This is a genomic window from Streptomyces sp. UF-297 (genome assembly GCF_058245575.1).
This window is the reverse complement of sequence record NZ_JBSIBZ010000005.1, coordinates 57,006-112,363: the sequence shown is the minus strand read 5'-3', so window position 1 is coordinate 112,363 and position 55,358 is coordinate 57,006. Positions and strand designations below refer to the sequence as shown.

Below are 55,358 nucleotides of genomic sequence, written 5' to 3'. Positions count from 1 at the left end.
GCTCTCGGTACGGCACTGACCACCGTGGTCTTCTTCGCGTACGCCCCAGCAGGCAGCCGGGGAACCACTGTCATCACAGCGTTCACCGGAGCCGTCGGGTACGTCATAGGTGCCCTGCTGGCGATGTGGGCCCTGATGCTCCTGCTGCCCAAGCACGCCCGCACAGGCTGAACACCGGCCTGGACTCGGCGGCGCCCACCGCCAGCCGGGTTCAGGACCTGCCGCATGACACCCCGCTCTGCCGCTGGCACGCGGCCCCGGCTACCCGCCAGGACACCGCGCCCACCTGCCGACAGATCTTTCAAGACTTTCAAGGAAGAACAACCACCCATGATGCGAGTGCTGGTCGCCGACGGTCTGCGACTGCCACGCGAAGCGCTGTCCGCGGTTCTCTCCTCCGAGCCCGGCATGCGAGTGGTCTCGCAGGTATCGCGGGGCGACGAAGTGGTGCCGAGCGCGCTGCGTACCCGCCCGAACGTGGCACTGCTGGACGTCAACCTGCCCGGGCTGGACGGGATTTCGGCCGCAGCGCAGCTCAAAGCCGCCCTGCCCACGTGCCGCGTCGTCCTCGTGAGCGCTCTGGAACGCCCCGGCGCCCTCGGGGCTGCCCTGGCGGCAGGGGCGGAGGGGTTCGTGGGCAAAGCCATCTCCGTGAAAGAGCTTGCCGCCGCCGTCCGCAAGGTGGCCCGCGGCGAGCCGGTCCTGGATCCGCAGATCGTCGCCGACTCCCTGCGCGCCCCCGACAACCCGCTCGGCCAACGCGACATCACCATCCTCCGCCTGGCCGCGCAGGGGCACACCCCCGCCGAGATCGCCGCGTCCCTGCACCTCTCACCGGGAACGGTCCGCAACAACCTGGCCGCCATCAACCGCAAGGTCGGAACCCGCAACCGCATCGAGACGATACGCACGGCTTCCGCCCGCGGCTGGATCTGACGCCGCGCGACGGGGCCGGAGGCGTGGTGGCCCCGCCGACTTGCGCCGGTGCTGGGGGCGACTGGGGTGGGCCTAGCAGCGTGTGATCAGTGGTGGCTGTTCGTGTTGCGGGAGGTGTCATGGCACGGGAGGGTGATGACTGGAGGCAGTGAGATGCCGATCTTTGATTTCGATATCGGTCCCCTGGGAGGGGGCGGGGCCACGGGCAACTCTTGGTTCTCCGGCGTGGGCAGCGGGCCTCGCCGGCGCCTGGCACGGCTGAGGAAGGGCAAGACCGTACGGATCCGGAGCGCCTATCGGCTCCTGGCCGAGGACGCTCGCTTCACGGGCGGACGGCTCACCGTTACGGCGGACCGGATGCGATGGGTGCCCTACAAGCGAGACAGCCGAGAGCGGATGGCCAGGGACCTCAGTCCGGACACGGTCGCTCTGAACGGCGTGGACAGCATGCCCGAGTGCGAGCCATGGGAGCCGTGGGAGGTGTGGGAATCCTACGACGTCGCCGAATTCCGTTCCTCACAGGGGGACTTCGCCCTCGCCATGGATCCGCTGCTCTTGGATGAAGTGCTCCACAAGCTCCGGCTCTCCCGCCCGACCTCACGGCGCACCGCCGAAGGGGATTCCTGACCCGCCCCTGACGGGCTATGACGACAACCTCGACAGCGGAGGGGGCGGGCATCCCGACAACGAGTGCTGATCCTGGCTCTTGGCCGCGCTGCGCGAGAGGTGGCCGAGGTGCGCTCCCTCAGCGTTTCCGCTGAGGGAGCGCGGTTATGGCGTTCCGAAGATCCTGTCCAGCACGTCGGCTCCGTATCGGCGTGGTGGTCATCCGGGAGCAGATCCAGAGCGCCGGCCGTGCGTTCAGATGGTGGCAGTGCCGAACCACTTGGGCAGGTGGTTGAGGAGGTCCTGCTGGTCCTCGCCGGCCCATGCGATGTGGCCGTCCGGCCGCAGCAGTACCGCGGGTACGTCCAGTTCCTCGCTGACGTCGACGACGTGGTCGACCCGGTCGGCCCAGCCCTCCACCGAGAGCCGGCCGGTCTGGTCCAGGAGCAGGCCGCGGCCGTCGTGCATCAGCTCGTAGAGGCGGCCCTGCTTCAGCTTCACGTCCCGCAGTCGCTGGCCGAGCAGTTCGTGGCCCTCGCCGAAGTCGTAGCGGACCTCGACCGCGGTGATCATCCCGGTGACGTACCGGTTCACCTCCTCGAAGTCCATCAGCTTGGAGAACAGCTCGCGCAGCGCGGTCGCGCCCGCATCGGTTCCCAGCAGCGTGATCTGCGCGCGGGTGTTCTCCAGCACGCGGGCGCCCACCGGGTGCCGTTCGGTGTGGTAGGTGTCCAGGAGGCCCTCCGGGGCCCAGCCGTTGACCGCGGCGGCCAGCTTCCAGCCGAGGTTGAAGGCGTCCTGCACGCCGAGGTTGAGTCCCTGCCCGCCGGTCGGCGGGTGGATGTGCGCCGCGTCGCCGGCCAGCAGCACCCGGCCCACCCGGTAGCGCTCGGCCTGCCGGGTGGCATCGCCGAACCGGGACAGCCAGCGCGGCGAGTGCACGCCGAAGTCGGTGCCCGCGAAGGCCCGCAGCTGCTGCTTGAACTCTTCGAGGGTCGGCTCGGCCCTGCGGTCCTCGGCCACGCCGTCGGCGGGTACGACGATGCGGCACACCCCGTCCTCGGCGGGGGTGACGCCGAACCGCAGTTGGGTCTTGTGGACTTCGGCGACTGCGGCGGCGATCGTCGCCTGATCCTCGGTCACCTCCATCTCGCCCAGCAGCGTCTCGACCGTGGCGGGCTCGCCGGGGAAGTCGACGCCGAGGAGCTTGCGCACCGTGCTGCGGCCACCGTCGCAGCCGACGAGGTAGCGCGAGCGCAGCTGCGTGCCGTCCGCCAGCTCGACGCTCACCCCGTCCTCGTCCTGGCTCAGCCCGACCACTTCGCAGCCGCGCCGGATCTCGGTGCCGAGTTCGAGCGCACGCTCGTTGATCAGCCGCTCGGTGACCGGCTGCGGGGTGGCGACGCCGTACGGGTGCGCCGTGTCCAACCCGGCCGGCCACGGCTTCATGATGCCGCCGAAGAGGCCGCCGACCTGGAACTTGTCGTTGACCGCGAGGAACCGGTCCAGCAGACCGCGCTGGTCCATCATCTCGACGCTGCGCACGTGCAGGCCCTGGCCGCGGGACTGCTGGGTCGGCTCGGTCAGCTTCTCCAGCACGACCACGTGCACTCCAGCCAGCCGCAGCTCGCAGGCGAGCATCAAACCGGTCGGTCCGCCGCCGGCAACGATGACGTCGATCACTACAAATCTCATTTCCGCAGGTTCTGGCTTAGGCCGGTAATTCTGCGGTATGACCGGGGCCTTGCCGCAAGCCCCCTTCTAGGCTATAAATTGACAGTGGCAAGGAGCGAGCAACCTCCTTGCCTTTCTCTATTGTTGTCCGCTGCGGACGGACAGCCTCCTCGCGAAGCGACAACACGCCTTCTACGTAGGCACGTTGGCACTACGACGGTACGTCGGCCCAGGAGGCTCTCCCCCGAGTGCAGCCTCGCCCACCGACACGTGGGCGAACATGCCGGCCGGACGCGTACCGGCCGCCGACCTGCGCCCGACCTCCGATCCGAGGCCGGGACGGGGCCGGGGCCGGGGTCAGACCGGCACAGGGCGGATCACCATGGCTCTCCCACCGAAATGCAATCTGCACTCACATCGATGCACTTTGCCTTCGATGCAGGGCCAGTGCTGCGCCTTTCGAGCGTCCGGCATCCCTGTATTCGCTGGTCAGCGCGTTACCGACAGGGATCACGGCACGCAAACCCGTTACGTGGCTCGGCGCATATCTGGGAACCTTCAAAGGCGGTACAGATCATGGACCGCGCTGCGCGTGACCAGTGGAATTGCCTGGCGAAGCGCATGGCCAGTAGAGGAACAAGTGGCGACGAGATGTGTCGCAGTCAGGGAGATGGAATGTCCCGTCGATGTGATGTTTGCGGTAAGCAGCCGAGTTTCGGGAAGCGTGTCGCACGCGCCGGACTCCGTGCTCAGGTTCGGCATGTCAAGGGGCGGGCGAATCGCCGGTTCAATCCGAACATCCAGCCAGTGCGGGCAGTCAAAGACGGCACGCCCGTCCGAATGAAGGTGTGCACTTCGTGCATCAAAAAGGGCAAGGTGGAGCGCCGCGCCCCGGCGTGAACCTCGGGTATGGCTATGTGGCGCCGCCGCCCCGAGCGGGATGAGTTCCCCTGCCACGACTGCGGCCCACTGACTCGACTGCTGCATACGGATTTCACCGCTGCCGCCATTAATGCCGGGGATTACGGTCAGCGCAGCGAATATTGTTGAGCCGTTTACCGAACCGATCCGAGGGGTGACGTAACACTCCTCCCCCTCAAGAAGCCGGCCGTAGGACCGCTACGGCCGGCTTCACCCAAAGACTCCGGGCCGGAGCAGGCAAGGATCAGGGCGTCGGAAAATGAGTTTGCTCCGACTGGGGTCGGCTCTACTGTGATGGGATGCGAAGCGCGCCCGTGCTTTGTCCGTGTCGTGTTCCGAGGTGATGACGTATCTCCCAGGCCCTGTAGCCGCTCGTTGTGAGGCGCTCTTTCCGGCTGTCCGCTGAGGCGGTCTTCCGATGTATGCCTCGACGGTGGTGTCCCGATGGCCTGGGCTCTGTCATACCTTTTTCCGCTCCTGCGCGCAGTAGGCGTACGGGCATGCCCAGGCTTGCTCCCACTCCCCCTCCATACGAACAGGAACCGTTGTCTCCGTGTCTACCGACACCCATACCTCCGGCCTCCCGCGCTCCGGCGCAGGGCCCGGCCGGGCCCGCACCATCACCCTGGTCGTGGTGCTGATCGCGGAGCTGATGAACGCGCTGGACGGCTCGATCGTCTACACCGCGCTGCCGTCGATCCAGGCCGACACCGGGGCCTCCAGCTCCGCGGTGCAGTGGATCCCGGCCGCGTACACCCTCACCTTCGCCCTCGCGCTGATCACCGGCGGTCGCCTGGGCGACCTCTGCGGCCGTAAGCGGATCTTCCTCGTCGGCACGGGGGTGTTCACGCTCGCGTCGCTGCTGTGCGGCATTGCCACCGGCCCGGAACCGCTGATCGCCGCACGGGCTGTTCAAGGCGCCGCCGCGGCGGCGATGGTGCCGCAGGTCCTGGCCACGATCCACGTCACCTTCGACGGGGAATCGCGCGCCAAGGCGTTCGGCCTGTACGGAATGATCATGTCGCTCGGCGGTGTCCTCGGCCCCGTCCTGGGCGCGGCCCTGACCAGTGCCGACCTCTTCGGTCTCGACTGGCGGCCGATCTTCCTGATCAACCTGCCGGTCGGCCTGGCCACCGTGCTGCTCGGTCTGCGGTGCATTCCGGAGTCCCGTGACCGGCATGCCCGGCGCCTGGACCCGCTGGGCATGGTCCTCTCCAGCGCGGGACTGCTGCTCATCGCCTATCCGCTCACCGTCGGCGGCGAACGGCACTGGCCGGCCTGGAGCTTCGCCATGCTGGCCGCAGGGGCCGCCGTGCTGGCCCTCTTCGTGGCCCAGCAGAAGGCGAAGACCGCCAAGGACGGCTCGGCGCTGGTGGCGCTTTCCCTGTTCAGGGGCCAGGCGTTCACCGGCGGGCTGGCCGCTCAGCTGGTCTTCGGCCTGGTATCCGGCGTGTTCCTTCTGACCTGGACGCTGTTCATGCAGGAGGGGCTGGGCTTTTCTCCCGCCCAGTTCGCTCCGGGGTCGATCGCCGTCTCGATCGGCGGTATGGCCGGTGCCATGCTGGCCTCGAAGGTGACGGTGCGTCAGGCCCGGCGCGTACCGCAGGGCGGTGCCGTACTGGTGGCGGTCACCCTGGTCGGCTATCACCTGCTGATCACGGCGCAGGGCACAGGTGTGCCGTACGCGGCCGCCATTGCCCCGATGATCCTCCTCGGGGCCGGGTTCGGCATGATCGGCTCCGGGCTCGCCGGGCTGACGCTCAGCCAGGTCGGGCACGAGGACGCGGGGTCCGCGTCCGGGCTGTTCAACACCGCGATGCAGCTCGGCACCGCCCTGGGCATTGCGCTGGCCTCCGTGGTGTTCTTCGCCCACGCCCCCGCGGGCGCCCACGGCACCGACGTGACCAGCGCCTTCGCCGGCACCATCTGGTACGTCACCGCAGCCCTGGCGCTGATGTGGGGCCTGATGTTCCTGCTCCCGCGCAGGCCACGCGGCTGACCGGCCGGCGTTCCCGCTGGCATCCTCAGGGACCCGCAGGGGGACGCCGGGCATCAGCAGCACAATGCCCGCCCATGCGCCGGGTACGAGGGTGACGCGGGCGGCGGAGGATCCCGTCGGGCAGGGGATCTGTGCCATCCGTCCGATCCGCAACGCGATCGCGGGGGCGAATCCGCGGCCTGCTCGGGCCCTTTCGCCGCCATTCCTGCCCGAGCGCTGCCGCCCCTCCGCCGACGCGAGGAGCAGGCGCCGTTCTCCCGCCTCGCGGGCAGGCGGCGTCGGCGAGGTCGAGCGATGCGCGGTGGAGGCAGAGGGAGCTCCGGCCACACGAGCTCCGCGCCGCGTAACGCCCCCGCCGACTGAGGCGGCATCTCGCGGCGGTCAGACCCCATGGAATTCCTCATCCGTACCGGCAAACGGCCGCCGTGCCGCCCGTATCGTCACCGACGCCGCACGACTCCCGGACCGCGTGAAGAATCCCGGCCCGCGCGGGCACCGCCCAGCCCCGCCACGCCCCTCCGGCCGACTACGTCAACACATGGTGCGCCGGAGCCCGTCGCACTGGCCGGATACCTACCCTGCCGCGCGTGACCCCGCCCATCCTGCACCTCACGTCCCTCAACCGCTGTGTGAACGAGGTAGACCTGGGGCGGCAGACCGGTGGTGCGGTGCGGCCACCGCCGTGCACGAGCAGGAGGGAGCGCCATGGCCGAAGGTGACGGTGGCGATTTCGGTATCGATGGCGTTGCGGGGCGTGGGGCACGGCTGTGGTTCTCGGTTCTGGGGTCGGTGCGGGCCTGGCGGGGCGTGGAACCCGTGGACATCGGTCAGCCGCAGCAGCGCGCCCTGCTGGCCGTCCTGCTGCTGCGCGGCGGCCGGACCACGACCGCGCCGGAGCTGGTCGACGCCCTGTGGGGCGAGAGCCCGCCGAGGAGCGCGCTGGCCACCCTGCGGACGTACGCCTCCCGGCTGCGCAAGGCCTTCGGGCCGGACGCGGACCTGCTGGTGAGCGAGTCCGGCGGCTATGCGCTGCGCCTCGGCGCGGACGAGCTCGACCTCGACCGTGCCGAGTGGCTGGCCGCCGAGGCCGAGCGGGCCCGCGAGAGCGGAGATCTGGCCCGCTCCCGCGCACTGCTGTGCCGGGCGGTACGGCTGTGGCGCGGCGAGCCATTGCACTCGGCGCCGGGGCCGTACTGCCAGGCCCAGCGCGTACGGCTGGAGGAGCGGCGCCTGGCCCTGCTGGAGGCCCGTATCCAGCTCGATCTCGAACTCGGCCGTGCCCCTGAGGTGGTCACGGAGCTGACCGCGCTGACCGCGGCGCACCCCTTGCTGGAACGGCTGCGGGAACTGCTGATGCTGGCGCTGTTCCGGTGCGGGCGGCGGACCGAGGCGCTGGCCGTCTACGCCGATGCGCGCCGGCTGCTGGCCGACGAGCTGGGCCTCACCCCCCGCCCCGAACTCTGCGAGCTGCACCGGCGCATCCTGCGCGCCGATACCGCGCCGGCCGTGCCCGACGACGGGTGGACCGGACACCCGGACAGCGATCCGGCGTTCATCAAACCGGCCCAACTGCCTGCCTCGGTAGCCGACTTCACCGGCCGTGCAGCGCTGGCCGAGCAGCTGGGCGAGGGGCTCGCGCCGGCGCCGGGGCGAGCCGCCACGGTCGCGGCGGTCGTGGGAGTCGGCGGGGTGGGCAAGACCACCCTGGCCGTGCATGTCGCGCATGCCGTACGGCAGCACTTCCCCGACGGGCAGCTGTTCGTGGACCTGCAGGGCGCCGGGCCCTCCCCCGCCGACCCCGAGGCCGTCCTCGGCACTTTTCTGCGTGCGCTGGGCATACCGGATCCAGACGTTCCGGAGGGGATGGCGGAGCGGAGTGCGCTCTACCGTTCCACTCTCGGCGGCCGCCGGGTGCTCGTCCTGTTGGACAACGCCCGTGACACCGCACAGGTCGGTCCCCTGATACCGGCGTCGGACGGCTCTACGGCCGTGATCACCAGCCGCGCCCGCCTGAGCGATCTGGCGGGCGCCCAGGTGGTGAATCTGGACGCGCTCAGCCCTCAGGAGGCGCTGGACTTCTTCACCCGCGTCGTGGGCGAGGAGCGGGTCGATGCCGCACGCGATGCCGCGCTGGAGGTGGTGACGGCATGCGGTTTTCTGCCGCTGGCGCTGCGTATCGCCGCCTCCCGGCTGGCCGCCCGCCGCGCCTGGAGCGTCATCGATCTGGCCCGCAGGCTCGCTGACGAACGGCGCAGGCTGGACGAGCTGACGGTGGGCGACCTGGCGGTCTCGGCCACGTTCGAGCTGGGCTACGGTCAGCTCGACGCCCAACAGGCCCGCGCATTCCGTCTGTTGGGCCTGGCCGACGGACCGGACATCTCGCTGCCGGCCGCCGCGGCCGTACTCGGCCTGGACCGCGCGACGGCCGGGAAGCTCCTGGGGACCGTGGTGGACACCTCGCTGCTGGAGTCACCCGTACCGGGCCGCTACCGCTACCACGACCTGCTGCACCTCTACGCGCGCGCCCGCGCCGAACGCGACGAGGAACCGGCCGAGCGGGACGCGGCGATGTCGCGCCTGCTGGACTTCTATCTGGCGACGGCGGCCCGGGCGTACGCGAGCGAGCAGCCCGGCGACACCGTGACCGAGCACCTCGCCGCCACCCGGGAACCCGGACTGGCCTTCACCGACCAGAGTGCCGCGCTGGACTGGCTGTTCACCGAGGCCGCCAACCTGCTGGCCTGCGCCCGCGCGGCGGCCGACGCACCGGCGGACGGCACCGCCCTGCGCCGCGCGGCCGACCTGCTGCTGGTCTCCAGGGAACTGGCCGAATCGGGCGCGGACGCGCGGCAGTTCGAGCAGGTCACCGCCCATCTGCCGGCCGCCTCCCAGGAGTCGGGAGAGACCCGTGCCGAGGGGCGACTGCGCCTGATCGTGGCCCGTGCTCACCTCATGGCGGGACGGTTCGCCGAAGCGGCCCCGCTCATCCGGGCCGCCCTCACTCTGGCCCGGCGACTGCGCCACGCGGACCCGGTCCTGTACGCCCAGGCGCTCGACGCCAGCGGCCTGCTCGCCGGTATGCAACGCCGGTACGAGGAGGCCGAGACGTACATGCACCAGGCGCGGGAGGCCTACCGGCACTACGGCAACCGCAGCGGGGAAGCCGATGCCATGGGCAGCCTGTCGCGCGCCTTCATGGAGACCGGACGCGTCGCGGAGGCCAGGGACATGGCCGAGCGCGCGCTGGCCATCTACCAGGAAGCCGGCGGAGGGCTGCGGACGGCCAACGGGATGTACCAACTCGGCCTGGCCCTCGCCCGCTCCGGCCGCCCCTACGACGCGCTGACGCAGCTGGGCCGGGCGGCAGGCATCTTCCACGAGCGCCGGCAACGCCTGTGGGAGGCAGGGGCGTACTGCCGGATGGCGGACATCCACCTCGCCGAACGCCGGCCGGACCGGGCCGCGACACTCGGCGAACAGGCCCTCGCCGCGCTGCGCGGGACCACCGGCGGCGAGTGGCGCCGCGGCAACGCGCTCACCGTACTCGGCCACGCGCTCCATCACATGGGGCACTCGGGCCGCGCCCGCGCCTGCCTTCAGGACGCGCTCACGATCTTCGAGCGGTTGGACTCGCCCGAAACCGGTGACGTACGGCGGCTGCTGGATGACGTGGCGATCCGGCCGGACGAAACGTGAGAGCGCATCCGGGGGCGCGGGCGCAGGCCGTGTGAGGTCTACCAGGGCACGGTGCCGTCGCGGTCGAAGAAGGTGCCGGTCGGACCGTCGGGCTCGATGAGGGCGGCGCGGACGATCGGCTCGGCGCCTTCGGCGACGGTCTGGGTGCCGGCGAACCCGTTCAGGTCGGTGGCGGTGAAGCCCGGTTCGACCACGTTGATCCGCAGGTCGGGGTAGACCTTGGCGTACTGCACCGTCAGCATCGACACCGCTGCCTTGGCCGCGGTGTAGGCCGGGGACGGCACGTGAAACTCCATCCGCTCCGGATCGGTGACCCGGGCGAAGGACCCCAGGCCGCTGCCCACGTTCACCACAACACCCCGCCCGCGCTTGAGCAGCGGCACGAAGGCGTGCATCGTCCGCACGATGCCGGTCACGTTCGTGTCCAGTACCTGCGCCATGTCCGGGCCGGTCAGCTCGTCGTCCGAGGGGCCGGCGATCCCGGCGTTGTTCACCAGCACGTCCAGCCGGCCGCTCACCGCCTCCACCTCCTTCGCGGCAGCGGCCACGGAGGCGTCGTCGGTGATGTCGATGACCAGCGGCCTCGCCCCCAGTTCCGCGGCGGCCCGCTCGGCCTTCTCCCGGCTCCGGGCCCCCACCCACACCGTATGTCCGGCGGCCACCAGTTGCCGGGCCGTCTCGTACCCGAGCCCCTTGTTCGCCCCCGTGACCAACGTCGTCGTGCTCATGCGCGTATCCGTCCTCGAACCGTGGGCCACCCCAGCGGCGGCCCCGACCAGCGCGGCCCCGCCGCCCGCGAACGGGAATGACCATCCGCGAACGGAAGGGGCGTGCTCACCGGCCACGTTAGCCACGATTGCGGACAGATAGCGTCCTGGACCGCGGCGCCTCGCGCGATCACCAGGGCGCGGAATTCCGGGTGAGCGTGGGCTCTGTCGTGTGCCGCGCCCGTCGGCACGTCGCCGGCGCCCGCGGGTGGGTGCCGCGCGAGCCCGGCGAGCGCATCTGGCCGCAGCACCGTGACCAGCGGGCCCACCGCCGTTGCCGTGGCGGCACCGGCGGCAGGCCCGCGTCGCGCGGTCAGGCCCCGTGGACCACCCGGCCGTCGAAAACGGTCATCGCCACCGGCAGTGCGGTGATCTCGTCCGCGGGCGTGGTGCGCAGGTTGCCGCCGAGTACGCACAGGTCGGCCGCTTTTCCGACGTTCACCGAGCCCTTCCAGGTCTCGGCGAAGTCCTGCCAGGCGCCGGCGGTGGTGTAGGCGGCCAGTGCCTGCTCCAGGGTCAGGCGCTGGTCCGTGCCGTGCACCTCGCCGCAGGCGCCGCGCCGGGTCATCAGGGCCTGTACGCCCGCGCGCCAGTTCGGCTCGTTGACCGGGGCGTCCGAGCTGCCGAGGAAGGGCACGCCGGCGTCCAGCGCCGTGCGCCAGGGCACGAACGCGTCGCCCTCCGGTCCCTGTGCCGCACGGTGGACCGCGTTCGCCCAGCTCTGCGCCTGGGGCGCGAAGCCGATCCGGTGCTGGGCCATCGTGGGCAGGTAGTTCGTGGGGACGAACGGGGCGTGCATCGCGATGTGCCGGGCATCTGCCCGCGGGTGGCGGCGCGACGCGGCGACGAACGCGTCCACGACGGTGGACACCCACCGGTAGCAGTGCACTCCCACCTGGTAGCCGGCGGCGTGTGCGATGCGGATCATCTCGGCGAGTTCGGCGGCCCGCTCCTCGTTCGTGTTGCCGGCGACCAGCAGATCACCGCCGCTGTCGGAGAACAGCTTGACCCCGCGCACCGCGAAGCGCCGGGGGTCGACTCCGGCCGGCGGCGTGAATGCGCGCAACGCCGCATCGACCGCGGCGGCGGATCCGCCGGACTGGGAGCAGGGCAGGAACAGCGTGCTCACCCGCGCGTGCAGGGCTCCGGTCCGCGCCAGCTCCGCATAGGCCTCAAGGGTCTGTGTCCCTTGCGTTCCACCGCCGAGTCCCTCGCCGCCGGGGCCCAGGCCCGGGTCGGTGAAGCTGGTGATGCCCTGTGCGTGCAGACGGGAGACCGCGTCCTGGATCGCCTCCTCGCGCTGCTTCCGGGGCCAGGACGGGAGCAGCAGCTGAACGAGCGCCTGCGCTCCGTACCGCAGCACGCCGGTGGGGCGCCCGTTCTGGTCGTACTCGACCCCGGGCTGCTTGGGGTCGTTCGGCCCGACGTCGGTGATTTTGGCGAGCTGGAGGGCGCGGGAGTTGACCGCGCTGACGTGGTAGCCGCTGTCCTGGAGGAACACCGGGTGGTCCGGCGACACCCGGTCCAGGTCGTCCCGGGTGGGCCCCCGTTGCTCGGCCAGCCGGCTCGGGTTCCACCCGGCGCCCCGGATCCACTCCCCCGCCGGGGTGCGTCCGGCCTCGGCGGCCACCGCGGCTGCGATGTCGGCGATGGACTTCACCGCGGCCGGACCGAGATCCAGCGCGTACGGCGGGAGGTTCAGCCGGTACACCGCGGCGTGGAGGTGCGTGTCGTTGATGCCGGGGATCAGGCTCCGGCCACGCAGGTCCACCACCTCGGTGCCGGATCCGGTGAACGCCCGGGCGCCGGCGTCCTCACCCACGTACACGATCCTGCCCGCCCGGACCGCCACGGCCGACGCTCTCGGCCGCTTCGGATCCATCGTGATCACATCGCCGTTGCGGAACACCAGGTCGGCCTTGCCCGATTCGGCGGCGACAGCCGGCCGCGCACCGGCGAACAGCGAAGCGGCCGCAGCGGCTCCTAACAGCCGTCCGGCATCCCGCCGGGAGATCGCCGACGCAGGGCGCTTGTCAGATGCAGACATATGGAAAGTCTCCCGTTCACGATGTATCGCCGAGTGATCAAAAAATGGCTGCCAAATGAACGGAGGATCCGCTGACAACGGCAGTTACGTCAAGTGCCGTGGCGGGCGGCCGAGTCGGGTGTGGCGGCCACGGCGGCGCGGACGAGGCCGTCGGCCGCGCGGACCGGGAAGTGCGCGCCCGCGGCGCAGAGCGTGCGGCCGTCCTGAGCGAAGGCCAGCGCGAGCGTCTTGCCGCCTGGGGTGGGCAGTGGCGCGCCCAGGAGGCGGTTGGAGGGCACGTCCCACAGTTGGAACGTGCCCTGCTCGCCTGGCTACGGCCAGAGTCTGGCTGTCGGGCGAGAAGGTGAGCGCTGTCGCGGGCGGCCGTCAGGAGGTCGGGACGGAGTCCCCGGCCGTCTCGGTCTTTCCTTCCCGCTGCGGCGGGATGTCGCCGGACGGGGCGGCCCGGCGGCGGTTGCGCAGCATGGTGAGTGCGAGGGTCGCGCTGATCACGGTGATGGCGGCGCAGGCGATGCCGATCGTGTTGAGCCCGCCGGCATAGGCGCACCGCCCAGGTGGCGAAGGCGTCGGGCTGGCTCGGCGGCTTCCGGCTGCTGCTCGGCGGCAGCGCCGACCCCGTCAGCGAATACCGCGGCGTACTGCGGCCCTACGAGGAGATCGACGACCCGCTGGGCAGGGCCCGGGCACAGTGGTTCGTGGCATCCAACCTGTACGGCATCGGTGACCCGGCGCCGAGCCGACGGCTGATCGAGTCCGCGCTCACCACGTTCCGGTCGCTCGGCGACCGGTGGGGCACGGCCGCGGCACTCGCCGGCCAGTCGTTCCACGCGCAGCTGCGCGGGGACTTCGCTGCGCTGCGGCGCCACGGCGAGCGCAGCCTGGAGCTGTTCCGGGAGCTGGGCGACCAGTGGGGGCAGCTGCGGGCGATGGTGCCGCTGCAGGTGCTGGCCGAGGTGACGGGCGACTACGAACAGGCCGGGCGGCTGCGCCGCGAGGGGCTGCGCATGGCCGAGGACCTGGAGCTGTGGCCGGAGGTGTCCTTCCAGCTCTCGGGCCTGGGCCGGGTCGCCCTGCTCCGCCGGGACTATCCGCGGGCCCGGGAGTTCCACGAGCGGGCCAGGCGGCTGGCGGCCGCGCAGTCGGACCGGTTCGGGGAGCAGTACGCCGAGACCGGGCTCGGCATGGGCGCCCGTCGGGAGGGCGACCTGACCACCGCCGAGGCCCACCTGCACAACGTGCTGGAAGTGCACCGGCAGATGGGGTACGAGCCGAAGGTGCCCTCGCTGATCCTGGCGGAACTCGGCTTCATCGCCGAGCTGCGGGGCGAGACGGCGACGGCCCTGAAGCTGCAGCTGGAGGGCCTGTCCGCGGCGCGTGGCACCGGGGCGCTGCCGCTGGCGCTGGGGCTGGAAGGACTGGCGGGCGCGCGGGCGCTGGCCGGCCAGGCCGAGCACGCCGCGCGGCTGCTGGGCGCCGCGGCGGCGGCCCGGCGCTCGGTCGGTGCACCGCTGCCACCGGGCGAGCGGGACGACGTCGCCCGGATCGAGGCGCGGGCCCGAAGCGTCCTGGACGACGCCCGGTTCGACGCCGCGTACGAGCGGGGCGCAGCGCTGAGCGTGAACGCCCTCCTGGAGGACCCGTCCGTGACCGACGGCGCCTGAGCCGCGCCGCCCGGGACGACCATTCCGGTTCGACGAACCGTCTCCCGATTTCTCCACGACGCGGACCCGGCTGCGATGTCCGCCGCGCAGGCCCCACCGGAGCAGGTGCGCTACCCGACCTCTACGGCACGGGTGGTGTCCGCCGTCCAGGCGACGGTCGACGGTCGACGCGAAGAAGAGACTCACTGTGCGCAGCCGCGGACACGGTGACGGGGACTTCGTGCGCCACTCCGACGTCGACGAGCGGAAGGTTGCGCCGGTAGAAGCGCCGGTAGGCCCGTACGGTAGGGCCGTCCGTGGCTGACCAGAGGCCCTTGGTCACCGGGCGCATCCAGCGCAGGATGTCGAAATCGGCGTGCTGATTGCGCCTGACCAGGCGCCACAGGAAGGCCGCCCGCAAGCGGTTGACCGGCCAGAGAAGCCAGTCGGGGCGGAACTTGCGGACGACCAGGCCCCATGTCGCGATGGTGACGCCGGGCCGTACGGGGCTCACGGCGGCGATGAAGGCCGTCCGAGGCGGTGTGCCGGACGGTTGCGGGCCCGGCTGTGGAGTCGCGACCGCCGTGGTCGGGGTCGCCATCGAGATCAGGGTGTACGGGCGAAAGTGGTGGATACGGGTGTCGCCCGCGTCGGCGGGCTGGATGAGGAGTCCACGACTCGAGCCGACGGGCCTGCTCACGGCCAAGGCAGGGACGTAGGCGTCGGGGCAGGAACCCCCGGTGCCGTCGCCCACGCTTCCACTCCCATCGTGTGAATGCCGCCTCGGCGCAGCGCCTCACGCACTTGCGCCACGCTCACATGGAATCCGGGAGGGCAGTAACGGCGGCCGATGGGCAGCTGTTCGCAGGCACTGGTGGGGGTGCCGCTCCAGCCACGGATGACCACGGCGACGAACTCCCTGTGCGACGCCGGGCGCGGCAGCACCCATGTGATCTTCCAATGGCCGTCGGCGAGCAGTTCCGCCTCCGGGGAGACCCGCCAGGTCCGCCCGGACGGTGTCGCGTCCGAGCGTCCGGCCGACGCCTGGCCCGGGGCTTCGATGATGACGTGGATACGGGCGTCCTCGGCCAGGTTGCTCGCGGTGCCGATGAACACGTAGGTCTTCGCCGGCGGCGTGGCAGGCGCTTCGGTCAATGAGGACATGCTCACGGACGCCGAAGCGGCAACCTTCGCCGGACTCGGCTCCGGCTCGAGCGTGGCCGCCCCTTGCCCAGTCCCAGTCTTGGCTTGTTCAGTGCCTCCGACGGTTCCGGCGTACCTGATCCAGGCGGCCACGACGGTCGCCACGACGGTCGCCACGGCTGCGACCCCTGCCGCGATAACCGTCTGCCAGCGATACGCAGCCCAGCGCCTTCGGCCGCTCGCGCCCGGCTCGGAAGTACGACGACCCGGTGGCCCAGGTTCGGGGTCCCCATTGCCCGATCGTGTCGCTTCCACCATGACCTCACCCCGTCCCCCGGCCTCACAACGTCATGGTGCCCGAGCCCATCACCGCAGCGCAGGGAAACCCCGCGCCTACGGTCCGGGAAATGTCACCCAACTTCCTTGCCTGCAGGCGACGTTGCACCCGACGCCATCCCCAATGCGGCCACCCCCACCTCGCCCCGACGTTCACCGAGCGCAACAGATCAGTGATCGTGGTCGGCGAGGCTTTCGGATATCGGCAGCGGCAGGAACTTCGTCCTCGGCCACGGAGGCGTGTCCGGCTCCTGTCTCCAGGTCAGATGGACCTGGGCGAAACGAGCCGTATCTCCTTCCACGCCGAACAGCACTTCGTCGCATCCTTCACAGCGAGCCAGAGCAGTGACGCGCGTTCCGAACAGCGGATGCCCCTCCCCCACCTCGACATGCAACTGCGCTTCCAGCGCCGCCCTGTTCTTCGCAGCGGAGATCGAAGTCCAGGGCTCCGGCAAGGTCTGCGTCTCGTCGTTGAAAAGGAAGTCATAGCTGGATTCCATGTCCATCAGCATGACTCACCACCCGTACACGGCCGGGTTCGGGCATTGAAGTCACGATCCGCAGCCGACCGGCTCACGCTGTCCTCCGCTGAGAGGTGTCGGCTTATGCGGCTCGGTGGGCGCGGTGGCAGATAGTGCAGGTCATGTGGCGGGCCGGGGCCGGTGACGTGGTACGTCCCAGGCCCGCCGCGCGGCGCACCTCGCGCTGGAGGGTGATGGTGTGCTGGTGGCACAGCACCGCGCCGCACTCCTGGCAGATCGCCGTCGCGGCCGTGTCATGGCCGAGTGCGGCGCAGTCGAAGCAGCGCATCAGGCACCGGCCGAGGGCAGCGGCGCGCTCTGTCGCAGGAGCTTGGGGAACTCGCGGAACAGCTGGGGGTTCTCCGACCAGTCGCGTACACCCACGAGGGCGCCGTCGACGACGGGCGCGTCGTCGACGAAGGTGCCGCCGCCCAGTTCGACCTCTGTGGCGACACCGGGGAAGGTGGTCGTCGTACGCCCCTTGAGGACGCCGAGCGGGGCCAGGGCGATCGCGGCGTGGCAGGTGTGGGCCACGGGCTTGCCGTGGGCGAAGAGTGCTTGACGATGCGCTGGAAGTCGGGGTCGTGGCGCAGGTATTCGGGCGCACGGCCGCCGGGCACGAACAGCCCCGCGTAGTCGTCGGGGTCGACGTCGGCGAAGGCGAGGTCGGCGGGCCAGGACTTGCCGGGGAACTCGGTGTACGTGCCCTCGTAGGTGCCGTCGAAGTCGTGCGAGACGAGCTTGAGCTTCTTCACCTTCGGGGCGGCGATGGTGACCTGGTAGCCCTCTTCGGTCAGACGCTGGAGTCCCTAGAACAGCTCCAGGTCCTCGGTGGCGTCACCGGCGACGATGAGGATCTTCGGGGCGGACATGGGTGCCTTCCTTCGCTGGCTGGGAGTGCCGGGCGGTGGGATCGGGAGTTCGGCGGGGAGGGTGGGGGGGGAAGGGTGGGGGTGCGACGGTGCCGGGGATGCGCACGCGTCTGAGCCGGGTACGCATCCAGGGCCGGGTCAGACGCCCGGGACACCGCAGGAGACCGAGGAGTCTGCCGCTGCGGCAGGCATCCCCGCACGGACCTTCCCCGTACTCGACCTCAAGGCGCTCAGGCAGCCAAGGCCCCCATGCTCCCCTTGGCGCTTCCAAATATCGTCACGAATTCCCTAGGCTTCGGTCCGCTTCTCCAGGCGGCTGCCGCGGGGCAGGGTGACGGACATGATGTCGCTGGGAGCGTCGAGTTCGATGCGGTGCCATCGCCCGCGCGGCACGACAGTGGCGGTTCCGGGGGCCAGTTCGACCTCCTCTCCCCCGCCTCCCGGCTGTTCCGGACGGAAGATGAGGCGCATTCCGCCGGTGAGGCACGAGACGAGTTCGTCCGCGCCTGGGTGGACTTCCCAGTGGTCGGCATGGACGTCGGCGCCCGTCTCCACGTGGAAGGTCATCAGCTGCCAGCCGTCCCGCTCGGTATCGAACCGTGGCTGTTCGGCGCGTACCTGGCCACTCGGGTCGAGGTGAACGAAGGACGCGAAGAGGTCGATCGGGGTCACCGTCATGCCGGGTCTTCCTTCTTAGGGTGTCGCTTCAACTGGTGCGAGGGGGTGTGCAGTTGACCGCCAGAAGTCAGCTCACTGAGCCAGGGCTCGGCGCAGTACGGCCGCGAGTTCGGCGATCTGCCGCTGCGACACCTCGGCCGACAGGATCGCCTGCGACCCGTGGAACGTGCCGGGCCACTGGTGCAGTTCGACCGACACACCCGCCTGCATCAGGCGCACCGCGTAGTCGATGTCCTCGTCGCGGTTCGGGCACAGCTCCGCGGTGGCGATGTAGGCGGGCGGAAGACCGGACAGGTCGGTGGCCCGCGCCGGTGCGGCGTACGGTGTGGCGGCCGTGGAGCCCAGGTAGTGGCGCCACGCCGCGGTGACCTTGTCGCGATTCATCCAGGGCGTATCGGTGAAGTTCCGTTGCGACCACGTCTGTTGCCGGTCGTCGAGCCCGGGCTGATTGAGCAGCTGGAAGCGGATGGGCGGCCCCTGCTGGTCACGTGCCCGCAGCGCCACCCCGGCCGCGATCCCTCCGCCGGCGCTGTGACCGCCCACCGCGATGCGCTCCGGGTCGATGCCGAGTTCAGCCGCGTGCTCGGCCGTCCAGGCCAGCACGGTGTAGGCATCGTCCATGGCGGCCGGGAAGCGGTTCTCAGGGGCCAGGCGGTAGCCCACGGAGATCACCACCGCGCCGGAGGCGTCCGCGACCCGGGCGGCCCACGGGTGCTCGGTGTCCAGGTCGCCCATGACCCAACCGCCGCCGTGCAGCCAGACGATGGCGCCCTCTGCTCGGTGCGGGCGGTAGATCCGTACCGCCACGTCCGGATCGCCGGGCACCGTCCGGTCCTCGACCTCCATTCCTTCGATGTCCGGTGCCGGCACGGAGGCGGCCAGAGCGGCGAAGTTCTTGCGCTCGACGACCGGGTCCGTCAGATCGGCCCGGGGGAACAAGGGGATGAATGCTTCCAGTTCAGGGTCCATGCCGACCATCCTTGCCGCCGTCGGCCGCCGGGTTCATCCGCCATCCGTCGCGCATCTCGCCCCGACCGCACACCACTTGGCGCTTATCCTCCTGCCATGGAGGCACTGGCCGCACGGCTGTCACAACTGGATGCGCAGGTCGAAGGCGCGATACGCGTCGTCATGTTCTACGACACACTGATGCGCCGGCGGGTGGATCTCCCCGCGCTCGCCCGGGCCTCGGCGGGCCTGGCCGAGTGCGTGACCGGGATCCGGCTGCACGGCACGGGACGCGCGATCCGCGTCTCACCCGACGGCAGGGAGACATCCGCCCCGCCGCCACCCGCCTCCACCACAACGCCGATCACACTCGACGAAGAGGAAATCGGCACCGTGTGGCTGGAACGCCAGGACGCCCCCGGTCCGCTCGACGAACTGCTCCTCGACCGGCTCGCCATCGCTGCCGCGGCAGTCCTCGAGCGGTACGGTCCGGCCCGCACCACGATGGCAGACCCCGCCTTGGTCGAGCTCGCCATCAGCTCCGACACCGACGAGGCATCCCGGGTCCGGGCCCTGCGGCTCCTGGGTTTCGCCGCCGACCTGCCACTGCGCGTCATCGCCGTACGCTCACGGCTCCCGCTCGACCGGATCAGCGCCCTCATCTGCCCGGACCGCCCCGCCAAAGCGGCACCGCTCGCCGACGTCGGCGTCATCCTGGCCACCACCGTCGACCCGTCCCGCATCCCGCCGGACGTACGCGCAGGCATCGGCGCCGCCCAGAGCCCCGACCGATCCTGGCAACAGGCCCGCACCGCGCTCCGCTTCACTACCCCACGCCAACCAGTTGTCCATCACGCCGACTTGGGAGCCCTGACCCTGCTCGCCCACATCCCCCAGGGCGCCGTACGCGACAACCCCGACGTGGCCGCGATCGCCCAACTCGCCGGCACCCCGGATGACCTGGAAACGCTCGACGCCTACTGCACCACCGGCTCGCTGCGCCGGGCCGCCGACCTCCTCCACCTGCACCACAGCAGCGTCGCCCGCCGCCTCGAACAGATCGGCAAAACCCTGGACATCGACCTCACCACACCCACCGGGCTGCTACGAGCCAGGCTCGCGCTCACCACATGGCGACTCCTCAACGGCTGAACTGCCGAACCGCGCACCGACGGCCAGCGGCCATTTGTCGACCGCCTCATCTTCAACGGCAGCATCATCGAGCCCTACGACAGCGCAACGATGAGCCGGAACAGATCATGGCCGGGGCTCTTCGCCTACGGAGGCCTCGAACCGAGTGTTTCTCCCGATGGCGCAAGGGCTCTCTCATCTGCGTCCGGGCTTGGCACGGCGTCGTTGAACTCCCCGACGATTGCCAGGGAGTGGGCGCCTTCTCCGTAGGGCGCGGGCACACGGGCGTGGTCACCGCCATGGACAAGGCCGGCCGTCTTTGGCAGACCTAGCCGCACAGGCCGACTCCCGGAGCCCATGCCCGTGGCGGCTGCTCAGGCCGGCGGGCCGGACGTCGCACGGCCCACGCTGGAGGCGACCAGGTGCAGACTCGCGAGGAACGGCTGCCGACTACTGCCCCGTCTCCACGCATTGCCCCATAGGTCCCACAAGAGGTGTGCAGGATGCATGGGTACCTCACGAAGGACAGGGAATCTGCTGGGCGCGGCCTCCCTGGCGCTGAGCGACCTGTTGGTCTCCGGAGCCACGGAAGCCGCGCGTACCAGTCGCAGCGGAGCTGCGGCGCTGGTCGTCCTCGCCCACTCTCCCGGTTTGAGCGTGACGGAGCTGGGCCGCAGGACGGGACTGAGCCAGTCCGCAGCAACCCGGATGGCCGAAGGGCTGGAGCGGCAGGGGCTGATGCGCCGCGAGTCGTCGTGGGCGAACTGGGTCGGCCTGCATCTCACGGAGCGCGGCGAGCATGCCGTGCGGGGCCTACTCCTCTCGCGCGGAGACGTACTGGCCAAGGCACTGGACGGTCTGAGCCACACCGAACAGGAGCAACTTACCCTGCTGCTGGGCACGTTGCTGACCGGCCTGTGCCAGGAACCCGGCGACGCGGAGCGGCTGTGCCGACTGTGCGACCGGATGGCCTGCCTGGCCGATGAGGCGGTGTGCCCAGTGGGCCAAGCCGACCGCCTCCTGCGCGCGGCCGAAGCGGCCGACGGCGGCACGGGAAGCCCATGGGAGCGCAAAGTTGCCGGGCGGTGCGAGGGCGGTACGGCGAAGCCGCACCGAGACGGCGCCGCGAGCAGCGGCAGGGGGTAAACGCAAAGGGAGTTGAGAGTGTCGGCCAATGCGCTCGCGCTCATCTCGGCGCTGTGTTTCGGGATGGCGCACTTCTTCAACGGCCTGCTCTCGCGGCGCGTCTCCAGTACGGCAGTGGCGCTGATCGGGCAGGTGGGCGGCACCGTCCTGGCCCTGGCGCCCTGGTACGAGGCTCCGGATCTTGCGCTGCCCGCCCTGGGGTGGGGCGCGCTGTCCGGGCTCGGCACCGGCATCGGGGTGGCCGCGCTCTACCGCGGGATGTCTCACGGGCGCTTCAGCGTCGTCGTACCGCTCAGCGACGTTGCCGCGGTGGCCCTGCCCGTGCTCGTCGGCGTCGCGCTCCGGGGAGACCGGCCCGGCGCACTGGCCTGGTGCGGCATCGCCGCATCGTTGCCGGCGCTGTGGCTCGTCTCCCGCTCCCGCAGTGCCGATGCGAGCAGCGGCAGCGGCGCGGCGACAGCTTCCGGGGCCTGGGACGGGCTCATCGCGGGCCTGGGCTTCGCGCTCCAGTTCATCGCCCTGGCACAGGCCGATCCCGGCGCGGGACTGTGGCCGCTGGTGGCCAGCCGTATCGCCTCGGTCATCGCCGTCCTGCCGCTGATCGGCTTCCGTCCCTCCCGGCTGCGCATGCCCGCCCGGCTGGCCTGGATGACAGCAGGCGCCGGCTCCCTGGGCACCTTGGCCATCGTCCTCTACACCCTCGCCACACGTGAACAACTGCTCTCACTGGCGGTCGTGCGCACCGCCCTCTACCCGGCCATCCCCGTTCTCCTGGGCCTGACCGTCCTCCGTGAACGCCTCACCGCATTGCAGGCGTTGGGCCTGATCTGCGCAGCCGCCGTCATCGCCCTCATCTCGCTGCAATAGCCGCGCACGCCTCAGATACGTCGCTCCGGATGAACGCACCCGTAGCCACGGGGTTCACCGGCGGGAGCCGGGAGCGGGCAGTGGCGCGCCACCGTAGCTTTCGGCCTCGTAGAGGCGGGTGCTCCACATCCCGTCGTTGCGGCCCACGCGCTCCGACGGGCCCAAGCCGCATTCCGACACGCTGTGGTCTCTTCCCTGATCCGATGGCAGCTTGGCGCCAGCCTCCGCCTTGCCCACCGGAGAGCCGCAGACGAGCGTCCCCCGGCTGGTCCGCCCGGGGCCCTCGTCCGCGATCCAGGGACAGAGGTGGAGCTGGCGCCGTCACCACAGCGGGTCACCGCTCCGGACCGGCCTTTCCGTCAGCGAGTCTCGTCGGGGCGGTGGAACTCGTGGACTACCCGAATCTCGCCGACGATGTGGGCGTTGAACTCGTCGAGTTCCTCGGCAGGTACCCACAGCTCAAGGATCGTTCGGCCGCCGGCCTGCTGGACGGGGTATCGGCTCAGGAATTCCGACTCGACGTCGAAGCGGGTGACAAAGCCGGCGCCGTCGTGCTTGACGTTCCAGTCTCTTGCGATCTTGATGGCGTAGTCCTCGTTGAGGACCGGGTAGAAGATCGGCTGCTCGGGCAGCCGGGGCGGCCAGGCGCGCCAATTCAGATTGCGGACCAGGTCCAGTTCCTTGGGGCCGGTGGGGCGCCACAGGGGCGTCGTTTGCCGGCCGGTCATCGGAATCGCTCTCTGGACGGGGCAACCGCAGGCGCGGTCAGCCGGGAGGCGAGAGCGTACGTGCAGTTCAGGCAGAACAGCCACGGGTTTTCCCGCCCTGCCCGTACGCCGGTCATGTGAGACTGCTGAGCATTCGAGACCGCTGGTCATTCGAAGCCGCTGATCATTTGAGGCCGCTGAGCATGACGCCCTGGACGTAGTACTTCTGCAGGAGGAGGAAGAGGAGGAGTACGGGCAGGGTGCTCAGGACCAGGCCGGCCATCATGATGGGGACCATGCGTTCGGGGTCCAGGAAGCCCTGGAGTGTTTGGATTCCGACCGGGAGGGTGGCCAGGTCGGGGTTTGCGGTGGAGATGAGCAAGGCCCAGATGTATTCGTTCCAGGCACTGACGAAGGTGAGCAGGGCGAGTGTGACCAGGGCCGGTTTTGTCTGCGGCAGGACGATGCGCCACCACAGGGCGAATTCGCCGGCGCCGTCCAGCCGGGCCGCTTCCAGGATTTCGTCGGGGACGGTGATGACGAACTGGCGCATCAGGAAGATGCCGAAGCCGGAGACCAGGAAGGGCATGACCAGGGCGGTGATGCTCACGGTCAGGCCGGCTCCGCCGCGGCCGAGCAGATCGTTGCCTCCGGACAGTGGCCAGTGGACCAGGATCAGGAAGTGCGGGATGAAGAAGATGAAGGGCGGGAACATCATCGTCGCCAGGACGAGCCGGAAGAGTACGTCGCGGCCGGGGAAGCGGAGCTTGGCCAGGGCGTAGCCCGCCAGGGATGAGGTGAGGAGGGTGGAGAGGGTGATCGCGGCGGTGGCGATGACGCTGTTGCGGAAGAGCAGGGGCAGGTCCAGCTGCTGGTAGGCGGCGCGGTAGTTGGACAGGTCGAAGGCTTCGGGGAGGAATCGGTAGGGCAGTTTCCCGTATTCGCCCACGCCTTTGAACGAGGTCGCCACCATGTCGAGGAAGGGGGTGATCATGACTGCGGCACCGGTGACGACGACCAGGTACGAGAACCACGGGAAGCGGCGCCGTCGCACGCTGCTGCCCCCGCCGTGCCGTACACCACGGGCTGTTCCTCGTGCGCTCATGCGTCCTCTCCTTTGCGCCGGAAAACCCAGAGCTGGATCAGAGTGATGACCAGGATGATGGCGAAGAGGACGAAGGCGGCAGCGCTGGCGGTGCCCCAGTCGCCGTATTTGAAGGCCTGTTGATACATCTCCAGAGCGGCCACGTTCGTGGCGTCCCCCGGACCGCCCTCCCCCGTCATCACGGTGATGAGCGCGAACGACTGGAGCCCGTTGATGAATTGGGTGATGCAGACGAAGAGGAGGGAGGGGCGGAGCAGCGGGACGGTGATCCGCCGGAAGACGGTCAGCGGTCCGGCTCCGTCGAGTTCGGCGGCCTCGTAATAGACGGAGGGGATGGACTTGAGTCCGGCGGTCAGGATGAGGATGGCTGTTCCCACCGATGCCCAGGCCTGCACCACCACGACCGCGGGGAGCGCGGTTGCGGGCTTTTGGAGGAAGGCCACGGAGTGCAGGCCGAGGCCGTTGAGCACTCCGTTGACGAGTCCGCCGGGCTGGTACATGTACTTCCATACGTTGCCGACGGCGACGACCGTGGTGACGATCGGCAGGAAATACAGGGTGCGCCACAGTCCCCGGAAGCGCAGATTGTCGATGCAGGTGGCGACGACCAGGGCGCCGGCCAGCGCTATGGCGACGGTGCCGAGCGCGAACAGCAGCGTATTGGTCAGGATGGGCGTCAGGAATGTCGAGCCGCGCGCGAAGAGATCGGTGAAGTTGTCCAGGCCGACCGGCCGGATGCCGGTGAGGTTGAATCCCGTCCACCGGGAAAGGGACAGCAGCAGTGCGAAGAGCAGCGGCAGGATGAGGAAGACCGCGAAGAACAGCAGTGTGGGGGCCATGAACAGGTAGGCGGCGACGGTCTGTCGACGGCGGAGCCGGGGCGGTGCACCGCGTGGGGCCATGGGAATCCTGCTCTCGAAGCGGAGTGTCGCAACGTCACGAAGAGCGCGCCGCCGTACCCGTACGGGGTCACAGCGGGCGGGAGAGTTCCTGGTCGACCTGCCTGGTGATGGTGCGCAGGGTCGCACCGGCGCTCTGCTGGCCGGTCCACATCGCCTCGATGTTCTTGCGCAGCAGTGTTTTGGCCTTCTGCGAGCGTGGCGCGTTGGGTTCGGGCCGGGCGTACTCCAGGGCGTCGAGGAAGGTGCCGAGGTTGGTGCCCGCTTGGGCCCGGGTGCCGTGCAGGGCCCGCATATCGCCGGCCCGGCCCGTCAGGGAGCCGACCGCCACCTGCACCGCGCTCATGCGTGTCGCGATCACGCGCCGGCCCGGCTCGCCGGGCGCGGTCACCGCGGCACTGTCGGCGTTGAGCCAGCGCAGGAACTCCCAGGCCTCGCGCGGGTGCCGGCTGGCCGCGTTGACGCCGAGGAAGAATCCGGTGGCGATGGTGCCGCGGTCGCGCGGTGTACGGCCGGGCACCGGTGCCACGAGGATGTCGCGGTACTGCGCGCCCATGGACGCCTTGAGGCTGCCGGTCCACCACGCGCCCTGCACGGCCATGGCCACCTGCCCGGACGGGAAGGCCTGGTAGAGGTTGATGCCGGGGTCGCTCGCGCCGCGGCGGATGAGCCGTTGCTCCAGCGCGAGCACGTCCCGCCCGGTCGCCGAGTCCATGGCCGTACTCCTGCCGTCGGCGGCCAGGAACGAGCTGCCGCCGGAGGCCATCAGCGCGAGGGTGGTGCCCACGACGGTGGAGTCGTCGGCCACCGACAGCCCGAGTCCCTGGACCAGGGTGTTGCCGTGCCGGTCGCGCCGCGCCGCCCGCCCGGCGCTCTCCTCCAACTCCCGCCAGGTACGCGGCACTTCGCCGATGCCCGCGGCGCGCAGCAGGCGCTGATTGCAGTACAGGGCGTACGGCTGGACCTCGGTGGGATAGCCGTAGACGCGTCCGTCCACGGTCGCCGCCCGGGCCGCGGCCGCGCTGAAGGTATTCCTGATCTCCGCCGCGGCATCGGGCGGGGCCGGGCGCAGCACCCCGGCCGCGACCAGCTGCCCGGCCCACAGCGCGTACGGATGGAGGATGTCGGCGCCCTGGCCGGCCGCCTGCCGGACCATGAAGGTGGTCAGCAGGTCCTGGAATCTGACCGCTCTGGTGTGCACCTTGACCCGGTCGTGGGTGGCGTTCCACTGGGCGACGACGGTGTTGAGGGCCGACTTGAGCGGTTCGCTGCCGTAATGGGACAGCAGGGTCAGCACAATGGGGTCGCCGGGGCGGCCCGTACCGCCCCCGCCCGGCGCCGCGCACCCGGCCGCAGCGAGAGTGCCGCCCAGCCCGAGGACGAACCGGCGCCGTTTCACTGCTCCTCCCGGCGCATCACCTGGAACGTCCGGGTGACGGTGAACCCCGCCTTGCGGTACAGGCGCCCCGCCGCCGACTCCTGGCTGGTCCACAGGAACCACGCCGATTGCGCGCCCTGCGCCCGCATGCGCTCCAAGGTCAGATGCAGCAGTACGAGGCCGAGGCCGGTGCCGCGCCACCCGGCGGCGACGCCGAAGGGGCCGAACCGCTCGGCCACCGCCTCGTACGCGCCGTGCATGGCCCAGCCCGCCGGGCGCCCACCGGGAGCGTGGGCGGTCACGATGCGCTCCAGCGGGGCGCCCGCGGCCAGGCAGTCGCGGATCGCCCGCGCCCAGTCGGGGCTGAACTCCTCCTCGGCCAGGCGGAGCAGCTCCACCAGGTCTCCGTCGCGCGGCGTCCCCAGGCGGAATCCCCGCTCCTCAAGGGACGCGGCCAGCCGCAGCACGTCCTCGGGCGGCCGGTACCCGGCCAGTTCGCGGTACATGGCCACTGCCTCGCAGCGCGTACGAAAACCCAGGCTCCGCAGCAGTTGGTACGCCTCCGGGTACGCCTGGGCGTCCACGCCCGGTACGAAGTAGTGCGGGGTGTACGCGGCGAAGTCGACGCGGGTACGGCCGAGTTCGCGCAGCCAGGCCAGTGCGTCGGTGAGCAGCCGGCGCCCCAGCCCGCGGCGGCGGACGGCGGGGTCGACGAAGAAGAACGGGATCCACCCCTGTTCCGGCTCCAGGTCGGTGCCGGTCATGGGCACCCGTCGCCGTACGGCATGGGCCGCGCCCACGATCCGGCCGCCGTGGACGGCGACCCGCAGCCCGGCCGGGTCGAAGTTCGCGTCCAGGAGCACCTGCCGGCGAAAGCGTCCGGTGTCGATCGGGTCCAGCGGAGCGCTGCGCCGCCAGGTACCGACAAGCTCCGGTACGTCGTCGCCGCGAAATCCTCGCACCTCAACCGTTGCGGTCATCGGGGCCGTTCCCTTTCGTCGCCACCGGATTTCGGGAACCGAACAACTGGCAAGATTTCACGGCGCCGCACGAACGATCGTCAGCGACACCACCCGTCCGCCCGCCGTCCTGCCCTGCCTTATGCCCAGGCCCGAGGCCGCGCACGACAAAGACAGGGTTCCGGCGGGGCGTGCCGCTCCCGCCGGAACCCTGCCCGGTGATGCTGTTACGCGTTGCTATTGCCCGCTGCCTTGGCCAGGGCCGCGCGGGCCCGGTTCACGTCGTCCTTGACCGACTTCTCGTCCGGCACCGGCGGCGGCATGTCACGCAGCCGCTGAATGACCTTGTCCAGGTATTCCTGGCGGTCTTCCCGGGACTGGCGGGGTCCGGCCACGCCGGAGACCCACGAGTCCTCCTTCCAGCGCTCGATGTCGACCTGCTGCTTGATGAATTCCTCGTTGTAGTGCTTGGCCCGCTCCACCAGCGCGGCCCGGATCGCCTGGTCGAACTGGTCGCGGAGCTTGTCGGGGAATTCCTTGATCTGCTCGCGCGCGGTGCGCTCGGCGCTGAAGGTGAGCAGCCGCTTCGCCTCGGCGGAGGCACTGCCCCGCTCCACCTCCGCGATCTTCTCGGCGGCGTTGTGCAGCGCCACCGCCTTCTCGGCCTGAAGCTGCTGCTTCTGGGCCGCCTCCGCCGACTTCACCAGGTCGTTGAATCCCTTGGAGCGGAAAGCTTCCAGGGATTCCTTCCACGCCGTGTCCCGGGTCTCCTGAAAGACCGTCAGGGACGGAATCTGCGCTTCCTTCCACTTCTGGCTGAAATACCGGGCCCCGTGGACGACCAGACCGGCCGGCCACAGCGGGGAGACCAGCAGGGCGTCCCCGCCGAAACACGCGGCGGTGTCCTCGGCGTCGAACCGGTTCTTGTCGGCGCTCGCCCCGGCCTGCGTGCCGCACCCGACGAACGGCACGATCGCGGTAATCGCCGCTGCCTTGTCCAGGCTCGTGGTGTCCTCGGCGAAGGCGTCGTACACCCCCTTCGCCCACAGTCCGGCGCCCGCGACGAGCAGTGCGCCCTTGGCCGTACTCCCCGCCGCCTTCAGATTCGCGCGCAGTTTCACCTTCGCCTGCGGCGAGAGCTTGGTATAGCCGCGGATCCGGGCGTGGATATCGGCCGGCGACAGCTTCTTGCCGTCGCGCCCGATGACGTCCAGGCCGTTCTTCGCCGCGAGCCGTACGAAGATCTCCTCGACCTGCTTGGCCTCGGCCTCCTCCAGCGCCGTACCCGATGGCGTGCCCTCGGTGCCCGGCGTCTCCGCCGAGGACTTGCCCGGCTTCTCCCCGCCCGTACCCGGCTTCTCGCCCCCCGTTCCCGGCTGCTCCCCGCCCGTCTGCGCCGACGGGTCCTTCGTTTCCCGCGTCGGCCGCCCGCCCGACTCGCACAGGCTGATGGACCGCTTGGCCCGGCCCGATGTGCTGGGCGAACAGGGCATCGCGGCCGGAATGAAACCGGGGTGCGCGGCGTCGAAACTCTCGTTGATCTGGAAGCTCTTGAGCTTCTTCCCGTCGACGGTGAAGTCGTGTCTGGACAGCGTGGCATCGGACCACGCGCCGAGCTTCCCGCTGCCGTCCACCTCGGCCACCCGCTCGTAGACCTGGGCCGCGTAGATGTTCTGCGGATCGATCCTGCGGAACGCCGCCCACTCCTTCTGCGTCAGCTTCGTCCGTACCGATTCCTTGTCCGCCACGCCCTCCCTCTTGGCGGCGTCCTCGACATAGACCATGTTCCCCCGGGTGGGTTTGATCATGTAGACGATGCCCCGGGATACGGCGAATTTCCGGACCTTCCCGTCCGCTCCCTGGCGGAATTCATAGCCGTACGTGGACGGCTGCTTCCCCGTGCCGAGGGCGAATTCCCGGGCGGTCCGCAGGTCTTCCGTGGTGGAGATGTACGGACTGACGTTGCGCTCGCCGCCCTGCAGATGGCGCTCGATCGAGAAGGTGGCCGACGCCTGCTCGTCGGTCAGCCGGGCATGCAGCCCTTCCTTGAATGCCCGCTCGGGGTTCGGCTCGGTGAAGCCGTCCGCCGAGTCGTAGGTGGGATGACTTCCGAAGTGCTCCTTGGGCCACAGGTTGACACCTCGGTACACGAAATTCGGGAGACTGCGGGAGGTCTCCGCTCCGGCCCCGGATGCGGCTGCCGCCGCCGAGGCCGGAGACACCGGCTGCGCTTGCGCCACGGAGAGATCCGTGGCCACGATCACCGAACTCAACAGGACGACATGGGCGGTTGCAGCAGTCCATCTCAGACGCATGGCAAGCCTTCCTGAACAGATACCGAACGGCAGGACCGGACCCGAGGGGACGGACGGTCATCGACCGAACCCGCGCACCCCAAGGTGAATGGCCTACGGAATGGGGCCGGTGCGGGTCCCGAATGCAAAAGGAGGGGAGAGCTGCTGACAGCAGCTCATCCCCTGGGCACATTCCAGCATTTGACGACCCTGTACACACGAGACCAAGGTCCCGAAAAGAAAGGCCCTCGTCCCCTCAACCCGAACCCGGCCACCGCCGTCCGGTGAATCGCCGACGCCGCCGTTTCACTGCCGCGCCGAACGCCTGCGCAGTGTGGAAAGCGCCAGAAGAACACCGGCAGCCGATACGGCCACGCCGACGCGGACGAGCGCATTCCCGTCGGGAGCCTGACGGTGGAGCCGAGCGAGGCTCAGCACGTCCGTGGAATCGTGCGCATCGTAGACAACATCGATCCGGCCGCCCGCGCGTCCGACAGTCGGCGACGGCGGCGAGGGTTCCTGCCACGGGGTGCCTGCCCCGCCCTGCCGTCCGCTGCCATGCCGTCAGAATGGCCGCCGGATGCCTCGGTTCAGTGACGGTCGCGTCCGCTCCGCGCCACAGCGGCCTCCTCGACCGCCCCCGCACCGACAAGGTCGCGGGTCAGCTCCATCAGCCGTCGGCGGGCCTGCGGATCGTAGGCCTGCTCGTGCGCGCGGGTATCGGCGAACTGGTCGAAGTAGCGGCCCGTCGTGGTGGCCAGTGCGGGATCGATCACCAGCCGTACGGTCGGCCGCACGCCTTCCCCGATGGTCGTCACCGGGCTGAGGCCGTACTCGCGCACTCCCGCGGTGTCCATCAGATGGGCCGGGTGAAGGGCGTTGACGGTGACACCGGTCCCCTCCAGTTCGGCGGCCAGCTCGAAGGTCGCCATGATCAGTGCGAGCTTGCTGCGGCAGTAGGCCCGCAGCCCTTCGTATCCCTGCTCCAGCATGATGTCGTCGAAGTCGATCTGCTCCTGCCCGATGGAGGCGACATTGACCACGCGGGCGGGTGCGGAGGCGGTGAGCAGCGGCAGCAGGTCCTGTACGAGGGCGTACGGGGCAAGGTGGTTGACCGCGAACCGCAGTTCGTGGCCCTGCGCGCTCAGCTCCCGCCGCAGCGGATCGGCGCCGCCACCGGCGACCGCGTTGTTGACCACCGCGTCGATCCGGGGCTCGGCCGCGCGGATGCGGGCGGCCATCGCATGGACCTGGTCGAGGTCGGAGAGATCGGCGAGATAGGTACGGATGGTGGTACCGGGTGCGTTGTCCGCCACTTCGGCCGCGATGGCCTGGAGGCGGGCTTCGTTTCTGCCGTGGAGCAGGAGCGTGTGGCCGCGTGCGGCGAGGTCGAGGGCGATCCCGCGGCCGAGGCCCTGGGTCGCACCGGTGATCAGCGTGATCGGTCGAGTCATGTCGGCGATTCTCATCGCCGGGCGCGGCACCCGGGGAGTGCGCGCTGAGCCTGGTGTCGCCACCACCAGCCGGAGTTGACACCACCGGCCAGAGTTGACACCACCAGCCAGAGTTGGCATCCGGCGTCGGTGGTACCCCCGGGGCCGCGGTCCCCCGAGGGTGAACGGGCGCCCCGCCCGCCGGCATCCGGCGAGGCGCCCGCCGGTCCTGGGCGGCCCGGTGAGCCTGCGGCCCGCGGCACCGCCCAGTCCCCTCCTCCCCCACCCCCGTGCGCAGCCGCCCCCGGCGGCATCGCTGCCGTACCCCACCCGATTCCCGGCGGCAGCTGCGCGCTTTCCCTTCCCGAGAGGCCCTCCCAGTAGCCTCCCGAGCGGTCGGGAATTCCCGGATGCCCCGGCCGGTCAGAGACTCCGGACGCTCCGGGAATTCCGCGTACTGCGGGATGTCGACCGATCGCGGCTCAGTTCAAGCCCGATGCCCGCAGGACGATACGGATGCCCGGATAAATGAGTCCGGGATTCGCGCCGAGGGCGTGCCGGTTCAGCCGGTAGAGCTCGGTCCAGGACATGTTGTGCGCGGCCGCGATGCCGCTCAGGGTGTCCCCCGGCCTGATCCGGTAGCCGGCGCCGCGCCGGCCGTGCGTGACCGTCGGCTGACTGGCCCGGTGCCGGGCGGGACCTGCCGCGTGCCTGCGGTGCGGGACGGCCGGCAGCGTCCGTGGCGCGGACGGCCTGGCCGGGCGGTGCAGCCGTGCCGAGCAGGTCGGCCAGGCCCCCCAGCCCTGGCCCCGCAGCACCCGTTCCGCCACGGCGATCTGCTGGGCCCGGCTGGCATGTGCCGCTCGCGCCGCGTAGGCCCTCCCGCCGTACGCACGCCAGGTGGACGCTGCGAACTGCAGCCCTCCCGAGTAGCCGTTGCCCGTCTCGATGTGCCAGTTGCCCCCGCTCTCGCACTTGGCCAGTTGGTTCCACACCGCCCCGTCCACAGCCCGGGCCGGCGTTCCGGCCACCACGTTCAGCCCTCCTGCCGTGGCCGCCAGGGCGACGGCCACTGCGATCCGGTTGAGCCTGCGCCCCCGGAAAGCATTCCGGTCGGCCGCTTCCGTTGTCTGCGGAAATGCCATTTCTTTCTTCTCCCTCGCTCAATGTGCGATTGCCTGACACCCATTCAAGAAACTTCGCACTATTGCGCTGCACACAGGAAGATCCGCAAGCCGCAAGGATTTCGGCGATTCCGAGAAAAGCACGCCCGAAGATTGCACCGGCAGAGCGCGCGGGTGCGTCGCACCGCGCCGATCATGCTTCGCTGACGCCCGGTCCCTCGCCGATGCCACCGCATAGCGCCGCCGTGTGCCGGGTAGGGGCGCGCCGCTCTCGCGCCGACGCCGGGCCCCGCCGCCCCTGTGCGGGGCGCTGCGATGGCGTGCGCCCTGCCGCGGACGCGGGCGCGAACACCTCTTCGGGTACGGGCACGGAGCGAAGCGGTAGGCACCGCGGCCCGTTCCCGTCACCCCGGCACGGCTCGCGCGACCGCGCGCGCGGGGATTCCGGGCGCCGTGCCGCCCGCCATCGCGCACGGGCGCCGACGTCCACCCCTCACGTACGGCCCCATGAGCCGCGTCCCGCCCGAAGCACGGCGGGCGCGTCCCCGCGCGCACTGTCAGGTCCGACGCCGGATCGCCGCGTCGGCGCACCCTCACCGGCGCGCGGCGACAACCGCGCGGCACCCTCGCGGCAACGACCGGGCGCCCAGGGAAAAACGGGGTGCTGCCGTGGTGGCCGGGGCTGAACAATGGCGCGCGTCCGCCCCGTACAAGAGATCACTCACAGCCGAAGGGACACCCACCGTGCCGCACGCCACGAGCGTGGACGGGATGCGTATCGCCTACCAGTCGCAGGGGGACGGCAGCCCGCTCCTCCTGCTCGCGGGCCAGGCGAACAGCCACCGCTGGTGGGATCCCGTCCGCGCCGACTTCCACGGTGCCCACCGCACCGTCACGCTCGACTACCGGGGCACCGGTGAGAGCGACAAGCCGGACGGGCCGTACAGCACCGAGGGGTTCGCGCGGGACGCGGTCGCGGTGCTGGACGCACTGGGCATCGACCGGGCGCATGTCTACGGCACCTCCATGGGCGGCCGGGTGGCCCAGTGCCTGGCCGCCCACCACCCGCACCGGGTCGCCGCCCTGGTCCTGGGCTGCACCTCCCCCGGCGGCCGGCACGGCATCGAGCGCGGCGACGACGTACGCATGTCGCTCATCCAGAGCGGCCCCGCGGCCCGGCGGGCCCTGATCGACCTGATGTACACCCCGGCCTGGTCGGCGGCCCACCCCGGCCCGCACCACACCCTCGGCGACCCCGGCATGCCCGTGCACGCCCGGCGCGGCCATCTCCTCGCCAGCGACCGGCACGACGGCTGGGACCTGCTCCCCCGTATGCACGCGCCCACACTGGTGCTGCACGGCAGCGACGACCTCCTCAATCCCACCGCGAACGCCCCTTTGCTCGCGGACCGGATCCCGGGCGCCCGGCTGCACCTGATCCCGGGCGGGCGCCACGCCTACTTCGAGGAGTTCCGCGCCATCGCCTCCCCGCTCGTCCTGGACTTCCTCCGGGAACACGGCGGCACCGCGAACTGAGCCGGAGGGCGTGCGGGTTGCCGCGCGGCCGTTCGGGTGGCCGGGCCCACCGCGGGGCGCCCGGCGCCGGGAAGCCTTCCCCGCCGCGCACGATCCGCGCATGCCGCCCGGTTCTCCCCGCCGGTCGGTCACCACGGAGGAAGCCTTGAACGCCGTCGTCCGCAGCCTGGTGCCCGCGCGCATCGACCGGCTGCCCTGGCCCCGGTTCCACACCCGTTTGGTCATCGCGCTCGGTATCGCCTGGGTCCTGGACGGCCTGGAGATCACGGTCGCGAGTGCCGTCGGCCCGGTCCTGCAGCGCGCCGACACGCTCCACCTCACTGACGAGCAATCAAGCGGTGGGCTGGACCACGTACTCGGACGTCTCGGTGACCGACGAGCGGCTGGAGATCGGCTGGACCTGGTACGGCCGCGCGTACTGGCGCACCGAGGTCAACAGCGAGACCAAGCTGCTGCTGCTCACCCACGCCTTCGAGGAACTCGGCATGGGACGGGTGCAGTTGAAGACCGACCACTTGAACCTCCGCTCACAGGCCGCCATCGCCCGGCTCGGCGCACAGCGCGAGGGCGTCCTGCGCCGCCACCGCCGGCGCCCCGACGGCACCTGGCGCGACAGTGTCTATTTCGCGCTGCTCGCCGAGGAGCGGCCCGCCACGAAGGAGTACCTCAGCTCACGCCTCCGAGCCGCCCCAGGGGGTGAGTAGCCGCCCCCGCCGGGCTGAGTACAACCGCCCATGCGCCCCTCGGCGGCGCGGCGTTGGCTTGGGCCATGACCCCACCCACCGTCGATCCGCCGCCGTCCGGCGCCTCGTGTGACACACCGGAACGGACACGGGGCAGTCGGCTGATGGCCGCCATCGGAATCGGCCTTCTCCTCCCGGCCCATCTGGCCGGCGTACTCTCCCAGGCGGGCCAGCAGATGTCCCGAGCGTCCTGTTCCGGCGCCAACTGCCGCTACGGGCTTCTCAGTTACCTCCCCTGGGGGCCGGTCTTCCTCGGCGTCTCCCTCGCCCTGGGCCTGCTCGCCCTCTCCTTCCCCCGCGACGGCTCCCGCTGGCGCCGCCTGCGCCTGACCGCCGTGCCCACCCAGTGGCTGCTGCTCCCCCTCCCGGCCCTGATCTGCGGCAACCCCTGACCGACGGCCCGTACGGCACCGCGGGCCGACATCGGCCAACTGCCCCACCGTCCCCGCCCGTTGACGACTTGGTCCAGACCTTTTATCGTGCGACTGCCTTCTGTCGCCCGGCCTCGGCCTGGTCGCCACCGCGGTCCGCCCGGTTCGGGCATGCGCACACGGTTCTCCCACCCTGTACCACTCCACACCCACAGGGACTGCCATGAAAGACCGGCGCAGATTTCGCAGCAGAGCCGCGGCTCTGCTCGCCGCACTGATCCTCCCCCTGGCCGCACTGACCGTCCCCGCGGCCTCCGCACCGGCCGCGGGAACCCTCACCGCGACCTTCACCTCCCAGGACAACGGGCCCTGGTGGAAAGGCACTTACGTCATCCGCAACAGCGGATCGGCCGCCGTCACCGGCTGGAGCCTGGAGTTCGACCTGCCGCCCGGCGTCAGCATCACCGGCCACTACAACGGCGACGCGACCGTGAGCGGCCGCCATGTGACCGTCAAGAACGCCCACTACAACGCGACCGTCCCGGCAGGCGGCAGCACCGAACCGCACAGCTACTGGTTCATCGCCAACGGCCCGATCACCGCGCCCTCGGCCTGCACCGTCAACGGCGATAAGTGCGACGGCACCCCGGATGTCCCGCCGTCCGCGCCCGGCGCGCCCACGGTCACCACGGCCACCGCCCGTACGATCTCGCTCAGCTGGCCCGCCGCCACCAAGGGCGACTACCCCGTGGCCTCGTACGAGGTGATCAGCGCCGGCAGTACGGTCGCCAGCAGCACCACCACCTCCACCACGGTCGGCGGACTCACCCCGGCCACCCGCTACACCTTCACCGTGCGCGCCAAGGACACCCGCGGCAACACCGGCCCGCCCAGCGCTCCGGTCACCGCGACCACCGTGGACCCGGCCAGCGACCCGGACCCGCCCTCGGCGCCGGGGGCCCTGCGCAGCACCGCGAAGACGTCCTCCAGTGTGTCCCTGGCCTGGGACAAGGCGACGGACAACGTCGGCGTCGTCGCGTACGACGTCTACCGCGGCAGCACCCTGGCCAAGACCGTCCCGGCCGGCACCACGGCGGCCACCGTCGACGGCCTGCAGCCCGCCACCGCCTACACCTTCACCGTCAAGGCGCGCGACGCGGCCGACAACGCCTCCCCCGCCTCCAACGCCCTGACCGTGACCACGGACGATGTCGCCGGGCCCGGCGACTACCTCAAGGTCGGCTACTTCGCACAGTGGGGTATCTACGGCCGCCAGTACTTCGTCAAGAACCTCGACACCTCCGGTGCGGCCGCCAAGCTCGACGTCATCAACTACGCCTTCGAGAACATCGACCCGGTCAATCTGACCTGCCTCGCGGGCGTCACCAAGGGCGTCTCCGGCAACCCCCAGGACCCGGACGAAGGAACCGGCGCGGGCGACGCCGAGGCCGACTACGGGCGCGCCTTCCCCGCCTCCCAGTCCGTGGACGGCGTCGCGGACGACGGCTGGGGCAAGCTGCGCGGCAACCTCAACCAGCTCAAGAAGCTCAAGGCCAAACACCCCCACCTCAAGGTCGTGGTCTCGCTCGGCGGCTGGACGTACTCCAAGTTCTTCTCGGACGCGGCCGCCACCGATGCCTCCCGCAAGAAGTTCGCCGCCTCCTGCATCGACATCTGGATCAAGGGCAATCTGCCCGTCTACAACGGCGCGGGCGGCCCCGGAACCGGCGCGGGCATCTTCGACGGCATCGACCTCGACTGGGAGTGGCCGGGCGCCGAGGGCCACCCCGGCAACCACTACAGCCCCGCCGACAAGGCCAACCTCACCCTGCTGCTCGCGGAGTTCCGCAGGCAGCTCGACGCGCTGGGCGGTACGCACAAGCTGCTCACCGCCTTCACCCCCGCCGACCCGGTCAAGATCGAGCAGGGCTGGGAGGTCGCCAAGGTCTTCGACTACCTGGACTTCGCCAACGTCCAGGGCTACGACTTCCACGGCGCGGGCAGCGACAACTCCTGGGAGCCCAAGCGCACCGGCCACCAGGCCAACCTCTACCGCGACGCCCAGGACCCGTACGGCTTCCACTTCAGCGTCGAGGACGCCATCAAGCCCTACCTGGACGCAGGGGTGAGCCCGCGCAAGCTCACCATCGGCTTCCCCTTCTACGGGCGCGGCTGGAAGACCGTCACCGACGGCGGCGTCCACGGCGAGTGGCAGGCGGCGGACGGCGCGGCTCCGGGCCAGTTCCCGGAGGAGGCCGGTACCCGCGGCTATCACAACCTCATCACCGGTGTACCGGGCCTGACCGTCCACCACGACGAGCAGTCCATCTCCACCTACGGCTACACCGGCGCCGGCGGACAGTGGTGGACCTTCGACGACACCTGGTCGATCGGCAAGAAGACCGCCTGGATCAAGGCGAAGGGGCTGCTGGGCGCCATGGTCTGGGAGATGTCCGGCGACACGCCCTCGGGCACGCTCATGAGCGCGCTGGACGGCGGCCTCAAGTAGCGGACCGGACACAGGGAACGGCGTACGGAAGCGGGTGGACCGGCGGCGGCCGGCCCGCCCGCTTCACTCCGGCGGCGGGGCAGTACGCGTGGAAGGGCGAGGACTCACGCCCCGTCACATCTTCTTCCGCCGCTGCTCGAACTCCTCGACGGTGCGCACACCGTGGTCGAGAACCGCCGTGTAGACCTCGAAGCTGCGGACGTCACGCCCGTACACCTCCCGCCGGACCAGATCCTGCTTGATACGCAGGATCGCCAGCCGGGCCTCCGCAGTGAGCCGCTGCGGAAGACTCCGTACATGCGCGAGGTCCGGCTGGCGCTTTGGCTCATCGACGAACCAGATGTCCAGGTTCCAGTCCTCGGCCTGCGGGGCCCGGTAACCGACGCCCAGGTAAAGGCCGTCGGGGTAGGCCGGATCGGTGTTCCACCGGCCGGTGTCGTCCCGGAAGGTGACCTGCCGGACGTGCGGGTGCGTGGCCAGATCCGCGCCGAGCCGGGCGACGGCCGTCTCGGCCCGCGCGTCCAACTGTGCGCACACAACGGTGATATCGATATCCCGTACCCGCATCAGGCCCAGCGCCGAACTGCCGGTCCGTACCGGATCGCCCAGGGCCGTCAGCGTACGCTCCAATTCCAGCGCCGCGACGACTTCCTCCGCCTCGGCCTGCAGCGCATCCTGCGCCGCCAGCAATTCCTCGCCGTCATTGGTCATGGGCCGCATGATTCCACAGCGGGCGCGGCGCACTGATGGAGCGGCGGTGGCGGCCCTGTCCCCCCGTGTCCCCCGTCTCAGGGCCGCCTCGCGCGGGCCGCTCCCCAGCGCTCCGCACCCCACCCATACTAGAAAGGCCCGATCAGAGTGTCTTGAACGGAATTAACCTCCACGGGGGAGCCAGTCATGCACACGGACCCATCTGTTCCGGAATTCGATATCGCCCGCCGACCGCACACGGGCAGTCGGCCCCACCACGCCCTGACGCCCTACCTCATCGGCCGGTACCAGGGTTTCGACGAAACCATCGCGCCGTCCGGGCAATTCGTCCTCCCGGCCACCACATCCGTCATCCTGATCCTCAAGATCGGCGACCCGCCGTCCCGCCCGCCCCAGTTCCTGCACGGCGCGCACGGCTCCTACGCGGTCGTCGACGGCTCCTGCTCCCCGGCGTACGTCGAGGTCAGACTGGCGCCACTGGGCGCGTACACCCTCTTCGGCCTTCCCCTGGCCGAGCTCAGCGAGCACATCATCGACCTCGGCGATGTCTTGGGGAAGCCGGGCCGCACCCTCGCGGAAAAGGTACGCGACACCACGGACTGGAACCGGCGCTTCAGCCTGCTCGACGACTTCCTGCTGGAACGCGTCCAGGACCGCACCCGCCCCTCTCCCGAGGTCGCGCGCGCCTGGCACTGTCTGACCGCCACCGGCGGCGCGATATCCATCGGCCAGCTCGCCACCGAAGTCGGCTGGAGCCGCAAGCACTTGATCACCAAGTTCCGACAGCAGATCGGCCTGCCCCCGAAGAAGACCGCCCGCCTGGTCCGCTTCGACCGCGCCCTCACCCACCTCACCTCCCGCCCGCTCACCTCCTGGGAGAAAATCGCCGCCGATTCCGGTTACGCCGACCAGGCCCACTTCACCCGAGAATTCCGCGAGTTCACCGGCAGCACCCCAAGCAATTTCCTCTCCACGGTGCTCCGCTCACATCGCTCCCCTGGCCCGGACGGCCAGTGACGGAGGACACGAACGGCACCGCGAAGCGACAGGCGGCGAAAGTGCGCCGCGTCCAGCAGGCCTACGCAAGCCGCCAGCCCGGGTCGCGGCCCGTCGTCGCCAGAACCCGCTCGAACGCCGACGCCCCCTCCGGCAGCGCGACCTGCTCCCCGAACACCCCCATCTTCCGCGCCAGCGGAGCCATCTGCTCGATCTCGTCGCTCAGCCCGGCCACGACCCGCGGGTCCGGATCGAAGCCCTGGCCGGTCGCGCGCGCCAGATCCCAGGCATGCACCGTCAGATCGCCGAGCACCATCACACCGACCGTCCGCGCCGGAAGCCCCATCGCCCCCGAGGTCCCCTCCTCGGCGCCGGGCACCGACCACGCCTCGACCAACGTCCGGACCTCCGCCGCGAAGAACGCACGCCAGTCGGCGCCCTCGCGTACGTAGGCGGGCGTCACCGAGAAGTCCGGGCTCCGCTTCGCCGCCAGCTCCTGGAAGTTCACGACGACCAGGGTGAGGTGGTCGAGGAGGGCGCGCACGTCGTACTCGGAGCAGGGGGTCGGCGACGCCAGCCGCTCGTCCGCGATCCCGCGCACCACGGCCACCGCGCGCGGGGCCGCCATACCGAGGAGTTCGCCGATGGGGTACGTCCTGTTCCTGTCCTTTATGTCCATGGAGTGACCGTACGGGCGGCGCAGCGACGCCGTATTGAACAAACGCGACATAGGCTTCCGGCCATGGCAGGACACAAGGAGGGCGGTCCCCGTCGGGACACCCGAGGCATCATCGACGCCGCCGCGCTCTTCGCCCGCGTACGCTTCCGCCGCCATGAGCCGGCTTTGGCGCTGCGGCCCTACCTGGAGCACTACTGGCTGATCGACTGGGACCTCGACCAGCCGTACGTCTCGCACGTCGTACCGCACCCGTCCGTCAACGTCGTCTTCCAGCGCTGCGGACCCGATAACTTCGCGGAGGTCGCCGGCATCGGGCTCGACCTGTTCACGCAGAAGCTGGAGGGGCGCGGGAGGGTGTGCGGGATCCAGTTCCGGCCGGGCGGCTTCGGACCGTTCGCGCCCGCGTGGCCGGTGTCCGAGTGGACGGGGCGGCGGGTGCCGCTGAGCGCGGTGTTCGCGGGCGCCGACCCGCTGTCCGTACTCGATCCGGACGAGGAGCACGCCCGTGTGGCGGCGCTCGACACCTTCCTGCTGGAGTACGGGCCACGCCCCGACCCGCAGGCGGAACGCGCCATGGCCCTGGTCGAACGGGTGCGGTCGGACCGTTCGGTGCGCTCGGTGGCGCGCCTGGCACGCGCGGAGGGAACTTCGGCACGCTCGCTGCAGCGGCTGTTCGCCCAGTACGTCGGGGTCGGCCCCAAGTGGGTCATCCTGCGCTACCGCATCCACGAGGCCCTGGAACGCGCCGAGACGGACGGCGCCCCGGACTGGGCCGCGCTGGCGGCCGAGCTGGGCTACAGCGACCAGGCCCATCTGGTACGGGACTTCACTGCGACGGTGGGCGTGCCACCGACGGCGTACGCCCCGCCGAGGCGGCCGACGGGCTGACCCGGCCGGGCCAGGTCTGCAAGGGAGCCGCCTCCTTGCAGACCTGCCCCGTCGATCAGCGCCGACGGGCGGCCGGTGCGGGTGCGTTCAGGCCTTGCGCAGGCCCGTGCTGCCGTTGCGGGGCTTGCGGAGAAGCTGGGGGTCGTGGCCGGGGAAGGGACGGTCGAAGAGCCAGTTGTAGAGCATTTCGCGGGAGATCCGGGGCTGGAAGGCGGGCACCTGGTGTCCGGAGTCCGGCACGCTGACCTGTGTCACGTTCGCGAGACGGCGGACAAATCCCTTCGGATTTCCCTGTGCCTGCGTCCAGATCAGGCGGGGAGCGTTGCGCCAGTCCCCATTTCCTTGTAGGACTCGTTGAGGGAATCGCGCTGGCCGATGCCGAGGAATCCGGTCGTGTAGGCGTAGTCGATCAGGACCTGGAGCGACAGCTCGGGTTTGATCCAGCCGTTGCCGACCGCGATCCCCTTCAGGTTGATGCGCTGTTCGTCCGGGATCTTGCCGTTCTGCTCGTCGATCTCCAGTACGTACTTGCCGGCGTAGCTCTCACCGCAGACGTACAGCGGGCATGGCCTGTACTCCGGGTGCAGACCGAAGAACTTCTGCAGGCCCTGCCAGAACATCCGGCCGAGAGCCTTCTCGTCGTGGACGTACTCCCCGACGTCGGAGTAGCTGTATCCCGTGCCGATGGGCTGGTCGCAGAAGACGACGTGCGCCTCCTGGTTCCAGGTTTCGGGGTTCACCGATATCGTCCCGGCGGCATCGTCGCTGATGGACAGGGGCCCGTTCTCCAGGAACAGCCCCACTGACGAGGAGGCGCCGGGCCCGCCGTTGAGCCAGATCAGCAGCGGCGTCCGGCCGATCAGCTCCTGCTGGTCGCGGGCCGCGATGTTGGGGTCGCAGGTCTGTCTCTCGAAGAACCAGTAGAACAGGTGGTTCTTGGTCCCTCGGTATTCCGTGCTGTCGATGTGCGCATGCCCGGCGTAGGAGCGCACCTTCTTGGCGGCTTCGGAGAAGTCGATGCGCTGGGTGTTGAGGGTGTTCGCCGGAATCGAGGTCACAGCGTCCGACATGGTTCACCTTCCGTTCGGCAGCGGGGTCAGGGAGCCAGCGGGCGACGGCGCTGGGACCGCGTGTGGTAGGAGCCGCGGAACAGCTTGGCCGCTCGCTTCGTTTCCTCCAGGACCCCGATGCGCTGCCCTTGGAGCAGCTGCAGCGCAGGGAACCGGTCCTTCTCGAACAGCAGGATGTTCATCGATCCGCCGTACTTGAAGTTCCCGATCCGCTCTCCCTTTTCCACCGTGACCGGCTGCTGGAGCGGCGGCTTGAACTTGTCCAGGAAATTCACCGAGGCGATCGAGTTGAGGCCGACGGGCACCAGTCCGACGTACCCTTCGCCGGCCGGCCCTCCGGAGGCGTCCTGGTACACCGTCTTGATGATGACGTATCCCCGGCGGAAGTTGACGAAGTCCGAGTAGTCGTAGCCGTAGCCGACGTTCCCCTTGTCGAGCAGGTCGGGGAAGTCCCGGATCCCGTAGTACGCACCGCCGATATCGTCACTGGCCTCCACCACTTCACCCGCCACCGGGGCGTGATACCAGTGGTAGCTGTCGGGCATCAGGATGCACGACACGGCCGTACCGCCCAGGAAGTGCTTGGCGTACCCGGAGTTGGTGAGCAGCTGCCCGATGTTCATCGTCACCGACTTGACCGGGAGCTGAGTCTCCTCGCTCAAGTCATCCACGATCATGTTGATGACGCAGTCGGCCGGGGCGACCACCACGCTTCCCGACAGGCGGCAGGACAGCAGCCGGCCGGTGGCCTGCCCTGTGCGCCGCCGCCCAATGTGCCGGGCCCCGGACCCGTACGCGACCGCTCGAAATAGCCACCGGACGACACCCGCCCCACGAGCCCCCGCTCCCCCACCGCTCCCACGGCAACGCTCCTTTCGAGCCGTGCACCGGAAGCCGGAACAGCCCCGCTCCTGCCCCGTCGCCACAGATGAGATCCCCTGCGGCGACCAGCCGTTTCGAACCGGCAGCCGCCAGCGGGTTATGCGTCAGCGCCCTGCCGAGTGCCGGAGCTGAGCAACGTCACCTTGTCGCAATCAGGCACCGCAGCGCGGCGTGGGCGTGGGCATAGGCATAGGCGTAGGCATAGGCATAGGCATAGGCATACGCCCACGAAAGCAGTTAGACCCGACCAGCACCCCATGACAGGGTGCGGCCATGCGCTCGGACGTCACGCTTCGGCGGCTCGATGAACAACTGCTGCGGCGGCTCCTGGCAGCGGCCGTCGCGCAAGCGGAGCCGGGCGAGGTGATGCCGCCGGTCCCCGGCCCTGACCGGTGGACCGCCGAGCGCCGTACCGCCTTCCGGCAGTTCCACCGGTCGAGATCCCTGGCGGCCGAACCGGTGGAGACCACCTACGCCGTCGTCATGGGAGAGGCAGTGGTCGGAGCGGCACGGCTCTGTCCACTCGAAGGCGGGAACGCGGGCAGGGTGGGCGCGGTCGAGGCCGGGGTATGGATCGGGCGCGCCCACCGGGGCAGCGGCGTGGGCGGCGCGGTGCTCGGACAACTGCTGTCCCTCGCACGCGCCGCCGGGTTCGACACGCTGTTCATCAGTACGCGCCCCGAGAACACCGCCGTCCTGCGGCTCCTCGCGGCGCGCGGCATCGCCGCGTCCCGCGAGGGCGAGACGGTGACAGCGTGGGTGGATCTCAACGCCACCGAGAGCTGATGCGCCGCCCCCGTCCCCGTACCCTTCGGTGCGCGCCGCCCCGTACCGCTCAGTGCGCGCCATCCCCGTATCGCTCAGTGTGCGATCGAGTCGATCAGATCGCGGGCTCCCTGGCGCAGCAGCGCGACGGCCACCGAGGTGCCCAGGGTGGCGGGGTCCAGCGGCCCGGCCCACTCGTGCGCGTTGAGGACCGTCTTGCCGTCCGGGGTGAACACGCGGGCGCGCAGGGAGAGATCGCCGCTGCGCTCGGCGCGCGCATAGCCCGCGATGGGACTGTTGCAGTGGCCCTGCAGCACATGCAGGAACATCCGCTCCGCGGTGGCTTCCTTGTAGGCATCGCGGTCGCCGAGCCCGGTGACCGCGTCGATGACGGCGGTGTCGTCCTCGCGGCACTGCAGGGCCAGGATTCCCGCGCCGATCGGCGGGCACATCGCCTCCACGGAGAGGATCTCCGTGATGACGTCGGCACGGCCGATGCGCTCCAGGCCCGAGACGGCCAGCAGCAGCGCATCGGCGTCGCCCGCCGCGAACTTGTCCAGGCGCCGGTTGGCGTTGCCGCGCATCGGTACGCATTCCAGGTGCGGGTGGGAGGCCGCGAGCTGGGCGATACGGCGTACGGAGGAAGTGCCGATGCGCGTACCGGCCGGCAGCCGGTCCAGCGTCAACCCGCCCGGATGGATGAGGGCGTCGCGGATGTCGTCGCGCTTGAGGAAGGCGGCGAACGTCGTCCCGGCGGGCAGCGGCCGGTCGGCCGGGATGTCCTTGACGCAGTGCACCGCGAGATCCGCCTCACCGGCCAGCAGTGCCTGGTCGACCTCCTTGGTGAAGGCCCCCTTGCCACCGAGCTTGGCGAGATCCCCCATCCAGCGGTCGCCGGACGTGGTGACCGGCACGACCTCCGTGGTGATGCCGGGATACAGCGCGGACAGTTCGGCGCGCACCCGCTCCACTTGGGCCAGGGCCATGGGGCTGGAGCGGGAGACGATACGGATCAGCTCAGGGGCGGACATGCACCCACGATAAAGGGTCGCCCGGTGCGTCCCTTCTCCGGCCCTGCGCCCATATGGGGTGCAGGGAAAGGGAGTTGGAGTTTCGTTCTTACGTACGAGGTGGCCGCTCCGTCGACCAACGGAACAGCAACCCCGTACGTCGACCGACCCAGGCCCGCCCCCTTCAGCGCCTCGATCTTGGGGCGTGCGCGCGCCTCGGCCGCGAGCCAGTCGCGCTCATCACCCATCGGCACGCCACGGTAGGCATCGGCGAGCCCCTTGATGGTCGCGGTCTCGCGGCCCCCTGCCCATCCAACTTCCCCACATCACTTCCGACTTCGAGGACCGGGCACGTGCCGCCCGGCCCCCTCACAACGCTTCCAGCACCGTGGCGTTGGCGAGCCCGCCCGCCTCGCACATGGTCTGCAGCGCATAGCGGGCGCCGCGAGCGCGCATGGCGTGGACGAGGGTGGTCATCAGACGGGTTCCGCTGGCGCCGAGGGGGTGGCCGAGCGCGATGGCGCCGCCGTGGACATTGACCTTGGCCAGGTCGGCGCCGGTCTCCTGCTGCCAGGCGAGGACCACGCTCGCGAAGGCCTCGTTGACCTCGAAGAGGTCGATGTCGTCGAGGGTGAGTCCGGCGCGGCGGAGTACCTTCTCGGTGGCCGGGATGACGCCGGTGAGCATCAGCAGCGGGTCGGAGCCGGTGACCGCGAAGCTGTGCAGCCGGGCCAGCGGCCGCAGGCCGAGGCGGGCCGCGGTCTCGCTGGAGGTGATCAGTACGGCGGAGGCGCCGTCGTTGATCGGGCTGGTGTTGCCCGCCGTCACCGACCAGTCGATCTGCGGGAAGCGCTCGGCGAAGGCCGGGTCGTGGTACGCGGGGCGCAGCCCGGCGAGGATGTCGGGGGTGGTTCCGGGGCGTACGGATTCGTCCCGGCTCACCGGTCCCGCGTCCGTGGTGACGGGGGCGACCTCGGCGTCGAAGAGTCCGTCGGCCCAGGCCCGGGCTGCCTTGCGGTGCGAGGAGGTGGCGAACTCGTCCATCGCCTCGCGGCTGAGGGACCACTTGGCCGCGATGAGTTCGGCGCTGATGCCCTGCGGTACCAGGCCCTCCGGGTAGCGGGCGGCGATGCCGGGGCCGAACGGATCGGTTCCGGCCGGCACGTTGGACCACATCGGCACCCGGCTCATCGACTCGACACCGCAGGCGACGACCATGTCGTACGCCCCGGAGATGACGCCCTGCGCGGCGAAGTGCACGGCCTGCTGCGAGGAGCCGCACTGTCGGTCGACGGTCGTGGCGGGTACGGACTCGGGCAGGCCCGCCGACAGCCAGCCGTACCGGGTGGTGTTCATGGCCTGCTCGCCGACCTGGTCGACCGTGCCGCCCACCACGTCGTCGACGAGCGCCGGATCGATACCGCTGCGCTCCACCAGCGCGCGCAGGGTGTGGGCGAGCAGCTCGACCGGGTGCACGCCGGACAGCGCGCCCCCCGGCTTCCCCTTGCCGACCGGTGTGCGGACCGCTTCCACGATGACGGCATCACGCATGACGAACCCCTTCTGAGCTGCACAGCAGAGCGAGTTGGAAAAGTGGACTCACTATAGCCCCGTGGGTTGGAGAATCAAATGCACTCTGCTCTACGGTGGAGCCATGACCCCATCCCGGCCCGCGCGCCCCTGCTCCATCGCCGACGCCCTCGGCATCGTCGGCGAGAAGTACTCCCTGCTGGTCCTGCGCGAGGTGTTCTTCGGCGTGCACCGCTTCGACGCGATCACCCGCAACATCGGTGCGCCCCGGGACGTACTCACCACACGGCTGCGCAGGCTCGTGGACGTCGGCGTACTGGAGAAGCGGCTCTACAACGAGCGGCCGGCGCGCTACGAGTACCACGCCACCGACGCGGGACGGGAGCTCCGCCCGGTCCTGCTCATGCTCATGCGCTGGGGCGACCGCCACCTCGCGGACGTACCGCCCACCGTGTTCCGCCACCACTGCGGCGCCGACCTGGACCCGGCGATCACCTGCCGCAACTGCGGCGAGGAGGTACGCGCGGACGCCCTCACGCCCCGCTTCAACGTCCCGGGCTGGACGGCCGAGGGGGCGTCCTGAATCCCTCGTCGCAAATTGACTGGCGCCGGCGCCCGCGCGCTGGTGAAGTGCGCACATGCAAGCACCCACGCGCCCATCGAGCGACGACGCACTGAACGAACCGGACGTACTGCGGGCGTTCGACCAACAGATGCGGCAGGAGGCACTCCCCGACGAGCCGCACGCCCGCGTCGAACGGGCCGGCGGCGTAGTGCGCCAGGTCAGCGCAGGAGGCGGCTGGAACGGCGTCCTCTGGTCGGACCTGTCGGCCCTGGACGACGCGTCCGTGGATGCCGAAATCGCCGCGCAGGTACAGCACTTCACCGCACTGGGCCACGAATTCGAGTGGAAGCTCTACGCGCACGACCGGCCCCGGGACCTCGCGCAGCGACTGCGGGCGGCCGGCTTCACGCCTGAGCCCGCGGAGACGCTGATGGTGGCCCGAGTCCAGGACCTCCCCACCACCGTCGAACTCCCCGAGGGCATCCATCTGCACCCCGTGACCGACGCAGCCGGTGTGGATCTCGTCGCCCAGGTCCACGAGCAGGCCTTCGGCACACGCGACGACCGCATCCGCCACCGTCTGCTCGCCCAGCTCACCGATGCCCCGGACACCGTCGTCGCCGTGGTCGCCATGGCCGGTGACCTGCCGGTGTGCGCGGCTCGGATGGAGCTGCCGCCCGGTACGGAATTCGCCGGACTCTGGGGCGGAGGCACCTTGGCCGCCTGGCGCGGCCGGGGCATCTACCGCGCCCTGATCGCCCACCGGTCCCGTGTCGCGGCCGCGCGCGGCTACCGGTATCTGCAGGTGGACGCGTCCGAGCAGAGCCGCCCGATCCTGCGGCGGCTCGGATTCGCGGCGCTGAGCACCACGACGCCGTACGTGTACCGCCCGTAAGCCTCGCCCATCGGCGCAGTGGCGCCTCCGCACAAAGGTTTCACCCACCTCGCCGAGGTACGCGGCGGCAGGCCGTCCCCGTCCGATGGCGGCGCTGCCGCGCCGGGTTCGGGTCGATCTCGATCAGGACGAGGGCGATGTCGTCACAGAGTTCGCCGCCCGTATGGCGGGTCAGCGCGTCCATGACCGCGTCGGTGGCGTCGTCGAGCCGGCCCTGCCCGCAGACCTGCGGCAGGCGGGCCATATCCAGCATGGTGCCGTGCGGATTGCGGGCCTCGGCCAGGCCGTCGGTGTAGAACAGCAGGCGGTCGCCGGGGGCCAGCTTGAATTCCTGTACGGCCGGGGCCGGGTCCAGCCCGAGCGGCGTGGTGGGCTCCGGCGGTGCGAGCAGGGCCGGTGGGCCGGCGGCCGGCAGGTGCAGGGGCGGGTGGTGACCGCAGTTGGCCAGCCGTACGCGCCCGGGGGCCACTTCGGCGACCAGCGCGGTGACGAAGTCCTCCGCCGCCAGCTCGCCGCCCAGGCGGTGGTCGGTGGTGTGGACGACGGCAGGCAGGTCGGGGGTGGTGTAGGCGCAGTCGCGGAACGCGCCGATGGTGGCCGCGGCCAAGTGAGCGGCGTCCAGCCCCTTGCCGCGTACGTCGCCGATGAGCAGCCGCAGCCCGGCCGGGGTGTTGGCGAACGCGTACAGATCGCCGCCGATGAGCGCCTGCCTGGCCGCGGAGCGGTAACGGGCGCAGACGCCGACGCCGCCGAACCGGGCGGAGAGGGGCCGCAGGATGGCTCGCTGGGCGACGGCGGCGACCTTGGCCAGTTGGCGGTCGGCCCGGGCGCGGCGGTGTGCGCTCCAGGTCGCGTACGCCCCGGCCATGACCAGTGCGAGGAACGCGACGCGCAGCGTGCCGTCCGTGCCGGCAGCGCGCCATTCGAGAGCGGCCAGTACGCCGGCGAGCAGCAGCGCATAGGCGGAAACCGCCGCGGTGCGCGCTCCGTTCAGCTGTGTGGCGCCCAGCAGGGGGCACAGCAGCAGCAATCCGATCAGACTGCCCGCCGGCCCCAGCGCCAGATCGGTAAGTGCGACGAACAAGCCGACGGCCAGCGCGAGCAGCAGCCATCGCCCGCCGCGGACACGGTGCATACGCCCTCCTTGTGCGTGCAGGTTCGGAAGCGAATCCGACCACGCCGAACAGCCGCTCAGCAGGTCGGTGCCGACCGGCGACGGCGGAATCGGAAGGGGTGCGCACGCTGCACCCGAGAGATCAGTCTGGACCGAATTCGGCCGACACCGTGTCCATCATGGGAAAATACCGGCGGACGGCCCCGTTCACGCGCCGCGCTCGTCCGCGTTCACGCCGCTCGCCTTCGCACCCCGGTTCAGTAGCCCTTGGGCGGCCGGCGCGGGTCGGCCTGCTGGACCCGGGCCGCGAAGTTCGATCCGGAGCGGTTGACGCCGTAGCGCACGCGTACGTAATTGACGGCCGCGCTCATGCAGGCGACCACGTCGTACGGCGTGAGTGCGGTTTCGTCCTGGTGGTAATGGGCGAAGGTGGGCGGTATCAACTGGACTGCTCCGCGGGAGCAGTTGCGCGGATGTCCGTCCGACACGATCGGGCCGTGGGCATTTCCGTCGGTGGTGTTCACCCGCCAGCGAGGGTGGTTGAAGGCGGATTCCCGCTGAGCGATGGTCACCAGCGCCGGTATTCCGTACTTCGGATTCATTCCTGTCAACTCGCAGACCAGCGCGGCGAATTCCCGCATGGCAGGCCTTCCGTGCGCGTCATCAGGGTCGTTGTACTGCACGTCTTCGAGACCGATACGCCCCGGCGGTGTCGCCGCCTCGTCCCCGTCCGCATCCATCATTCAACCGAGCGTACGCACCTTCGCAGGTGCCGTCAGCGCCCCGGTGCCCGGCAGCGGAAATCCGACGGAAGCGGCGACAACACCGGAAACGGAAAAGGGGGAAGGGAATACCGCCCCTCATATCCCGACTTCCGCCTCACTTGCCGTCGAGCGCCCGCCGGATGTTGGCCCGTACCGTCTCCACATCGCGCAACACTGCCGCGTACGCCGCCTTGTCGCGGTCGATCTCGCGCTGCTGCCGCTCGGCGAGGGCCGACCACCACACCGCGACCGTGCCGTGTTCCCGCTTGCACTCCACATCGGCCACGGCCGTGCCGATCTCTTTCTCCGTACGGGTCGTGTTGCCGGTGGAGCCGCTGCGCCGCCAGGCCTTGTCGCCGAACGCGTCGTCCGGCTTCGCGTACCGCTTGAAGCCCTTCTCCTGGACGCACCGGGACCAGGTGTCCCATGCCTTGCGCACCTTCGGGTCCTTCGCCGTCGCTTTACGGGCGCGCTCCTCCGCCTGGAAGACCTGCGTCGCCATTCGCTGCGCGTCCTTGACGCCCCGCTCCAACTGCCGTGCGGCCACGCCCGAGCATCCGCCCTCGGGCACGGCGCGCCCCCGCACCTTCCCTGCTCCTGCGCCGCCTCCCGGGCCTTCGGGGCCGGCGGAGCCGCTGCCGTACAGGACCGCGTACTCCTCCTTGGTCATCTCCCGGCCCTCCCGCGGGGGCCACGGGGTCGCCTTCTTGGGGTCCCAGCCGTAGCCCCAGCGACGGACCTGGCCGAGGTCGACCTCGCCGAACGGCGTCGAGGGCGCCACCGCGACGAGCGTCGCGCTTCCGCTTCCGTCCCCCGGCTGTTTGGGCTCGCGGGGGAAGTCCGCGAACCCGAAGTCCACCATGCACCGCTGTGCGAGCACGGCGTTGGCCCGCATGTGCCGGGCGCCCTCCGCATCGCTGAGCTGGTAGCGCTCCAGCGGGAGCGCCGAAACCTCTTCGGCCTTGTCCCCCTGCGGCGCTCCCGCCCGGTCCCCCGCCGCGCTCCCGCAGCCGGCCAGTACGACGGCGAGCACCCCGGCCGACGCCACCGCCGCGCCGCGACTCCTTCTCGACGATAAGTCCATGCCGCTCAGTATCGCGCCCCGTCCTCCCGTACCCACCCGCGCCCGCCACCGCTTTACATGTGACCTTCTGGTCACCTATTCTCGAACACGTGACGGACGACGACCGCGTGTTCAAGGCACTGGCCGACCCGACGCGGCGCTTTCTGCTCGATCTGCTCTTCGTGCGTGACGGCCGCACGCTCGGCGAGCTGGAGTCCGAGGTGGAGATGACCCGCTTCGGCGTGATGAAGCACCTCAAGGTGCTCGAAGAGGCGGGGCTGGTCGTCACACGCAAGTCGGGCCGGGAGAAGCTGCACTACCTCAATCCGGTGCCGATTCGCCTGATCCACGACCGGTGGATCGACAAATACACCGAGCGCCGGGTGACGGCGCTCGCGGAGCTCAAGAATGAGCTGGAGGGGAACACATGACGACCGGGGACGCGACCAACCGGACGGTTCAGGTCCATCAGATCCACATCAAGGCGACGCCCCAGGCGATCTGGGACGCCATCACCCGGCCCGAGTGGGCGGAGAAGTACGGCTACGGCGGCCGGGTGGAGTACGACCTGCGCCCCGGCGGTACGTTCCGGGCGCTGGCCAGCGAGGAAATGCGCAGCCACGGCGCGCCGGAGCAGGTCATCGAGGGCGAGGTCGTCGAGGCCGACGCGCCGCACCGGCTCGTGCAGACCTACCGCATGCTCTTCGACCCGACGCTGTCCGGCGAGCCGCTGACGCGTCTGACCTATGAGATCGAGGAGGGGGACGCCGGGATCTGCAAGCTCACCATCACGCACGACGTCACCGGCGCTCCCTCGCACGCCGCCATGCTGGCCGGCGAGGTCAAGGAGGCGGGCGGCGGCTGGAGCATCGTACTCAGCGACCTCAAGTCCCTGCTGGAGACCGGCAGTTCGATGTGGAATTGAGAGGAGCGCGGATAGCGGGTCGAGCCCCGCTCCGCCCTGTGCCCAGCGTGCCCTGACGATGCCAGGAGCGGCCATCCCCTCGACCGGGGCGGTCGCTCCTCGGCACTCCCCTCCCCCGCGCGCCTCACTATGATCACGCCATGTCCATCACCTACACCTGGCGGGGAGAGTTCGACAACGCGGCTCTCAACTCCCTTCACGCGCAAGGGTTCGACCACCCGCCGCTGGAGATCGACTGGACGGCGCAACTGCACCGGCACAGCCTCGGATGGGTCTGCGCGCGGACCGACGGCCGGCTCATCGGCTTCGTGAATGTGGCATGGGACGGCGGGGTCCACGCATTCCTGCTCGACACGCTCGTCGCGCAGGAATTCCGCGCGTCCGGCATCGGCACGGAACTCGTCGCCGTCGCCGCCCGGGAAGCGGCAGCCGCACAGTGCGAATGGCTGCACGTCGACTTCGACGCTCCGCTGGCGCCGTTCTACTTCGACGCCTGCGGCTTCACACCCACGAAAGCCGGGCTCATCGCATTGTGAGGCCGCACGTGCGCGTTGTGAGGCCGCACGTGCGAAGTGTGACGCGAGCTGCGCCCGCTCCCGGTCTCAGCGGCCGTCCCCCGCGCCGCCCGCCGCGTCGAGGTACACCCACAGCCCTTCCTCCCGTACGAAGCGGCTGTTCTCGTGCTGGTCGTCGGCGTGCCCCTGCACCGAGTAGTGCGCCCGGAATTCGACGGTGCCCTCGGTGTGGAACGCGGTGCCGCCCGTCGAGCCGAGAATGTCCAGGCGGGTCCACCGGATATCGGGGTCGAGGTCCAGTTCCGCGGGCCGGGTCGTGGGGTGCCAGGTCCGCAGAAGGTAGGCGGTGTCACCGACGGCGAAGGCGGAGTAGCGCGAGCGCATGAGGCGCTCCGCCGTAGGGGCCGCCGCCGAGCCCCGGTGGAATGTGCCGCAGCACTCGCCGTAGGACGATTCCAGGCCGCACGGGCACGGCGAACCGCTTCCGATGGGCGTGTTCTCGGCGGACCTGCTGCGCGCGGGCTGCTTCGGGGACGTACGGCGGGATGCGTTCTTCTTGGACACGGGTCAATTGTCGCCGGTCCGCGAGATCCTTCGCACCCAGGCCCTAGCGATCACGCAGGTAGTCATCGACCGTGGCGGCGATCACCTGCGTATAGCGGACGATGCCGGGCGAGCGCACCGGGCAGGGTTTCGGGGTCGACGTCGTGGGCGCCAGGCAGAAGTGCAGGGCGTCGTCGGTGCGGTGCAGGTCGGTCGTGCCGCCGTCGCGTTCCGGTGCGGTGCAGTAGGCGGGGTGGGCCTTTTCGAAGGCGTTGCACGGGAGTTGACGCGTCCAGGTGTACCGGGCGCCGGGAGCGCTCACCGCGCGTCCGGCGTCGGAGACCAGGTCTCCGGTCGCGGCGGCCTGTGCCGCGTACAGGGAATTCACCCGCCGGATACGGTCGGGCCGGAAGGCGTCGGGCGGCTGGAGCACCCAGACGAGTTTCGGCCGGGCGATTCCCGCGTTGTCCGCCGCCGCGGAGATCTGCCGGGTCAGTTCCTTCGCGTCGGCGGCATAGCGGGCGTAGTACTCCGGTGTCCCGGACGCGATATTTCCCATGCAGGGCGTGTAGCCCCAGGAATTTCCCCAGAATTGGAGGATCAGCACGCTCGGCCGCACCGTACGCACCAGCGCTGCCGCTTTGTCCTGGGCCGGGACGAGGGACCTGCCACCGCCTCCCTCCAGGTAGTCGCACAGCGTCGTACCGGAGTACGGCGCGCTGCGCAGCGATGCCCGGCCCGATTCCGCGATCCGGTCACCGAGGACCTTCTGGTTCTCCATGGCCAGCGAGTCGCCGATGTAGACGGCCCGTACGGCCGTGCGCGGCCGGGCCTTCGCCTCCGGCGCGGCCGAGGAGGCGGGGTCCGGAGCCGCTGTGGGGTCGCCCGCGCCGCTCGATGCCCGGGGCGCATCCGGCGTGCGGGCCGGTGCCGCGGCAGGCCCCGGCGCGCCGTCCGATGGGTCCGAGGCGAAGACCACGCCCCAGCCGAAAACTCCCACGAACGCCAGCCCCAGGGCCACCAGTAACGGCCACGCCCAGCGCTTGCCCATCCGGTCGCCCCCGTCGCGTCTGCGGGTCAGGTCACCTCATCGGCAGACCAGGGAAGCACACGGCCTGCCCGTTGAGAAGGGGACGGAAGGGCCGTGTGGGAACGCGGAAGGGGGCGGCACAGCGCGGCGGGTATCAGTCGAAGCGGTAGGAGGTGCCCTTCTTCAGGGTCCAGTTGCGTACGGACCACGCCTCGCCGGGGTCGACGATCACAGCGGTGCCGACGCATTCGCGCTGCTCGAAGATCGTCACGGAGCGCTGGGTCTCATTGCGCACGGCCCCCACCGGTTTCGCTTTGCCGCCCGCGGTCCGGAATTCGCCGCAGACGCCCTTGCGTACGTCCTGCACGCTGTTCTGCCATGAAATGCCGGTGATGGGATTGTCCGCGCCGAAACGGAAGGGCCCCTCGGGCGCCTGCGCCGATTCCTCGGAGCCCTGCGCCGGCCCCTCGGAAGCGTGCGCCGGCAGCACGGTGACCCAGGGCAGGACCAGAGCGCCGACAACGGCCCCTGCCGCGATATTCCATCGCATGATCTCTCCTGTTTTTCGATGGCTTCCACTGCTGAGCGGAGTCGGAGCGGTGGACAGGGGAGATCCCACGCAACCGGTCACACCTAACGCCGGTTCCGCCGAATGACAGCCCGCGGTGCGATCCGGCAGGTCACAGCACAGCAGGGGGCGGGATGCGCCCCGACGGCGCCCGAATGGGGGGTTTGAGCGACAAATCACCCATTTGCAGCTTTTGCGAGCTTGATACTTACTGTGAGGCTGGAAGAACTCATGGTGACCGTCCCCACCACCCAGGAGTGAATTCCCATGATCCTGTCCATCTCCGGCGTCGTCCTGCTCGGTGTCATCGTCTTCCTGTTCTTCCGCAAAGACGGACTCAAGGCCTCCCACGCCCTGGTCTGCGCACTCTTCGGGTTCTACCTCGCGGGTACCGCGATCGCCCCCAGCATCAAGGCGGGCGGCGCGAGCCTGGCCAGCCTGCTGGGCGGGCTGAAGTTCTGACCCGGGCACCCCACGCCCAGGCAGACACCAGCGGTTGAACCCGCCGGCCCGCGTGACGACGTCGAGCCGGTCCGCCCCTCCCCCGCTTCACGAACATCCAGGAGACCGATGTGGCCCGGCGACCGCTGCCCCGCATCCTAAGCAACAGCGCTCCGATCACCCGCGGCCGCGAGTTCGCGCGCACCGCCGCCGACAGCGCCACCGACGTGTTCCACCCCCTGATCACCATCAGCCGTGGACTGCGCCGGCTGGCCGCTGCCGCCCGGCAGCGCTGGGTCTCCACACCCAAGGAGCGGCGCGGGCCGCTGCTGTTCCTGGTGGCCGCGTGCGTGCTGGCGGTGGCGCTGGTCCCGTACGGGCCGCTGATGGCGCTCATCGGCCTGATGGCCGTGTCGGCCTGGATGGGGCGGGAGCGCACCGAGGTGCAGACCGGGCCCGCCGAGGCGGAGCTCGGCCGGCTGCAGTCGCTGTACGAGGCGCTGGTGCCGTACTTCTCCGTCGACGGCGATCCGAATCCCCTGTACGCCCATGGCGGGGAATGGGGGCGGGCGTTCAGTGAGTACGAATTCGACGACAGCGGGCGGCTTTCGCTGCTGCGGCTGAAGTACCCGGCGTATTTCACCGACGGCGAGGCCGATTCCCGCGCCCGTATCGAGCAGGTGCTGCACGCGAAATCCGGGCGGGGCCGGGAGTACCACTTCGCGTGGGACGAGGAGGGAAACCAGCTCGTCATGACGGTGCTGGCGGCGCTGCCGACCGATATCGCGGCGCAGCGCTTCGTCACGGCGCCCGGCGAGACGGTGCTCGGGTTCACCGATCCCGGCGCGGTGCAGCGGACGCTGCCGGTGGCGGGCTCGATCGTGGAGGGCGAGCAGACCCGGGACGTACCGCCGGTGGTGTGGCGGACCGGGCCGCGCTCCACCGAACCGCATCTTCTGGCGCTGGGGCAGCCGGGGGCCGGCATCACGACGCTGCTGCGCTCGATCGCCCTGCAGGCGCTGCACCACGGCGATGTGCTGGTGATCGACGGGAGCGGCACGGGCGAGTTCGCCTGTCTGACCGGGCGCACCGGCGTGATGGGGGTGGAGAGCGGGCTGTCGGGGGCACTGGCGACGCTGGAGTGGGCGGCGCACGAGACCGAGCGGCGGCTGATCTCGGCGAACCGCGCGCGGCAGGCCGGGCACCCCGCGCCCGAGGACACCCGCCGCCCCTTGTGGATCATCCTCGACCGGCCGACCGCGCTGGCGCATCTCGCGGTCGCCGAGGGGCGGGACGATCCGCAGCGGCTGCTCCAGGTGCCGCTGCGCCACGGGCGGGCGGCCAATGTCACGGTCGTGGTGGCCGATCAGTTCGAGGGGGCCGAGATGCTCGACGAGCCGGTACGGGCGCACACGCGG

At 70.4% G+C, this 55,358-nt stretch carries 55 protein-coding genes and 2 pseudogenes (2 of these 57 cut by a window edge); 24 read left to right on the top strand and 33 right to left on the bottom strand.

From position 1 onward, the window contains the following. The 3 genes from AC4IJH_RS05225 to AC4IJH_RS05215 all read left to right on the top strand — a co-directional run. Positions 1-171: the 3' portion of an MFS transporter gene (locus tag AC4IJH_RS05225; protein ID WP_490850309.1), read on the top strand. Its footprint begins 1,284 nt before the window's first position; 171 of the gene's 1,455 nt are visible here — the last part of the coding sequence; its start codon lies beyond the left edge, outside the window; it ends in the stop codon at positions 169-171. Between the two features lie 159 nt (positions 172-330). Then, a complete protein-coding gene (locus tag AC4IJH_RS05220) occupies positions 331-936 on the top strand; it encodes a response regulator (protein ID WP_490850308.1) in 606 nt (201 codons plus the stop codon). A gap of 153 nt (positions 937-1,089) precedes the next feature. Then, positions 1,090-1,563 carry a hypothetical protein gene (locus AC4IJH_RS05215; protein WP_490850307.1) on the top strand — a complete coding sequence of 158 codons (474 nt, stop codon included), beginning with the start codon at positions 1,090-1,092 and terminating at the stop codon, positions 1,561-1,563. Between the two features lie 234 nt (positions 1,564-1,797). Here the strand turns inward: AC4IJH_RS05215 and rox are convergent, their stop codons facing one another. Continuing rightward, positions 1,798-3,225: a rifampin monooxygenase gene (gene rox, locus AC4IJH_RS05210; protein WP_490850384.1), complete on the bottom strand. Its 1,428-nt coding sequence runs from the start codon at positions 3,223-3,225 to the stop codon at positions 1,798-1,800. Between the two features lie 390 nt (positions 3,226-3,615). On the opposite strand from rox, the gene rpmB reads away from it, so the two are divergent. The 3 genes from rpmB to AC4IJH_RS05195 all read left to right on the top strand — a co-directional run bounded on the left by rpmB (position 3,616) and on the right by AC4IJH_RS05195 (position 9,832). Beyond that, positions 3,616-4,116, top strand: coding sequence for a 50S ribosomal protein L28 (rpmB, locus tag AC4IJH_RS05205; RefSeq protein WP_490850306.1), 501 nt, complete (start codon positions 3,616-3,618; stop codon positions 4,114-4,116). Positions 4,117-4,690: 574 nt separating this feature from the next. Further along, positions 4,691-6,136, top strand: a complete 1,446-nt coding sequence (locus AC4IJH_RS05200) for an MFS transporter (protein WP_490850305.1) — start codon at positions 4,691-4,693, stop codon at positions 6,134-6,136. A gap of 705 nt (positions 6,137-6,841) precedes the next feature. Continuing rightward, the gene (locus AC4IJH_RS05195; protein ID WP_490850304.1) at positions 6,842-9,832 is read left to right on the top strand and encodes an AfsR/SARP family transcriptional regulator; all 2,991 of its coding nucleotides are present in this window, start codon (positions 6,842-6,844) and stop codon (positions 9,830-9,832) included. A gap of 38 nt (positions 9,833-9,870) precedes the next feature. On the opposite strand, the gene AC4IJH_RS05190 is transcribed toward AC4IJH_RS05195, so the two are convergent. The 4 genes from AC4IJH_RS05190 to AC4IJH_RS05175 form a co-directional block, all read right to left on the bottom strand. Then, complete coding sequence (locus AC4IJH_RS05190) at positions 9,871-10,560, bottom strand: SDR family NAD(P)-dependent oxidoreductase (RefSeq protein WP_490850303.1); 690 nt, start codon at positions 10,558-10,560, stop codon at positions 9,871-9,873. Positions 10,561-10,912: 352 nt separating this feature from the next. After that, positions 10,913-12,646, bottom strand: a complete 1,734-nt coding sequence (locus AC4IJH_RS05185; RefSeq protein ID WP_490850302.1) for an amidohydrolase — start codon at positions 12,644-12,646, stop codon at positions 10,913-10,915. Between the two features lie 89 nt (positions 12,647-12,735). Next, the gene (locus tag AC4IJH_RS05180) at positions 12,736-12,924 is read right to left on the bottom strand and encodes a hypothetical protein (protein WP_490850301.1); all 189 of its coding nucleotides are present in this window, start codon (positions 12,922-12,924) and stop codon (positions 12,736-12,738) included. Positions 12,925-13,012: 88 nt separating this feature from the next. Then, positions 13,013-13,138: a hypothetical protein gene (locus tag AC4IJH_RS05175; RefSeq protein ID WP_490850300.1), complete on the bottom strand. Its 126-nt coding sequence runs from the start codon at positions 13,136-13,138 to the stop codon at positions 13,013-13,015. A gap of 62 nt (positions 13,139-13,200) precedes the next feature. On the opposite strand from AC4IJH_RS05175, the gene AC4IJH_RS05170 reads away from it, so the two are divergent. Further along, positions 13,201-14,307, top strand: coding sequence for a hypothetical protein (locus AC4IJH_RS05170; protein ID WP_490850299.1), 1,107 nt, complete (start codon positions 13,201-13,203; stop codon positions 14,305-14,307). 121 nt (positions 14,308-14,428) lie between these two features. Here the strand turns inward: AC4IJH_RS05170 and AC4IJH_RS05165 are convergent, their stop codons facing one another. From AC4IJH_RS05165 to AC4IJH_RS05135, 7 genes and pseudogenes are all read right to left on the bottom strand, one after another. Then, complete coding sequence (locus AC4IJH_RS05165; RefSeq protein ID WP_490850298.1) at positions 14,429-14,992, bottom strand: hypothetical protein; 564 nt, start codon at positions 14,990-14,992, stop codon at positions 14,429-14,431. Beyond that, positions 14,983-15,441: a hypothetical protein gene (locus tag AC4IJH_RS05160; RefSeq protein WP_490850297.1), complete on the bottom strand. Its 459-nt coding sequence runs from the start codon at positions 15,439-15,441 to the stop codon at positions 14,983-14,985. The genes AC4IJH_RS05165 and AC4IJH_RS05160 overlap by 10 nt, the downstream gene beginning before the upstream one ends. 494 nt (positions 15,442-15,935) lie before the next feature. Next, positions 15,936-16,265 (bottom strand): hypothetical protein, encoded by a 330-nt coding sequence (locus AC4IJH_RS05155; protein WP_490850296.1) that lies wholly within the window; start codon positions 16,263-16,265, stop codon positions 15,936-15,938. 103 nt (positions 16,266-16,368) lie between these two features. Then, positions 16,369-16,575: a DUF2180 family protein gene (locus AC4IJH_RS05150; protein WP_490850295.1), complete on the bottom strand. Its 207-nt coding sequence runs from the start codon at positions 16,573-16,575 to the stop codon at positions 16,369-16,371. Next, positions 16,575-17,158: pseudogene (locus AC4IJH_RS05145) on the bottom strand (DJ-1/PfpI family protein). Before AC4IJH_RS05145 ends, AC4IJH_RS05150 begins: the two are co-directional and overlap by 1 nt. Positions 17,159-17,446: 288 nt before the next feature. Continuing rightward, the gene (locus AC4IJH_RS05140) at positions 17,447-17,836 is read right to left on the bottom strand and encodes a cupin domain-containing protein (RefSeq protein WP_490850294.1); all 390 of its coding nucleotides are present in this window, start codon (positions 17,834-17,836) and stop codon (positions 17,447-17,449) included. 72 nt (positions 17,837-17,908) lie between these two features. Continuing rightward, the gene (locus AC4IJH_RS05135; RefSeq protein ID WP_490850293.1) at positions 17,909-18,805 is read right to left on the bottom strand and encodes an alpha/beta hydrolase; all 897 of its coding nucleotides are present in this window, start codon (positions 18,803-18,805) and stop codon (positions 17,909-17,911) included. A gap of 96 nt (positions 18,806-18,901) precedes the next feature. On the opposite strand from AC4IJH_RS05135, the gene AC4IJH_RS05130 reads away from it, so the two are divergent. The 3 genes from AC4IJH_RS05130 (at position 18,902) to AC4IJH_RS05120 (ending at position 21,928) form a co-directional block, all read left to right on the top strand. Beyond that, on the top strand, positions 18,902-19,936 hold the full coding sequence (locus AC4IJH_RS05130; protein ID WP_490850292.1) for a helix-turn-helix domain-containing protein: 1,035 nt from the start codon (positions 18,902-18,904) through the stop codon (positions 19,934-19,936). Positions 19,937-20,422: 486 nt separating this feature from the next. After that, positions 20,423-21,061: a MarR family winged helix-turn-helix transcriptional regulator gene (locus AC4IJH_RS05125; RefSeq protein ID WP_490850291.1), complete on the top strand. Its 639-nt coding sequence runs from the start codon at positions 20,423-20,425 to the stop codon at positions 21,059-21,061. Positions 21,062-21,079: 18 nt separating this feature from the next. Then, entirely contained in the window at positions 21,080-21,928 is an 849-nt protein-coding gene (locus tag AC4IJH_RS05120; protein ID WP_490850290.1) for an EamA family transporter, read from the top strand. Between the two features lie 359 nt (positions 21,929-22,287). Here AC4IJH_RS05120 and AC4IJH_RS05115 read toward each other — a convergent pair whose 3' ends face one another. The 8 genes from AC4IJH_RS05115 to AC4IJH_RS05080 form a co-directional block, all read right to left on the bottom strand. After that, the gene (locus AC4IJH_RS05115; protein WP_490850289.1) at positions 22,288-22,656 is read right to left on the bottom strand and encodes a hypothetical protein; all 369 of its coding nucleotides are present in this window, start codon (positions 22,654-22,656) and stop codon (positions 22,288-22,290) included. A 163-nt stretch (positions 22,657-22,819) separates the two neighbouring features. After that, positions 22,820-23,740 carry a carbohydrate ABC transporter permease gene (locus AC4IJH_RS05110; protein WP_490850288.1) on the bottom strand — a complete coding sequence of 307 codons (921 nt, stop codon included), beginning with the start codon at positions 23,738-23,740 and terminating at the stop codon, positions 22,820-22,822. Next, positions 23,737-24,642 (bottom strand): carbohydrate ABC transporter permease, encoded by a 906-nt coding sequence (locus AC4IJH_RS05105; protein ID WP_490850287.1) that lies wholly within the window; start codon positions 24,640-24,642, stop codon positions 23,737-23,739. Before AC4IJH_RS05105 ends, AC4IJH_RS05110 begins: the two co-directional genes overlap by 4 nt. 67 nt (positions 24,643-24,709) lie before the next feature. Next, complete coding sequence (locus tag AC4IJH_RS05100; protein WP_490850286.1) at positions 24,710-26,038, bottom strand: extracellular solute-binding protein; 1,329 nt, start codon at positions 26,036-26,038, stop codon at positions 24,710-24,712. Further along, positions 26,035-26,997, bottom strand: a complete 963-nt coding sequence (locus AC4IJH_RS05095) for a GNAT family N-acetyltransferase (protein WP_490850285.1) — start codon at positions 26,995-26,997, stop codon at positions 26,035-26,037. Before AC4IJH_RS05095 ends, AC4IJH_RS05100 begins: the two co-directional genes overlap by 4 nt. Positions 26,998-27,203: 206 nt before the next feature. Beyond that, on the bottom strand, positions 27,204-29,291 hold the full coding sequence (locus tag AC4IJH_RS05090) for a hypothetical protein (RefSeq protein WP_490850284.1): 2,088 nt from the start codon (positions 29,289-29,291) through the stop codon (positions 27,204-27,206). Positions 29,292-29,860: 569 nt separating this feature from the next. Then, positions 29,861-30,724, bottom strand: coding sequence for an SDR family NAD(P)-dependent oxidoreductase (locus AC4IJH_RS05085; protein ID WP_490850283.1), 864 nt, complete (start codon positions 30,722-30,724; stop codon positions 29,861-29,863). Between the two features lie 461 nt (positions 30,725-31,185). Beyond that, positions 31,186-31,848: a transglycosylase family protein gene (locus tag AC4IJH_RS05080; protein ID WP_490850282.1), complete on the bottom strand. Its 663-nt coding sequence runs from the start codon at positions 31,846-31,848 to the stop codon at positions 31,186-31,188. Positions 31,849-32,571: 723 nt separating this feature from the next. On the opposite strand from AC4IJH_RS05080, the gene AC4IJH_RS05075 reads away from it, so the two are divergent. The 4 genes and pseudogenes from AC4IJH_RS05075 to AC4IJH_RS05060 all read left to right on the top strand — a co-directional run bounded on the left by AC4IJH_RS05075 (position 32,572) and on the right by AC4IJH_RS05060 (position 36,986). Then, complete coding sequence (locus AC4IJH_RS05075) at positions 32,572-33,363, top strand: alpha/beta fold hydrolase (protein ID WP_490850281.1); 792 nt, start codon at positions 32,572-32,574, stop codon at positions 33,361-33,363. A gap of 326 nt (positions 33,364-33,689) precedes the next feature. Continuing rightward, positions 33,690-34,067: pseudogene (locus AC4IJH_RS05070) on the top strand (GNAT family N-acetyltransferase); the annotation flags it as partial. Between the two features lie 143 nt (positions 34,068-34,210). Further along, entirely contained in the window at positions 34,211-34,498 is a 288-nt protein-coding gene (locus AC4IJH_RS05065) for a hypothetical protein (protein ID WP_490850280.1), read from the top strand. Positions 34,499-34,700: 202 nt separating this feature from the next. After that, positions 34,701-36,986 (top strand): glycosyl hydrolase family 18 protein, encoded by a 2,286-nt coding sequence (locus AC4IJH_RS05060; RefSeq protein WP_490850279.1) that lies wholly within the window; start codon positions 34,701-34,703, stop codon positions 36,984-36,986. Positions 36,987-37,100: 114 nt separating this feature from the next. Here AC4IJH_RS05060 and AC4IJH_RS05055 read toward each other — a convergent pair whose 3' ends face one another. Further along, positions 37,101-37,697: a hypothetical protein gene (locus tag AC4IJH_RS05055; RefSeq protein ID WP_490850278.1), complete on the bottom strand. Its 597-nt coding sequence runs from the start codon at positions 37,695-37,697 to the stop codon at positions 37,101-37,103. Between the two features lie 186 nt (positions 37,698-37,883). On the opposite strand from AC4IJH_RS05055, the gene AC4IJH_RS05050 reads away from it, so the two are divergent. Next, complete coding sequence (locus AC4IJH_RS05050) at positions 37,884-38,714, top strand: helix-turn-helix domain-containing protein (RefSeq protein ID WP_490850277.1); 831 nt, start codon at positions 37,884-37,886, stop codon at positions 38,712-38,714. 61 nt (positions 38,715-38,775) lie between these two features. Here the strand turns inward: AC4IJH_RS05050 and AC4IJH_RS05045 are convergent, their stop codons facing one another. Beyond that, complete coding sequence (locus AC4IJH_RS05045) at positions 38,776-39,372, bottom strand: TIGR03086 family metal-binding protein (protein WP_490850276.1); 597 nt, start codon at positions 39,370-39,372, stop codon at positions 38,776-38,778. Between the two features lie 63 nt (positions 39,373-39,435). On the opposite strand from AC4IJH_RS05045, the gene AC4IJH_RS05040 reads away from it, so the two are divergent. Then, positions 39,436-40,260 (top strand): DUF6597 domain-containing transcriptional factor, encoded by an 825-nt coding sequence (locus AC4IJH_RS05040; protein WP_490850275.1) that lies wholly within the window; start codon positions 39,436-39,438, stop codon positions 40,258-40,260. Between the two features lie 87 nt (positions 40,261-40,347). Here the strand turns inward: AC4IJH_RS05040 and AC4IJH_RS05035 are convergent, their stop codons facing one another. From AC4IJH_RS05035 to AC4IJH_RS05025, 3 genes are read right to left on the bottom strand one after another with little or no spacing between them, the layout of a single operon-like run. Continuing rightward, entirely contained in the window at positions 40,348-40,569 is a 222-nt protein-coding gene (locus AC4IJH_RS05035; RefSeq protein ID WP_490850383.1) for a S10 family serine carboxypeptidase-like protein, read from the bottom strand. Beyond that, the gene (locus AC4IJH_RS05030) at positions 40,569-41,330 is read right to left on the bottom strand and encodes a S10 family serine carboxypeptidase-like protein (protein ID WP_490850274.1); all 762 of its coding nucleotides are present in this window, start codon (positions 41,328-41,330) and stop codon (positions 40,569-40,571) included. The genes AC4IJH_RS05035 and AC4IJH_RS05030 overlap by 1 nt, the downstream gene beginning before the upstream one ends. Positions 41,331-41,356: 26 nt before the next feature. Continuing rightward, the gene (locus AC4IJH_RS05025; RefSeq protein ID WP_490850382.1) at positions 41,357-42,037 is read right to left on the bottom strand and encodes a phosphatidylserine decarboxylase; all 681 of its coding nucleotides are present in this window, start codon (positions 42,035-42,037) and stop codon (positions 41,357-41,359) included. A 448-nt stretch (positions 42,038-42,485) separates the two neighbouring features. On the opposite strand from AC4IJH_RS05025, the gene AC4IJH_RS05020 reads away from it, so the two are divergent. Next, complete coding sequence (locus AC4IJH_RS05020) at positions 42,486-42,998, top strand: GNAT family N-acetyltransferase (RefSeq protein ID WP_490850273.1); 513 nt, start codon at positions 42,486-42,488, stop codon at positions 42,996-42,998. 74 nt (positions 42,999-43,072) lie between these two features. On the opposite strand, the gene hemC is transcribed toward AC4IJH_RS05020, so the two are convergent. After that, positions 43,073-44,008, bottom strand: a complete 936-nt coding sequence (hemC, locus tag AC4IJH_RS05015) for a hydroxymethylbilane synthase (protein WP_490850272.1) — start codon at positions 44,006-44,008, stop codon at positions 43,073-43,075. 348 nt (positions 44,009-44,356) lie between these two features. Next, positions 44,357-45,538: a thiolase family protein gene (locus AC4IJH_RS05010; protein WP_490850271.1), complete on the bottom strand. Its 1,182-nt coding sequence runs from the start codon at positions 45,536-45,538 to the stop codon at positions 44,357-44,359. Positions 45,539-45,641: 103 nt separating this feature from the next. Here AC4IJH_RS05010 and AC4IJH_RS05005 point away from each other — a divergent pair, with 103 nt between their 5' ends. After that, entirely contained in the window at positions 45,642-46,100 is a 459-nt protein-coding gene (locus tag AC4IJH_RS05005) for a winged helix-turn-helix transcriptional regulator (RefSeq protein ID WP_490850270.1), read from the top strand. A 55-nt stretch (positions 46,101-46,155) separates the two neighbouring features. Next, positions 46,156-46,977 (top strand): GNAT family N-acetyltransferase, encoded by an 822-nt coding sequence (locus AC4IJH_RS05000; protein WP_490850269.1) that lies wholly within the window; start codon positions 46,156-46,158, stop codon positions 46,975-46,977. A 40-nt stretch (positions 46,978-47,017) separates the two neighbouring features. On the opposite strand, the gene AC4IJH_RS04995 is transcribed toward AC4IJH_RS05000, so the two are convergent. From AC4IJH_RS04995 to AC4IJH_RS04985, 3 genes are all read right to left on the bottom strand, one after another. Continuing rightward, on the bottom strand, positions 47,018-48,112 hold the full coding sequence (locus AC4IJH_RS04995) for a PP2C family protein-serine/threonine phosphatase (RefSeq protein WP_490850268.1): 1,095 nt from the start codon (positions 48,110-48,112) through the stop codon (positions 47,018-47,020). Positions 48,113-48,348: 236 nt separating this feature from the next. Then, complete coding sequence (locus AC4IJH_RS04990) at positions 48,349-48,834, bottom strand: hypothetical protein (RefSeq protein WP_490850267.1); 486 nt, start codon at positions 48,832-48,834, stop codon at positions 48,349-48,351. A gap of 136 nt (positions 48,835-48,970) precedes the next feature. Then, positions 48,971-49,939: a hypothetical protein gene (locus AC4IJH_RS04985; protein ID WP_490850266.1), complete on the bottom strand. Its 969-nt coding sequence runs from the start codon at positions 49,937-49,939 to the stop codon at positions 48,971-48,973. Positions 49,940-50,028: 89 nt separating this feature from the next. Here AC4IJH_RS04985 and AC4IJH_RS04980 point away from each other — a divergent pair, with 89 nt between their 5' ends. From AC4IJH_RS04980 to AC4IJH_RS04970, 3 genes are all read left to right on the top strand, one after another. Further along, positions 50,029-50,349 (top strand): ArsR/SmtB family transcription factor, encoded by a 321-nt coding sequence (locus AC4IJH_RS04980; RefSeq protein ID WP_490850265.1) that lies wholly within the window; start codon positions 50,029-50,031, stop codon positions 50,347-50,349. Then, the gene (locus tag AC4IJH_RS04975) at positions 50,346-50,843 is read left to right on the top strand and encodes an SRPBCC family protein (RefSeq protein ID WP_490850264.1); all 498 of its coding nucleotides are present in this window, start codon (positions 50,346-50,348) and stop codon (positions 50,841-50,843) included. Before AC4IJH_RS04980 ends, AC4IJH_RS04975 begins: the two co-directional genes overlap by 4 nt. Positions 50,844-50,983: 140 nt before the next feature. Then, a complete protein-coding gene (locus AC4IJH_RS04970) occupies positions 50,984-51,379 on the top strand; it encodes a GNAT family N-acetyltransferase (RefSeq protein ID WP_490850263.1) in 396 nt (131 codons plus the stop codon). Between the two features lie 66 nt (positions 51,380-51,445). Here AC4IJH_RS04970 and AC4IJH_RS04965 read toward each other — a convergent pair whose 3' ends face one another. The 3 genes from AC4IJH_RS04965 to AC4IJH_RS04955 form a co-directional block, all read right to left on the bottom strand. Next, entirely contained in the window at positions 51,446-51,922 is a 477-nt protein-coding gene (locus tag AC4IJH_RS04965; RefSeq protein ID WP_490850262.1) for a YchJ family protein, read from the bottom strand. 43 nt (positions 51,923-51,965) lie between these two features. Next, positions 51,966-52,952, bottom strand: a complete 987-nt coding sequence (locus tag AC4IJH_RS04960; protein ID WP_490850261.1) for an SGNH/GDSL hydrolase family protein — start codon at positions 52,950-52,952, stop codon at positions 51,966-51,968. A 133-nt stretch (positions 52,953-53,085) separates the two neighbouring features. Next, positions 53,086-53,481, bottom strand: coding sequence for a hypothetical protein (locus AC4IJH_RS04955; RefSeq protein WP_490850260.1), 396 nt, complete (start codon positions 53,479-53,481; stop codon positions 53,086-53,088). 285 nt (positions 53,482-53,766) lie between these two features. On the opposite strand from AC4IJH_RS04955, the gene AC4IJH_RS04950 reads away from it, so the two are divergent. Both AC4IJH_RS04950 and AC4IJH_RS04945 read left to right on the top strand, forming a co-directional pair. Next, positions 53,767-53,961, top strand: a complete 195-nt coding sequence (locus AC4IJH_RS04950) for a hypothetical protein (RefSeq protein WP_490850259.1) — start codon at positions 53,767-53,769, stop codon at positions 53,959-53,961. A gap of 110 nt (positions 53,962-54,071) precedes the next feature. Next, positions 54,072-55,358 carry the 5' portion of a hypothetical protein gene (locus AC4IJH_RS04945; RefSeq protein ID WP_490850258.1) on the top strand. Its footprint extends 300 nt past the window's final position, so only the first 1,287 of its 1,587 coding nucleotides appear in the window; the start codon lies at positions 54,072-54,074; the stop codon falls past the right edge of the window.

What these genes read in the sequence shown, in the direction of transcription:
- AC4IJH_RS05220 (WP_490850308.1), top strand. Translation starts at nt 331, where the DNA reads ATGATGCGAGTGCTGGTCGCCGACGGTCTGCGACTGCCACGCGAAGCG.
- AC4IJH_RS05215 (WP_490850307.1), top strand. Translation starts at nt 1,090, where the DNA reads ATGCCGATCTTTGATTTCGATATCGGTCCCCTGGGAGGGGGCGGGGCC.
- rpmB (WP_490850306.1), top strand. Translation starts at nt 3,616, where the DNA reads ATGCAATCTGCACTCACATCGATGCACTTTGCCTTCGATGCAGGGCCA.
- AC4IJH_RS05195 (WP_490850304.1), top strand. Translation starts at nt 6,842, where the DNA reads ATGGCCGAAGGTGACGGTGGCGATTTCGGTATCGATGGCGTTGCGGGG.
- AC4IJH_RS05190 (WP_490850303.1), bottom strand. Translation starts at nt 10,560, where the DNA reads ATGAGCACGACGACGTTGGTCACGGGGGCGAACAAGGGGCTCGGGTAC.
- AC4IJH_RS05185 (WP_490850302.1), bottom strand. Translation starts at nt 12,646, where the DNA reads ATGTCTGCATCTGACAAGCGCCCTGCGTCGGCGATCTCCCGGCGGGAT.
- AC4IJH_RS05155 (WP_490850296.1), bottom strand. Translation starts at nt 16,265, where the DNA reads ATGGAATCCAGCTATGACTTCCTTTTCAACGACGAGACGCAGACCTTG.
- AC4IJH_RS05150 (WP_490850295.1), bottom strand. Translation starts at nt 16,575, where the DNA reads ATGCGCTGCTTCGACTGCGCCGCACTCGGCCATGACACGGCCGCGACG.
- AC4IJH_RS05140 (WP_490850294.1), bottom strand. Translation starts at nt 17,836, where the DNA reads ATGACGGTGACCCCGATCGACCTCTTCGCGTCCTTCGTTCACCTCGAC.
- AC4IJH_RS05135 (WP_490850293.1), bottom strand. Translation starts at nt 18,805, where the DNA reads ATGGACCCTGAACTGGAAGCATTCATCCCCTTGTTCCCCCGGGCCGAT.
- AC4IJH_RS05130 (WP_490850292.1), top strand. Translation starts at nt 18,902, where the DNA reads ATGGAGGCACTGGCCGCACGGCTGTCACAACTGGATGCGCAGGTCGAA.
- AC4IJH_RS05125 (WP_490850291.1), top strand. Translation starts at nt 20,423, where the DNA reads ATGGGTACCTCACGAAGGACAGGGAATCTGCTGGGCGCGGCCTCCCTG.
- AC4IJH_RS05115 (WP_490850289.1), bottom strand. Translation starts at nt 22,656, where the DNA reads ATGACCGGCCGGCAAACGACGCCCCTGTGGCGCCCCACCGGCCCCAAG.
- AC4IJH_RS05110 (WP_490850288.1), bottom strand. Translation starts at nt 23,740, where the DNA reads ATGAGCGCACGAGGAACAGCCCGTGGTGTACGGCACGGCGGGGGCAGC.
- AC4IJH_RS05105 (WP_490850287.1), bottom strand. Translation starts at nt 24,642, where the DNA reads ATGGCCCCACGCGGTGCACCGCCCCGGCTCCGCCGTCGACAGACCGTC.
- AC4IJH_RS05095 (WP_490850285.1), bottom strand. Translation starts at nt 26,997, where the DNA reads ATGACCGCAACGGTTGAGGTGCGAGGATTTCGCGGCGACGACGTACCG.
- AC4IJH_RS05090 (WP_490850284.1), bottom strand. Translation starts at nt 29,291, where the DNA reads ATGCGTCTGAGATGGACTGCTGCAACCGCCCATGTCGTCCTGTTGAGT.
- AC4IJH_RS05085 (WP_490850283.1), bottom strand. Translation starts at nt 30,724, where the DNA reads ATGACTCGACCGATCACGCTGATCACCGGTGCGACCCAGGGCCTCGGC.
- AC4IJH_RS05080 (WP_490850282.1), bottom strand. Translation starts at nt 31,848, where the DNA reads ATGGCATTTCCGCAGACAACGGAAGCGGCCGACCGGAATGCTTTCCGG.
- AC4IJH_RS05065 (WP_490850280.1), top strand. Translation starts at nt 34,211, where the DNA reads ATGGCCGCCATCGGAATCGGCCTTCTCCTCCCGGCCCATCTGGCCGGC.
- AC4IJH_RS05060 (WP_490850279.1), top strand. Translation starts at nt 34,701, where the DNA reads ATGAAAGACCGGCGCAGATTTCGCAGCAGAGCCGCGGCTCTGCTCGCC.
- AC4IJH_RS05055 (WP_490850278.1), bottom strand. Translation starts at nt 37,697, where the DNA reads ATGACCAATGACGGCGAGGAATTGCTGGCGGCGCAGGATGCGCTGCAG.
- AC4IJH_RS05050 (WP_490850277.1), top strand. Translation starts at nt 37,884, where the DNA reads ATGCACACGGACCCATCTGTTCCGGAATTCGATATCGCCCGCCGACCG.
- AC4IJH_RS05045 (WP_490850276.1), bottom strand. Translation starts at nt 39,372, where the DNA reads ATGGACATAAAGGACAGGAACAGGACGTACCCCATCGGCGAACTCCTC.
- AC4IJH_RS05040 (WP_490850275.1), top strand. Translation starts at nt 39,436, where the DNA reads ATGGCAGGACACAAGGAGGGCGGTCCCCGTCGGGACACCCGAGGCATC.
- AC4IJH_RS05030 (WP_490850274.1), bottom strand. Translation starts at nt 41,330, where the DNA reads ATGTCGGACGCTGTGACCTCGATTCCGGCGAACACCCTCAACACCCAG.
- AC4IJH_RS05020 (WP_490850273.1), top strand. Translation starts at nt 42,486, where the DNA reads ATGCGCTCGGACGTCACGCTTCGGCGGCTCGATGAACAACTGCTGCGG.
- hemC (WP_490850272.1), bottom strand. Translation starts at nt 44,008, where the DNA reads ATGTCCGCCCCTGAGCTGATCCGTATCGTCTCCCGCTCCAGCCCCATG.
- AC4IJH_RS05010 (WP_490850271.1), bottom strand. Translation starts at nt 45,538, where the DNA reads ATGCGTGATGCCGTCATCGTGGAAGCGGTCCGCACACCGGTCGGCAAG.
- AC4IJH_RS05005 (WP_490850270.1), top strand. Translation starts at nt 45,642, where the DNA reads ATGACCCCATCCCGGCCCGCGCGCCCCTGCTCCATCGCCGACGCCCTC.
- AC4IJH_RS05000 (WP_490850269.1), top strand. Translation starts at nt 46,156, where the DNA reads ATGCAAGCACCCACGCGCCCATCGAGCGACGACGCACTGAACGAACCG.
- AC4IJH_RS04995 (WP_490850268.1), bottom strand. Translation starts at nt 48,112, where the DNA reads ATGCACCGTGTCCGCGGCGGGCGATGGCTGCTGCTCGCGCTGGCCGTC.
- AC4IJH_RS04990 (WP_490850267.1), bottom strand. Translation starts at nt 48,834, where the DNA reads ATGATGGATGCGGACGGGGACGAGGCGGCGACACCGCCGGGGCGTATC.
- AC4IJH_RS04985 (WP_490850266.1), bottom strand. Translation starts at nt 49,939, where the DNA reads ATGGACTTATCGTCGAGAAGGAGTCGCGGCGCGGCGGTGGCGTCGGCC.
- AC4IJH_RS04975 (WP_490850264.1), top strand. Translation starts at nt 50,346, where the DNA reads ATGACGACCGGGGACGCGACCAACCGGACGGTTCAGGTCCATCAGATC.
- AC4IJH_RS04970 (WP_490850263.1), top strand. Translation starts at nt 50,984, where the DNA reads ATGTCCATCACCTACACCTGGCGGGGAGAGTTCGACAACGCGGCTCTC.
- AC4IJH_RS04960 (WP_490850261.1), bottom strand. Translation starts at nt 52,952, where the DNA reads ATGGGCAAGCGCTGGGCGTGGCCGTTACTGGTGGCCCTGGGGCTGGCG.
- AC4IJH_RS04955 (WP_490850260.1), bottom strand. Translation starts at nt 53,481, where the DNA reads ATGCGATGGAATATCGCGGCAGGGGCCGTTGTCGGCGCTCTGGTCCTG.
- AC4IJH_RS04950 (WP_490850259.1), top strand. Translation starts at nt 53,767, where the DNA reads ATGATCCTGTCCATCTCCGGCGTCGTCCTGCTCGGTGTCATCGTCTTC.